The 56,212-nt window shown below is 71.6% G+C and carries 53 protein-coding genes and 1 pseudogene (2 of these 54 cut by a window edge); 30 read left to right on the forward strand and 24 right to left on the reverse strand.

What is annotated here, in order from left to right; genetic code table 11:
- The 7 genes from ACYVIH_RS01960 to ACYVIH_RS01990 all read left to right on the forward strand — a co-directional run.
- Positions 1–49: the 3' end of a HAMP domain-containing sensor histidine kinase gene (locus ACYVIH_RS01960; RefSeq protein WP_460865359.1), read on the forward strand. It extends 1,190 nt beyond the left edge of the window; 49 of the gene's 1,239 nt are visible here — the last part of the coding sequence; its start codon lies off the left edge, out of view; its stop codon occupies positions 47–49.
- Positions 46–459 carry a DUF2237 family protein gene (locus ACYVIH_RS01965; RefSeq protein ID WP_460865361.1) on the forward strand — a complete coding sequence of 138 codons (414 nt, stop codon included), beginning with the start codon at positions 46–48 and terminating at the stop codon, positions 457–459. Before ACYVIH_RS01960 ends, ACYVIH_RS01965 begins: the two co-directional genes overlap by 4 nt.
- A gap of 186 nt (positions 460–645) precedes the next feature.
- Positions 646–1,725 (forward strand): hypothetical protein, encoded by a 1,080-nt coding sequence (locus tag ACYVIH_RS01970; protein ID WP_460865363.1) that lies wholly within the window; start codon positions 646–648, stop codon positions 1,723–1,725.
- Positions 1,726–1,937: 212 nt separating this feature from the next.
- Complete coding sequence (locus ACYVIH_RS01975; RefSeq protein ID WP_460865365.1) at positions 1,938–3,593, forward strand: bifunctional metallophosphatase/5'-nucleotidase; 1,656 nt, start codon at positions 1,938–1,940, stop codon at positions 3,591–3,593.
- Between the two features lie 179 nt (positions 3,594–3,772).
- On the forward strand, positions 3,773–4,315 hold the full coding sequence (locus tag ACYVIH_RS01980) for a YbaK/EbsC family protein (RefSeq protein WP_460865368.1): 543 nt from the start codon (positions 3,773–3,775) through the stop codon (positions 4,313–4,315).
- 58 nt (positions 4,316–4,373) lie between these two features.
- Entirely contained in the window at positions 4,374–5,552 is a 1,179-nt protein-coding gene (locus tag ACYVIH_RS01985; RefSeq protein WP_460865369.1) for a zinc-dependent alcohol dehydrogenase, read from the forward strand.
- Positions 5,553–5,711: 159 nt separating this feature from the next.
- Positions 5,712–6,953, forward strand: coding sequence for an MFS transporter (locus tag ACYVIH_RS01990; protein WP_460865371.1), 1,242 nt, complete (start codon positions 5,712–5,714; stop codon positions 6,951–6,953).
- A gap of 83 nt (positions 6,954–7,036) precedes the next feature.
- On the opposite strand, the gene ACYVIH_RS01995 is transcribed toward ACYVIH_RS01990, so the two are convergent.
- The gene (locus ACYVIH_RS01995) at positions 7,037–8,767 is read right to left on the reverse strand and encodes a sodium:solute symporter family protein (protein ID WP_460865373.1); all 1,731 of its coding nucleotides are present in this window, start codon (positions 8,765–8,767) and stop codon (positions 7,037–7,039) included.
- Positions 8,764–9,042: a DUF4212 domain-containing protein gene (locus ACYVIH_RS02000; protein ID WP_460865375.1), complete on the reverse strand. Its 279-nt coding sequence runs from the start codon at positions 9,040–9,042 to the stop codon at positions 8,764–8,766. Before ACYVIH_RS02000 ends, ACYVIH_RS01995 begins: the two co-directional genes overlap by 4 nt.
- Before the next feature lie 252 nt (positions 9,043–9,294).
- Here ACYVIH_RS02000 and ACYVIH_RS02005 point away from each other — a divergent pair, with 252 nt between their 5' ends.
- Complete coding sequence (locus ACYVIH_RS02005; protein WP_460865377.1) at positions 9,295–9,705, forward strand: hypothetical protein; 411 nt, start codon at positions 9,295–9,297, stop codon at positions 9,703–9,705.
- Positions 9,706–9,782: 77 nt separating this feature from the next.
- Here the strand turns inward: ACYVIH_RS02005 and ACYVIH_RS02010 are convergent, their stop codons facing one another.
- The 5 genes from ACYVIH_RS02010 to ACYVIH_RS02030 are packed head-to-tail and all read right to left on the reverse strand — an operon-like array spanning position 9,783 to position 16,215.
- Positions 9,783–11,867 carry a 3'-5' exonuclease gene (locus ACYVIH_RS02010; protein ID WP_460865379.1) on the reverse strand — a complete coding sequence of 695 codons (2,085 nt, stop codon included), beginning with the start codon at positions 11,865–11,867 and terminating at the stop codon, positions 9,783–9,785.
- A complete protein-coding gene (locus tag ACYVIH_RS02015) occupies positions 11,867–12,238 on the reverse strand; it encodes a response regulator transcription factor (RefSeq protein ID WP_460865382.1) in 372 nt (123 codons plus the stop codon). Before ACYVIH_RS02015 ends, ACYVIH_RS02010 begins: the two co-directional genes overlap by 1 nt.
- Positions 12,238–14,964, reverse strand: a complete 2,727-nt coding sequence (locus tag ACYVIH_RS02020; protein WP_460865385.1) for an ATP-binding protein — start codon at positions 14,962–14,964, stop codon at positions 12,238–12,240. The genes ACYVIH_RS02015 and ACYVIH_RS02020 overlap by 1 nt, the downstream gene beginning before the upstream one ends.
- Positions 14,964–15,155: a hypothetical protein gene (locus ACYVIH_RS02025; RefSeq protein WP_460865388.1), complete on the reverse strand. Its 192-nt coding sequence runs from the start codon at positions 15,153–15,155 to the stop codon at positions 14,964–14,966. Before ACYVIH_RS02025 ends, ACYVIH_RS02020 begins: the two co-directional genes overlap by 1 nt.
- 16 nt (positions 15,156–15,171) lie before the next feature.
- Positions 15,172–16,215: a DUF294 nucleotidyltransferase-like domain-containing protein gene (locus ACYVIH_RS02030; protein WP_460865390.1), complete on the reverse strand. Its 1,044-nt coding sequence runs from the start codon at positions 16,213–16,215 to the stop codon at positions 15,172–15,174.
- Positions 16,216–16,550: 335 nt separating this feature from the next.
- On the opposite strand from ACYVIH_RS02030, the gene ACYVIH_RS02035 reads away from it, so the two are divergent.
- From ACYVIH_RS02035 to ACYVIH_RS02055, 5 genes are all read left to right on the forward strand, one after another.
- Positions 16,551–20,222: a nitrate reductase subunit alpha gene (locus tag ACYVIH_RS02035; protein ID WP_460865741.1), complete on the forward strand. Its 3,672-nt coding sequence runs from the start codon at positions 16,551–16,553 to the stop codon at positions 20,220–20,222.
- Between the two features lie 64 nt (positions 20,223–20,286).
- Positions 20,287–22,005: a nitrate reductase subunit beta gene (gene narH / locus ACYVIH_RS02040; RefSeq protein ID WP_460865392.1), complete on the forward strand. Its 1,719-nt coding sequence runs from the start codon at positions 20,287–20,289 to the stop codon at positions 22,003–22,005.
- Positions 22,002–22,739 (forward strand): nitrate reductase molybdenum cofactor assembly chaperone, encoded by a 738-nt coding sequence (narJ, locus tag ACYVIH_RS02045; protein ID WP_460865394.1) that lies wholly within the window; start codon positions 22,002–22,004, stop codon positions 22,737–22,739. The genes narH and narJ overlap by 4 nt, the downstream gene beginning before the upstream one ends.
- Complete coding sequence (gene narI, locus ACYVIH_RS02050) at positions 22,739–23,470, forward strand: respiratory nitrate reductase subunit gamma (RefSeq protein WP_460865395.1); 732 nt, start codon at positions 22,739–22,741, stop codon at positions 23,468–23,470. The genes narJ and narI overlap by 1 nt, the downstream gene beginning before the upstream one ends.
- Positions 23,467–23,829 carry a cupin domain-containing protein gene (locus tag ACYVIH_RS02055; protein ID WP_460865398.1) on the forward strand — a complete coding sequence of 121 codons (363 nt, stop codon included), beginning with the start codon at positions 23,467–23,469 and terminating at the stop codon, positions 23,827–23,829. The genes narI and ACYVIH_RS02055 overlap by 4 nt, the downstream gene beginning before the upstream one ends.
- Before the next feature lie 143 nt (positions 23,830–23,972).
- Here ACYVIH_RS02055 and ACYVIH_RS02060 read toward each other — a convergent pair whose 3' ends face one another.
- Positions 23,973–24,620, reverse strand: coding sequence for a polysaccharide deacetylase family protein (locus ACYVIH_RS02060; protein WP_460865400.1), 648 nt, complete (start codon positions 24,618–24,620; stop codon positions 23,973–23,975).
- Between the two features lie 579 nt (positions 24,621–25,199).
- Between ACYVIH_RS02060 and ACYVIH_RS02065 the strand changes: the two genes are divergently transcribed.
- Both ACYVIH_RS02065 and metX read left to right on the forward strand, forming a co-directional pair.
- On the forward strand, positions 25,200–26,510 hold the full coding sequence (locus ACYVIH_RS02065; RefSeq protein WP_460865403.1) for an O-acetylhomoserine aminocarboxypropyltransferase/cysteine synthase family protein: 1,311 nt from the start codon (positions 25,200–25,202) through the stop codon (positions 26,508–26,510).
- The gene (gene metX / locus ACYVIH_RS02070; protein WP_460865406.1) at positions 26,507–28,270 is read left to right on the forward strand and encodes a homoserine O-acetyltransferase MetX; all 1,764 of its coding nucleotides are present in this window, start codon (positions 26,507–26,509) and stop codon (positions 28,268–28,270) included. Before ACYVIH_RS02065 ends, metX begins: the two co-directional genes overlap by 4 nt.
- Before the next feature lie 397 nt (positions 28,271–28,667).
- Here the strand turns inward: metX and ACYVIH_RS02075 are convergent, their stop codons facing one another.
- Together ACYVIH_RS02075 and ACYVIH_RS02080 are read right to left on the reverse strand one after the other, a co-directional pair.
- Positions 28,668–30,317 carry a glycerol-3-phosphate dehydrogenase/oxidase gene (locus tag ACYVIH_RS02075; protein ID WP_460865408.1) on the reverse strand — a complete coding sequence of 550 codons (1,650 nt, stop codon included), beginning with the start codon at positions 30,315–30,317 and terminating at the stop codon, positions 28,668–28,670.
- Positions 30,314–30,916 carry a TetR/AcrR family transcriptional regulator gene (locus ACYVIH_RS02080; RefSeq protein WP_460865410.1) on the reverse strand — a complete coding sequence of 201 codons (603 nt, stop codon included), beginning with the start codon at positions 30,914–30,916 and terminating at the stop codon, positions 30,314–30,316. Before ACYVIH_RS02080 ends, ACYVIH_RS02075 begins: the two co-directional genes overlap by 4 nt.
- 17 nt (positions 30,917–30,933) lie before the next feature.
- Here ACYVIH_RS02080 and ACYVIH_RS02085 point away from each other — a divergent pair, with 17 nt between their 5' ends.
- From ACYVIH_RS02085 to ACYVIH_RS02105, 5 genes are all read left to right on the forward strand, one after another.
- Positions 30,934–32,511: an FAD-binding oxidoreductase gene (locus ACYVIH_RS02085; protein WP_460865413.1), complete on the forward strand. Its 1,578-nt coding sequence runs from the start codon at positions 30,934–30,936 to the stop codon at positions 32,509–32,511.
- Positions 32,508–33,377, forward strand: coding sequence for a diacylglycerol/lipid kinase family protein (locus ACYVIH_RS02090; RefSeq protein ID WP_460865415.1), 870 nt, complete (start codon positions 32,508–32,510; stop codon positions 33,375–33,377). Before ACYVIH_RS02085 ends, ACYVIH_RS02090 begins: the two co-directional genes overlap by 4 nt.
- A gap of 134 nt (positions 33,378–33,511) precedes the next feature.
- Complete coding sequence (locus ACYVIH_RS02095; protein ID WP_460865416.1) at positions 33,512–34,342, forward strand: universal stress protein; 831 nt, start codon at positions 33,512–33,514, stop codon at positions 34,340–34,342.
- 4 nt (positions 34,343–34,346) lie between these two features.
- Positions 34,347–35,345: a zinc-dependent alcohol dehydrogenase family protein gene (locus ACYVIH_RS02100; protein WP_460865419.1), complete on the forward strand. Its 999-nt coding sequence runs from the start codon at positions 34,347–34,349 to the stop codon at positions 35,343–35,345.
- A gap of 32 nt (positions 35,346–35,377) precedes the next feature.
- Positions 35,378–35,653, forward strand: coding sequence for a DUF1876 domain-containing protein (locus ACYVIH_RS02105; RefSeq protein WP_460865421.1), 276 nt, complete (start codon positions 35,378–35,380; stop codon positions 35,651–35,653).
- A 144-nt stretch (positions 35,654–35,797) separates the two neighbouring features.
- Here ACYVIH_RS02105 and ACYVIH_RS02110 read toward each other — a convergent pair whose 3' ends face one another.
- From ACYVIH_RS02110 to ACYVIH_RS02135, 6 genes and pseudogenes are all read right to left on the reverse strand, one after another.
- Positions 35,798–36,112 carry a DMT family transporter gene (locus ACYVIH_RS02110; RefSeq protein ID WP_460865424.1) on the reverse strand — a complete coding sequence of 105 codons (315 nt, stop codon included), beginning with the start codon at positions 36,110–36,112 and terminating at the stop codon, positions 35,798–35,800.
- An 81-nt stretch (positions 36,113–36,193) separates the two neighbouring features.
- Positions 36,194–37,327 carry an HAD-IC family P-type ATPase gene (locus ACYVIH_RS02115; protein WP_460865426.1) on the reverse strand — a complete coding sequence of 378 codons (1,134 nt, stop codon included), beginning with the start codon at positions 37,325–37,327 and terminating at the stop codon, positions 36,194–36,196.
- On the reverse strand, positions 37,284–38,441 hold the full coding sequence (locus ACYVIH_RS02120) for an HAD-IC family P-type ATPase (protein WP_460865428.1): 1,158 nt from the start codon (positions 38,439–38,441) through the stop codon (positions 37,284–37,286). The genes ACYVIH_RS02115 and ACYVIH_RS02120 overlap by 44 nt, the downstream gene beginning before the upstream one ends.
- Positions 38,430–38,570 (reverse strand): annotated as a pseudogene (locus tag ACYVIH_RS02125) (cation-transporting P-type ATPase); the annotation flags it as partial. The pseudogene ACYVIH_RS02125 and the gene ACYVIH_RS02120, both read right to left, overlap by 12 nt.
- A 27-nt stretch (positions 38,571–38,597) precedes the next feature.
- A complete protein-coding gene (locus ACYVIH_RS02130) occupies positions 38,598–38,795 on the reverse strand; it encodes a DUF1918 domain-containing protein (protein WP_460865430.1) in 198 nt (65 codons plus the stop codon).
- Between the two features lie 2 nt (positions 38,796–38,797).
- Positions 38,798–39,229: an Hsp20/alpha crystallin family protein gene (locus ACYVIH_RS02135; RefSeq protein ID WP_460865433.1), complete on the reverse strand. Its 432-nt coding sequence runs from the start codon at positions 39,227–39,229 to the stop codon at positions 38,798–38,800.
- Positions 39,230–39,460: 231 nt separating this feature from the next.
- On the opposite strand from ACYVIH_RS02135, the gene ACYVIH_RS02140 reads away from it, so the two are divergent.
- Both ACYVIH_RS02140 and ACYVIH_RS02145 read left to right on the forward strand, forming a co-directional pair.
- Complete coding sequence (locus ACYVIH_RS02140) at positions 39,461–41,218, forward strand: diadenylate cyclase (RefSeq protein WP_460865435.1); 1,758 nt, start codon at positions 39,461–39,463, stop codon at positions 41,216–41,218.
- Between the two features lie 287 nt (positions 41,219–41,505).
- Complete coding sequence (locus ACYVIH_RS02145; RefSeq protein ID WP_460865437.1) at positions 41,506–42,762, forward strand: YeeE/YedE family protein; 1,257 nt, start codon at positions 41,506–41,508, stop codon at positions 42,760–42,762.
- A gap of 143 nt (positions 42,763–42,905) precedes the next feature.
- Here the strand turns inward: ACYVIH_RS02145 and ACYVIH_RS02150 are convergent, their stop codons facing one another.
- Positions 42,906–43,811, reverse strand: a complete 906-nt coding sequence (locus ACYVIH_RS02150) for a GNAT family N-acetyltransferase (RefSeq protein ID WP_460865439.1) — start codon at positions 43,809–43,811, stop codon at positions 42,906–42,908.
- A 224-nt stretch (positions 43,812–44,035) separates the two neighbouring features.
- Here ACYVIH_RS02150 and ACYVIH_RS02155 point away from each other — a divergent pair, with 224 nt between their 5' ends.
- The 4 genes from ACYVIH_RS02155 (at position 44,036) to ACYVIH_RS02170 (ending at position 46,588) form a co-directional block, all read left to right on the forward strand.
- Positions 44,036–44,764: a hypothetical protein gene (locus ACYVIH_RS02155; RefSeq protein WP_460865440.1), complete on the forward strand. Its 729-nt coding sequence runs from the start codon at positions 44,036–44,038 to the stop codon at positions 44,762–44,764.
- A 176-nt stretch (positions 44,765–44,940) separates the two neighbouring features.
- Positions 44,941–45,585 carry a multicopper oxidase domain-containing protein gene (locus ACYVIH_RS02160; protein WP_460865443.1) on the forward strand — a complete coding sequence of 215 codons (645 nt, stop codon included), beginning with the start codon at positions 44,941–44,943 and terminating at the stop codon, positions 45,583–45,585.
- Between the two features lie 53 nt (positions 45,586–45,638).
- Positions 45,639–45,980: a DUF2200 domain-containing protein gene (locus ACYVIH_RS02165; protein ID WP_460865445.1), complete on the forward strand. Its 342-nt coding sequence runs from the start codon at positions 45,639–45,641 to the stop codon at positions 45,978–45,980.
- Between the two features lie 251 nt (positions 45,981–46,231).
- Positions 46,232–46,588: a VOC family protein gene (locus tag ACYVIH_RS02170; protein ID WP_460865447.1), complete on the forward strand. Its 357-nt coding sequence runs from the start codon at positions 46,232–46,234 to the stop codon at positions 46,586–46,588.
- A 14-nt stretch (positions 46,589–46,602) separates the two neighbouring features.
- Here ACYVIH_RS02170 and ACYVIH_RS02175 read toward each other — a convergent pair whose 3' ends face one another.
- Positions 46,603–46,995 (reverse strand): hypothetical protein, encoded by a 393-nt coding sequence (locus tag ACYVIH_RS02175; RefSeq protein ID WP_460865449.1) that lies wholly within the window; start codon positions 46,993–46,995, stop codon positions 46,603–46,605.
- 189 nt (positions 46,996–47,184) lie between these two features.
- Here ACYVIH_RS02175 and ACYVIH_RS02180 point away from each other — a divergent pair, with 189 nt between their 5' ends.
- Both ACYVIH_RS02180 and ACYVIH_RS02185 read left to right on the forward strand, forming a co-directional pair.
- Positions 47,185–47,712 (forward strand): calcium-binding protein, encoded by a 528-nt coding sequence (locus tag ACYVIH_RS02180; RefSeq protein ID WP_460865452.1) that lies wholly within the window; start codon positions 47,185–47,187, stop codon positions 47,710–47,712.
- Positions 47,713–47,913: 201 nt separating this feature from the next.
- Positions 47,914–48,231 carry an STAS domain-containing protein gene (locus tag ACYVIH_RS02185; RefSeq protein ID WP_460865454.1) on the forward strand — a complete coding sequence of 106 codons (318 nt, stop codon included), beginning with the start codon at positions 47,914–47,916 and terminating at the stop codon, positions 48,229–48,231.
- Positions 48,232–48,258: 27 nt separating this feature from the next.
- On the opposite strand, the gene ACYVIH_RS02190 is transcribed toward ACYVIH_RS02185, so the two are convergent.
- The 5 genes from ACYVIH_RS02190 to ACYVIH_RS02210 all read right to left on the reverse strand — a co-directional run bounded on the left by ACYVIH_RS02190 (position 48,259) and on the right by ACYVIH_RS02210 (position 54,733).
- Positions 48,259–50,541: an ATP-binding protein gene (locus ACYVIH_RS02190; RefSeq protein WP_460865456.1), complete on the reverse strand. Its 2,283-nt coding sequence runs from the start codon at positions 50,539–50,541 to the stop codon at positions 48,259–48,261.
- Between the two features lie 7 nt (positions 50,542–50,548).
- Positions 50,549–51,550, reverse strand: coding sequence for a DUF5995 family protein (locus tag ACYVIH_RS02195; RefSeq protein ID WP_460865458.1), 1,002 nt, complete (start codon positions 51,548–51,550; stop codon positions 50,549–50,551).
- Between the two features lie 83 nt (positions 51,551–51,633).
- Entirely contained in the window at positions 51,634–53,997 is a 2,364-nt protein-coding gene (locus ACYVIH_RS02200) for an ATP-binding protein (protein ID WP_460865460.1), read from the reverse strand.
- A gap of 43 nt (positions 53,998–54,040) precedes the next feature.
- Positions 54,041–54,451, reverse strand: a complete 411-nt coding sequence (locus ACYVIH_RS02205; protein WP_460865462.1) for an MmcQ/YjbR family DNA-binding protein — start codon at positions 54,449–54,451, stop codon at positions 54,041–54,043.
- A gap of 45 nt (positions 54,452–54,496) precedes the next feature.
- Positions 54,497–54,733, reverse strand: a complete 237-nt coding sequence (locus ACYVIH_RS02210; protein WP_460865465.1) for a DUF3099 domain-containing protein — start codon at positions 54,731–54,733, stop codon at positions 54,497–54,499.
- 52 nt (positions 54,734–54,785) lie between these two features.
- Between ACYVIH_RS02210 and ACYVIH_RS02215 the strand changes: the two genes are divergently transcribed.
- Positions 54,786–55,226 (forward strand): acyl-CoA thioesterase, encoded by a 441-nt coding sequence (locus ACYVIH_RS02215; RefSeq protein ID WP_460865468.1) that lies wholly within the window; start codon positions 54,786–54,788, stop codon positions 55,224–55,226.
- A 41-nt stretch (positions 55,227–55,267) separates the two neighbouring features.
- Positions 55,268–55,789: a VanZ family protein gene (locus ACYVIH_RS02220; protein WP_460865470.1), complete on the forward strand. Its 522-nt coding sequence runs from the start codon at positions 55,268–55,270 to the stop codon at positions 55,787–55,789.
- Positions 55,790–55,843: 54 nt separating this feature from the next.
- Here the strand turns inward: ACYVIH_RS02220 and ACYVIH_RS02225 are convergent, their stop codons facing one another.
- Positions 55,844–56,212, reverse strand: partial view of a GNAT family N-acetyltransferase gene (locus tag ACYVIH_RS02225; RefSeq protein ID WP_460865474.1) — the 3' portion only. Its footprint extends 90 nt past the window's final position; 369 of the gene's 459 nt are visible here — the last part of the coding sequence; its start codon lies beyond the right edge, outside the window; its stop codon occupies positions 55,844–55,846.

The following is a 56,212-nucleotide window of genomic DNA, read 5'->3' on the forward strand; positions in this document are numbered from 1 at the left end:
GTTCAGCCTGGTGCTGCCCCGGCCGCGCAGCGAGGCGGTCGCGTCGTGACCGCGGGCGGGGGCAAGGAGCCGCCGGAGCTGAACGTCCTCGGCGGCCCGCTCGAGCCGTGCGGCGTCGACCCGGTCACCGGGTTCTACCGCGACGGCACCTGCCGCACCGGCCCGGAGGACGCCGGCCTGCACACGGTCTGCGCGGTGGTCACCCGGGAGTTCCTCGACCACCAGCTCGCCGTCGGCAACGACCTGGTCACCCCGCGCCCGGAGTGGGGCTTCCCGGGGCTCACGCCAGGGGACCGCTGGTGCGTCGTCGCGGTCCGCTGGCTGCAGGCCTACCACGACGGCGCCGCCGCCCCGGTCGTGCTCGCCTCCACCCACGAGCGGGCTCTCGACGCCGTGCCGTTCGGCTACCTGCAGGAGCACGCGGTCGACGTACCTCCCGACGCCGGCTCGCTGCTCTGACCCACCAGGCGTGCCGAGGTCTCGAGACGGTCGCTCCGCTCCCTCCTCGACCACCGGGGCGCTCCCTCCTCGACCACCGGCCGACACGCCGCCGGAGATGAGTACGAATGCTCTGTCCCGGCGGTCGCCGCCGCGAGACGATCACGGTGACGAGCCGAGCGGGTCGTCACCGGCAGGAGGACATCCATGAGCGCACAGGTGGCACCACGCAGGGCCCACGACCGGCAGACGATGCCCGTCGTGGCCGCACTCGAGACCCGCGGCCTGCTCGACCCGGCACGCCGGGCGGAGGCGGTCGCGGTGGTCGACGGCGTCCTCGCGGGGGAGCACGCCGAGGAGGCGCCGCTCAAGCGCCGCCTCGCGGAGCTCGCCGGGTACGTCGGCGGTGCGCTGGTCCTCGCGGCGGGGGCCCTTTTCGTCGCCGACCAGTGGCTGGACCTCTCCGCCGGCCAGCAGGTCGGCCTCCTGGCCGGCGTCGCGGTCGTCCTCCTCGGCGCGGGAGTCGCGACCGCGCTGGCCGGTGACGGCCTGGCTGCGATGCGTGCCGGGCTGGCCGCGGTCCGCCGGCGTCTGGCCGGCGTGCTGCTCACCGGCGGTGCCGCGGCGGCCGCGGCCGCGGTGATGGTGTGGACCGACGACCTGCTCGCCGGCCCGGACCGGGACTTCGACCGCGGCTGGCTGGTCCCGCTGAGCGGGGGAGCGGTGATGGCAGCCGTCGCGCTGGCCGGCTACCTGCTGGCACCGTCGGTCGTCGGCCAGTTCGGTGTCGCCGTCGGCCTCGCGTTCGTCGCACCGTCGGCACTCGACGCGGGCGGCGCCGTGGACCCGATCCCGCTGGGCCTGGCCTACCTGGCCATCGGTCTGGTGTGGCTGGTGCTCGCCGAGCGGGCCGTCTGGCGGGAGCCGGTGCCGGCCCGGATCGTGGGCTCGGTGTTCGTCGTGGTCGGCGCCCAGATCCCGGTGGGCTCCGACAGCGCCTGGGTGGGCTACCTGCTGACGCTGCTGGTCGCCGCGGCGGGCTTCGCGATGTACGTCGGCCGCCGCAGCTGGCCCTACCTGGCGGTCGGAGTGGTGGGCGTGACCCTCGCGGTCCCCGAGGCGCTGCTCGACTGGACCGAGGGCTCGCTGGGCACCGCCGGCGTCCTCCTGGTCGCGGGCGTGACCCTCCTGGGAGCCTCGTTGCTCGGTCTTCGGCTGCGCCGGGAGGTCGCCGCAGACGAGGCGGAAGATGTCCGGGAGAGCCAGGGTCCGGCCGAAGGCGCATGATCGAGGCGTGACACGCAGCGGGCGGTTTTGCGATGTATCTGTCATATAGCCGCAAGAAGTCGTACGTTGACTTCGCCCGTTCATTCCCTCGAGGAGTCTCATGCGCACAACCTCAGCCCCACGACGTCTCCGCCGGCTGGCCGCCGCGGGCGTCACGGTCGCGATCGCGGCCTCCATTGCCGGCCTCACCACCGGCGCCTCGGCAGCCACCGGTGACTCGGCAGCCACGGCCGACCGGCCCGCCCGACCGGCCCGCCCGGCAGGCCCCGGTGCCGGTGCAGCTGCTGTCGTTCAACGACTTCCACGGCCACCTGGCCGCCGACACGCCCGGAGAGGTCGACGAGACCCCGGCCGGTGGCGCGCAGTACCTCGCCCGCCACCTGGCCGACCTCCGCCGCGGGAACGCCAACAGCCTCACCGTCGCCGCCGGCGACCTGATCGGCGGTTCCACCTTCCTCTCCGGCCTGTTCCACGACGAGCCCTCGGTCGAGGCGCTCAACGCGATGGGCCTCGACGTCTCGGGCGTGGGCAACCACGAGTTCGACGAGGGCGTGCGCGAGCTGCGCCGGATGCAGCGCGGCGGGTGCCACCCGGTCGACGGCTGCTACTTCGAGGGCGAGAAGTACGCCGGCGCTGACTTCCCGTGGCTGGCCGCCAACGTCACCAACGACAAGACCGGCAACACCGCGCTGCGCCCCTACGCCGTCCGTCGCGTCGGCGGCGAGCGGATCGCGTTCATCGGGATGACCCTGGAGGGCACCGACAGCCTGGTCGCCCAGTCCGGCATCAAGGGCTGGAGCTTCCAGGACGAGGTCCGCACCGCGAACAAGCTGGTGCCGCAGATCCGGGCCAAGGGCATCGAGGCGATCGTCGTACTCCTCCACGAGGGCGGTGAGCAGAGCGGCGGCTACAACTCCTGCGAGGGCATCTCCGGCCCCGTGGTCGACATCGCCAAGAAGCTCAAGCCGGCCATCGACATGGTCATCACCGGCCACACCCACCAGGCCTACAACTGCAAGATCAAGGACCCGTCGGGCAAGAAGCGCCTGGTCACCAGCGCGATGTCCTACGGCCGGATCATCACCGAGATCGACTTCAAGATCAGCCCGCGCACCGGCGACGTGTTCCGTCGCTCGGTCCGGGCCACCAACCACGTCGTCACCCAGGACGTGAAGCCGGTCCGTGCGCAGACCCGGATCCTGAACAAGTGGGGCGCTCTCGGCGACAAGGTCGGCAACGAGGAGATCGGCAAGGTCACCGCCGACATCACCCGCGCCACCGACGCCGAGGGTGGCGAGGACCGCGGCGCGGAGTCCAACGCGAGCAACCTGATCGCCGACGCCCAGCTGTGGGCGACGCAGGAGAACGGCGCGCAGATGGCGTTCATGAACCCGGGCGGTGTCCGCGCGGACTTCCTCGAGGGCAGCGACGGCGTGATCACCTACGCCGAGGCCTACAACGTGCAGCCGTTCAACAACATCCTGGTCACGCTGCCGATGACCGGCGCGCAGATCAAGACGATGCTCGAGCAGCAGTGCAACGCCGAGCGGCAGTTCCAGCTCGGCGTGTCCGAGGGCTTCACCTACACCGACACGCGTGAGGTCGACCCGGCCAACCCGCGGGCCTGCCTCGGCATCCAGGTCTCGGACCTGGAGCTGAACGGTGAGCCGATCCAGATGAACACGACCTACCAGGTCACCGTGAACAGCTTCATCGCCGGCGGCGGCGACGGGTTCACGGTCTTCAACCAGATCAGCTCCGACAAGCACGTCGGCGGCATGATGGACCTCGACGCGCTGATCGCCTACTTCAAGAGCGAGGGCCCGCTCTCGCCCCCTGGCACCGACCGGGTCACCGAGGTCCCGTGACCGCTCGGCCCTGACCAGCCGTTCACCAAGGTAGGCAGGAGAACTGACACTCCCCGTGGCTCGACGGCCACGGGGAGTGTCGGTTCTTCCCCGGGAAGTACGGCGGCGACCGCCGTCGGCGAGGTGCGGCGGGCACCGGCACCGGGCTGAGCCGAAGCACCCCTCCCTAGGCTGGGCCCATGCCCGTTCCCTCCCTCGGATCCCTGCACGGCGTCCCGGCGCTGGACCGACCCGACCTCCTCGCCGAGCCCGTCGCCGGCGCGCTCGCCTCGTGGCCCCACGCGGACCGGGTCGCCGTCGCCGAGATCGACCCCGCCCTCGCGGACACCGCGGCGCTCACCGAGGCCTACGACCTCCCGCTCGCGGCCAGCGCGAACTGCGTCGTCGTCGCCGGCCGTCGCGCCGGCGAGGAGCGGATCGCCGCGTGCGTCGTCACCGCCGACACCCGCGCCGACGTCAACAACCTCGTGAAGCGGATGCTCGACGTGCGCAAGGCATCGTTCCTGCCGACCGACCGCGCGGTGGCCGAGACGTCGATGGAGTACGGCGGGATCACCCCGGTCGGGCTGCCCGACGGCTGGCGGGTGCTCGTCGACGCCGCGGTCGCCGACATCGACGTCGCGATCATCGGCAGCGGGGTGCGCCGGTCGAAGTTGCTGCTCGCCGGGCGTGACCTCGCCGCGCTGCCCGGGGTCGAGATCGTCCAGGGACTCGGCGTCTGACGTTTGCTCCGCGGCCGGACGGATACCCAGACGCCGTACCCGATCTCGGAGGTGGAGCATGAAGGCAGTGACCTGGCACGGACGACGCGACATGCGCGTCGAGGACGTCCCGGACCCGAAGATCCAGGAGGCGGACGACGCGATCATCAAGGTCACCTCGACCGGCCTCTGCGGCTCCGACCTGCACCTGTACGAGACGCTCGGCCCGTTCATGACCCCGGGCGACATCGTCGGCCACGAGCCGATGGGGGTGGTCGAGGAGGTCGGCTCCGGCGTGACGGACCTCGCGGTGGGAGACCGGGTCGTGGTGCCGTTCAACGTGTGCTGCGGCTCGTGCTGGATGTGCGACCAGCAGCTCTACAGCCAGTGCGAGACGACGCAGAACCGCGAGTACGGCACCGGCGCCTCGTTCTTCGGCTACAGCAAGCTCTACGGCCAGGTCCCCGGCGGGCAGGCGGAGTACATGCGCGTGCCGTTCGCGAACTTCCTGCCGATCAAGGTCCCCGAAGGTCCCGCCGACGAGCGGTTCCTGTTCCTCTCCGACGTGCTGCCCACCGCCTGGCAGGCCGTGGAGTACGCCGACACTCCCGAGGGCGGCACCCTGCTCGTGCTCGGTCTCGGCCCGATCGGCGACATGTCCGCCCGGATCGGGATGCACCACGGCCTCCGGGTGATCGGCGTCGACCTGGTCCCCGAGCGGCTCGCCCGGGTCAAGGCGCGCGGTGCCGACGTGATCGACATGAACGCGGTCGACGACGTCGGCGACGCGGTGCGTTCGATGACTGGCGGCCGGGGTGCCGACGCGGTGATCGACGCGGTGGGCATGGAGGCGCACGGATCGCCGGCGGCCTCGCTGATGCAGCGGATGGTCGGTTTCATGCCCAAGGCGGTGTCCGCGCCGCTGATGCAGAAGGCCGGCGTGGACCGGATGGCCGCGCTCTACACCGCGATCGACGCGGTGCGGCGTGGCGGCACGCTCTCGGTCGTCGGCGTGTACGGCGGCCAGACCGACCCGCTGCCGATGCTGACCATGTTCGACAAGCAGATCCAGCTGCGGATGGGCCAGGCCAACGTCAAGAAGTGGACGCAAGACCTGATGCCGCTGCTCACCGACGACGACCCGCTCGGGGTGGAGCAGTTCGCCACCCACCGGCTGCCGCTGTCGGAGGCGCCGCAGGCCTACGAGACCTTCCAGAAGAAGGAAGACGACATGATCAAGGTGGTCTTCAAGCCCTGATCGTCGCTACGACCGCATTTCCACGGAGTCCCTCCGGGACAAACGGCGCTGCGGCCCGGGACCTTCGACCCGGGCGCGCAGGGTCGTGGTCACGGAAGGGTACGTGCGATAGACAAGAGCGAGGTCAGCCCCGACCGTGACGACCCCCTGGGAGAGCCGATGAGCAGTGTGACCACCGGAGACGAGACGGCACAACGCAGTCCCGGCCTGATGCTGGCGATGGCCACCATCGGGTTCGCCCTGAACTTCTGGGCCTGGGCGCTGATCAGTCCGCTCGGACCGCTGTTCCGTCAGGAGGGCACGCTCGGCGAGCTCTCGGAGGGCGACGTTGCCCTCATGGTCGCCGTGCCGGTGATCGTCGGCTCCCTGGGTCGGATCATCGTGGGTGCGCTGACCGACAAGTACGGCGGCCGGGTGATGTTCCCGGTGATCTCGGCGATCACGATCCTGCCGATCCTGTTCATCGCCTTCGTCGCGCTCGAGTCCTACACGCTGCTGCTCGTCGGCGGCTTCTTCCTGGGCATCGCCGGCACCGCGTTCGCGGTCGGGGTCCCGTTCGTCAACGCGTGGTACCCGCCCGAGCGGCGTGGTCTCGCCGTCGGCATCTTCGGCGCCGGCATGGGCGGCACCGCGATCAGCGCGCTCACCACCGTGAAGCTCTACGACGGTCTCGGCGCCCGGTCGCCGTTCCTGATCACCGCGGCCGCCCTGGCCGTCTACGCGGTGCTGGCCTGGATCATCATGCGCGACGCCCCGGGCCGCACCGCGCCGACCACGACGCTGATGCAGCGCCTCGCCGCGAACGCCCGGCTGCCGATCACCTGGCAGGCCTGCATCCTCTACGCGGTCGCCTTCGGTGGCTACGTCGCGTTCTCGGTCTACCTGCCCTCCTACCTCAAGGTCGCCTACGAGCTGACACCCGCGGACGCCGCGAACCGGATGGCCGGGTTCGTCGTCGTCGCCGTGCTCATGCGCCCGGTGGGCGGCTGGCTCTCCGACAAGTTCGGCCCGGTCCCGGTGCTGGTTGGCGGCTACGCCGTGGTCGTCGCCGGAGCAGCCGTCGCCGCCACCACGCCGCTGCTCGAGCACATCGGCACCGTCGCCTTTCTCGCGATGGCCGCCGCGCTCGGCTCCGGCAGCGGCGCGACGTTCGCGCTGATCGCGAAGGTCACCGAGCCCGCGCGCGTCGGCGGTGTCACCGGCCTGGTCGGCGCCGCCGGGGGCCTGGGTGGCTTCGTGCCCCCGCTGATCATGGGCTACGTCTACGGCCGCACCGACTCCTACGCGATCGGCCTGGTCCTGCTGTCGGTCACCGCCGCCCTCACCCTGGTGATGACGCTGACCGTCGTACGACGCACCGAGCAGCGCCACGACGCGGAGGTCGCGGCAACGGCCGCCTGACCTTCTGCGCCACGGACCCGACACGCAGCGACAGGGCCCGCCCACCGCGTCGAGCGCGGTGAGCGGGCCCTGGGCCTGCGGGGCTAGTGCCGGGGGGCACCGCCGGACGGCGAGCCGCCCTCCTCGGGGAACACGTCCTCGAGGTGGCCCTCCGCGTGCGCGGCGACCAGCCTGGTCTTGCCGGGGTAGCGGATCTCCTCCACCAGCTCCTGCATGGCTGCCGACGGCTTCTTGGTGAACGTCGAGACGATCATCGTCACCGCGAAGTTGATCAGCATGCCGATCGTGCCGAAGCCGGTCTCGGGGATCTCGAAGATGCCCGCGCTGTTGCCGTAGATGTCGATCGTCCACAGCATGTAGGCGATCGTCACGGTGAGGCCGACGGCCATACCGGCCGTCGCTCCGGCCGCTGTGGTCTTCTTCCAGAAGATGCCGAGCACCAGGATCGGGAAGAAGCTCGCACAGGCCAGACCGAAGGCCAAGGCGACCACCTGCGCCACGAATCCGGGCGGGTTGATGCCCAGGTAGCCGGCGACCAGGATCGCCCCGCCCATCGCGATCCGGCCGACCAGCAGCTGGCGGGCCTCGGTCGCGGCCGGGTTGATCTTCTTGTAGTAGACGTCGTTGGCGACCGCCGAGGAGATCACCAGCAGCAGGCCCGACGCCGTGGACAGTGCGGCCGCGAGGGCACCCGCAGCGACCAGGCCGACGACCGGGGCCGGCAGGCCGCCGATCTCGGGAGCCGCGAGCACGATGATGTCGTTGTTGACGATCACGTCGCTGGCCTGACCGGTGTAGTCGATGACGCCGTTGCCGTTGAGGTCGTCGACGGTGATCAGGCCGACGTCGGCCCAGGTGTTGAACCAGCCGGGGGTGTCGCCGATCGCGACGCCGTTGATGTCCTTGATGAAGTTCAGCTTGCTGAACGCACCGATCGCCGGGGCGGTGGTGTAGAGCAGCGAGATGAAGAACAGCGCCCACAGCGCCGAGAAGCGGGCGGCGCGCACGCTCTTGGCGGTGTAGAACCGGACGATCACGTGCGGCAGGCCGGCGGTGCCGAACATCAGCGCGCCGGTGATCAGCACCATGTTGAGCATGCTCGTCGAGGTGAACGCCTCGGTGTAGGCCGCGAACCCGAGGTCGCGCTGCAGCGTGTCCAGCTCGGCGAGGATCTCACCGAAGCCGATCTGCGGGATCGGCATCCCGGTGAGCTTGGCCGAGATCGCCACCACCGGGATCAGGTAGGCGATGATCAGCACGGAGTACTGCGCCACCTGGGTCCAGGTGATGCCCTTCATGCCGCCGAGCACGGCGTAGAAGAACACGATCACCATGCCGATGACGACGCCCATCTCGGTGCCGACACCCAGGAAGCGCTGGAACACCACGCCGACGCCGGCCATCTGCCCGGCGACGTACACGAACGACACGACGATCGCGGCGATGACCGCGACCATGCGGGCGCTCTCGTTGTAGCGGTCACCGACGAAGTCGGGGATGGTGTACTTGCCGAACTTGCGCAGGTAGGGCGCGAGCAGGAGTGCCAGCAGCACGTAGCCGCCGGTCCACCCCATCAGGTACACCGAGCCGGCGTAGCCGTTCATGGCGAAGGACACGATGCCGGCCATCGAGATGAACGACGCCGCACTCATCCAGTCCGCTGCGATCGCCGCACCGTTGGCCGGCGCCGGGATGCCGCCACCGGCGACGTAGAAGCCCGACGTTGTGCTGACCCGGCTGGCGTAGGCGATGTAGATGTAGAGCCCGAAGGTCAGGACCACGAAGACGAGGGTCCAGGTCTGGACTGTGCTCATGAGTGGTGCACCTCCTCCTCGTACTCGTCGATGCCGTACGAGGCGTCGAGCTTGTCCATCCGCCAGACGTAGATGCCGATCAGGATGACGAAGGTGATGATCGAACCCTGCTGGGCGAACCAGAACCCGAGCGGGTAGCCCAGGATCTCGATGTTGTTCAGCGGTTCGACGAAGATGATCCCGGCGCCGAAGGAAACCAGCGCCCAGACCACGAGTAGGACCGCCATCAGGCGGAGGTTCTTGCGCCAGTACTCCTGGCGCTGATTCTCGTCCATTGAGTCTCCCTCGTTGGGGGCCGTGTAGCCCCGGAGAGAAACAGAGGCATGAGATCAGGGTCAAGGGGTAACGGTGACCTGGGTCACAAGAATCGCCGGGCGGTCGGATACCTGCGATCGGCGGCCCTGCTCGCGCCGTGCCGCCGGGGTTGTCTGGTCAGCCGGCCGACCGCTCGCCGCAGCAGATCGCCCGCTCACCGCACGCGGCCGGCGCGGGGCTGCGCTGCGTGCGACAGCGCCTACAGTGCTGGAATGGCAACCATGAGCGCAGCCGCACGTCCCCGGGCCCGTCGTGCACCGGCGAGCCGCCGCCTGCTCGGAGCGTCGTTGATGGTCCTGGTCGGCGCCTTCCTGCCGTGGCTCTACACGCCACTGGGGACCGTGACCGGCCTGCGCGGGCCCGGCCTGTGGACGATGTACGCGGCCTTTCTCGGGATCGCCGGAGCGATCCTGCGCTCGCCGCGTCTCGCCGGGGGCCACGCCGCGGTGATGGCGGCCGCGGCCATCCTGCTCCCGCTGTGGCAGCTGGGCCACCTGATCTCCAAGGTCGGCTTCGGCGGGTGGATGCCGGGCGCCGGCCTCGTGATGACACTCGGCGCCGGCGTCCTCGCCGCCACCGCCGCGGTGTCCCTGCTCCGCACCCGCCCTGCCGCCCAGCCCTGACACAGAGCCCTGACACAGAGCCCTGACACAGAGCCCTGACACGCAGCCCCTGACACGCAGCCCTGAGCCCGGGGTGCTCAGCTGCCGTACAGCCGCTCGTCGAGCCGTGCCTGGAACGTCTCCCGTGACGCCGCGAGCGCACCGCCCAGCGTCTCGATCCCCCGCTGTCGCAGCATGCCGACCAGCGCGACGAACACCTCGGCGGTGACCAGCGCATCGCCCAGCGCGGTGTGCCGACCGACGACGCTGACCCCGAGTCGGGCCGCGATCGCCTCGAGCGTGTGCTCCTCGTTGTCGGGGTGCAGGGCGGCGTGCAGCAGCAGCGTGTCCAGAGCGGGCCGGGAGAGGTCGATGCTCGTGGGCGCACCGGCGAGCTTGAGGAACTGCAGGTCGAACCCGACGTTGTGGCCGACGAGCACGGTCTCCTCGGCGAACCGTGCGAAGGCAGGGAGCACCTCGCCGATCGGGGGCTCACCCTCGAGCATCTCCGCGGTGATCCCGTGGATCGCCGTCGACGCGGCCGGCACCGACCGGTGCGGCTGGACCAGCCGCTCGAAGGTCTCCTGCCGCAGCACCCGGCCGTTGACCACGCGCACCGCGCCGATCGAGATGATCCGGTCGCCACCGGTCGGGTCCAGGCCGGTCGTCTCGGTGTCGAACACGGTGAACGCGAGCTGGTCCAGGCGCCGTTCGGAGAGCTCGGCCGGCTGGGTCCGTGCGGTGAACAGGTGGAAGTCGTAGAACTCCGGACGGCTCTCCACCGTCACCCGCGGCGCGCGGCCCGCCTGCTCGGTGCCCTCGGCGAGCGGCAGCAGCATCCGCAGGTAGGCGACCGGGCCGCGCTCGTCACCGGTGGACTCGCCGCACCACACGCCTGCTCCGTGCCGGTCGACGACCTGGCGGGCGGTGCGCGACCCGGCCCCGGCCAGCGGCTCGTCGAGCCAGGCCTCGACGACCGAGGTCGGTGGCGCGCTTCCGCGCCAGGACACGTCGAGCTGGGCGTGCCGGCCGGCCGACGTCAGGGACAGCGTCGCGCGGTCGAGACCGGCCGCGTCGCGCAGCCGCGTGGCCAGGTGCACGACGCACCGGGCGATCGCGTGACCGTCGGCGAGGACCCACACGTGCTCGTCCGCCAGCGGCGGGCTGCTCGCGATCCGGGCGTGCATCAGCTCGTCGGCGACGAGGACCAGCAGGTCGTCCCCGGTGATCTCCGCGACCAGGCGGTCGTCGCGGGCGGTCCACGACTCCGTCGCTGCTGCGTCGACCCGGTCGGTGAGGCGGCCGGTCTCCTCGTGCACGATCTCGAGGAAACGCCGCCGCTCGGTGTCGGTGAGGTCGGGGAAGTCGAGCAGGCTCTCGGTGGCCGCCCGGATGCTCGCCAGCGAGGCCCGTGCGCTCTCGGCGAGCTGCCGGACCTGGCGCTCGCGCTCGTCGCCGGCGCGCACCTCCCGGGTGAGGTCCTCCAGCACCAGCACGAACCCCGGATCCCGGGTGGCAGCGTCCGAACCCGGCTCGGCGACCAGCGACACGCGGACCCGGAGCAGCTTGTCGTCGTGCAGGGTGGTCGCGGTGTAGGCGGTCTCCCCGCGCGCACGCAGCCGGTCGAGCGCATGGGCGAGCAGGCCGCGGTCGACCAGGCCGAACACCGACCGGCCCAGCCCGAGCGGCGCGGTGTCCCCGGCCAGGTCCCGCGCGGTCTGGTTGTAGAGCAGCACCCGGCCCTCGCCGTTGCACACGACGACCGCGACGCTCAGCTGCGCCATCAGCGTTGCGAGCCGGTTGCGTTCGGACTCCACGTCGCGCCGGGTGGCCTCCGCCTGCGCGGCAGCCTCGCGCCGGACCGCCTCGCGGTCCTCGGCCAGCCGGTTCACCGCAGTGGCGAGGGCGGCCAGCTCTCCGGCAGCGGTCGGGTCCAGCCGGTGGGCCGGGTTCGCGTCGACGATGACGGCGGTGTCGCCGGCCAGTCGGCGCGCGGTCGCGGAGGTGCCGCCCAGGGTGCGGGAGAGGATCATGACCAGCCCGCCGGTCGCCACGAGCGCGAGCACCGCAACCGCGACCGGGTCGGCCTCCGCGGCGAGCAGGGCGACCAGTCCGGCACCGGCCGCGACGACGTACGCCGTGACCGCGACGACCGGCCGGGACACCCCGCCGCGACCCGGCATCAGCGGTCCTCGGCGAGCAGCGTGCCGACGTGCTCGACCAGGTCGCGGGTCGAGAAGGGCTTGGTGATGTAGGAGTCGGCGCCCACGGCGAGGCCCTTGGCGACCTCGGCCTCGCGGCCCTTCGCGGTGAGCATCACGATCCGCAGGCCGGTGCGCCCGGACGAGCGCAGCGTCTGGCAGACCTCGTAGCCGTCGCGTCGCGGCATCATCGTGTCGAGCAGCACCAGGTCGGGCTCGAACGCCTCGACCTGCGCGAGCGCCTCGTCGCCGTCGCGTGCTACCGCGGTGTCGTAGCCGGCCTTGCGCATGATGAACTCCAGCGACGTGACGATGTTCGGCTCGTCGTCGACGATCAGCACCTTGCGGGCCATCAGCCCTCCCTCCTGACCACCGGCAGCGTGAAGGAGAAGGTCGCGCCCGGTCCGGCGTGCCGGTGCGCCCACAGCCGGCCGCCGAGGTGGTCGATGATCTCGCGGCTGATCGGCAGTCCCAGGCCGGTGCCCGAGGGGCGGTCGCGGTGGGTGTCACCGCCCTGCCGGAACTTGTCGAAGATGACCTCGAGGTCCTCCTCGGGGATCCCGGCGCCGTTGTCCTCCACGTCCACCTGCACCTCGCCGTCGCGCGCTGTGACACCGACCCGCACGCGGCCCCGGTCGGGGTCGGCGAACTTCACGGCATTCCCGAGCAGGTTCACCATCACCTGGGTCACCCGGTCGACGTCGGCCGCCACGAGCGGCAACGTCGCGGGCAAGTCTAGGTCGAGCGCGACCCCGTGGTCCCGGAAGAGCTGGGCGGTGGTCGCCGTGGACGCCTCCACCACCTGGCGTACGTCGACCGGCCCGACGTGCCACTCCGCGGCCCCGGACTCCAGCTTGGCCAGGTCGAGCACCTGGTTGATCAGCCGGGTCAGCCGCTCGGTCTCGTCGACGATCGGCCGGAGGAACTGCTGCCGCTCCTCGACGTCCAGGTCGGGGTTGTCCACGAGGATCTCCGAGAACGCCCGGATCGACGTGAGCGGCGTGCGCAGCTCGTGGGTGACGGTCGAGACGAAGTCGTCCTTGAGCCGGTCGAGCTCCTTCAGCTGCACGTTGGCCTCGCGCAGCTCGGCGGTCGCCTCCTCGAGCTCGAGCGACTTGCGCTCCAGGGCACGGCTGTAGGCACGCACCTGGGAGGCCTCGTCGAGGATCTCCATCACCTCGCTCATGCCGAGCGGCTCCTCGGACACCACCGAGGACACCAGCACCCGAGCGGACGCGGACCCGACCGAGCCGGCGAGGAGGGTCTCGACGTGGTGGATCAGCTCGGCGTCGGCGACCGCCTCGGGGTCGACGTCGGCCGTGGTGCGCTCGGCGTACGCACTGAGGGCGTCGCGGGCGCCCTGCGGACCGACGAAGCGCTCGAGCAGCCCGCCGAGCGCCCCGACGGTGGCCGAGCCGCGCCACAGCGACGTGTCGCGGGAGTGCCGCTGCATCGCGTCGACGAACACCGCGGCCTGCACGTGCTCGACGGGGCCGCGGGCGGTGAACAGCGACACGACGACCAGCACGCCGACGTTGGCGAGCATGCTCCACAGCATCGCGTGGCTGACCGGGTGCAGCCCGTCGAGCCCGAACAGCGCGTAGGGGGCGAGCAGCTCGACGCCGAACGGCCCCTCGGTGGGCAGCGACGTGCCGAGCCAGCCGGAGTCGGAGAACGACGGCAGCAGGAGCGTGTAGCCCCACATGCCGATCCCGGCGAGCAGGCCGGCGACGGCGCCGGCGTGCGTGGCGCCTTTCCAGTACAGCCCGCCCAGCACCGCCGGCGCGAACTGGGCCACCGCGGCGAAGGAGATCAACCCGATCTGCACCAGGCCGAGCGCGTCGGTGGCGATCCGGAAGTACACGAAGCCCAGCAGCAGCAGCGCGACGATCGTGACCCGACGCACGAGCAGCACGACGCGGCCGAGGTCGCGCCGGCCCCGCAGCGCGGCGCGGCTGCGGAGCAGCAGCGGCATGACCAGGGAGTTGGACACCATCGTCGACAGCGCGATCGTCTCCACGATCACCATCCCGGTCGCCGCGGACAACCCGCCGACGAAGACGAGCAGGGCCAGCAGCGGCTGCTGGTCGTGCATCGGCAGCGCGAGCACGAAGGTGTCGGCGTCGGCGCCGTCGCCGAACGTGAGCAGGCCGCCCAGCGCGATCGGCAGCACGAAGAGGTTGATCAGCAGCAGGTAGAGCGGGAAGAGCCACATCGCCGTGCGCACGTGCCGCTCGTCGACGTTCTCGACCACCGCGACCTGCCACTGCCGGGGCAGCAGCAGGAAGGCGAGCATCGACAGCACCGTGAACCAGAAGAAGGTGCCGTAGCTGGTGGTGGACTCCAGGGTGAGCAGCTCGGCCAGCTCGGGGCGCTCGGCGGCGCGGGCGACGATGTCGGGGAAGCCGTCGAAGAGCCCGAAGGTGACCCAGGCGCCGACCACGAGGAACGCCACCAACTTGACCAGCGACTCGAACGCGATCGCGGCGACCATCCCCTCGTGCCGCTCGGTGGCGTCGAGGTGCCGGGTGCCGAAGACGATCGTGAAGGCGGCCAGCAGCAGCGCGGCGTACAGCGCGGTGTCGTGCAGCACCGGCACCGACCCGGTGCCGCCGCCCGCGGTCGGCACCACGTCGTCGCGCAGGATCGTGAACGTCGTCGAGATCGCCTTGAGCTGCAGGGCGATGTAGGGCACCAGGCCGAGCACGGCGATCACGGTGACCAGGCCGCCCAGCGCCTGGCTTTTGCCGTAGCGGGAGGAGACGAAGTCGGCCAGCGAGGTGATCCGGTCGCGCTTGCAGATCCGGATGATCTTGCGGAGCACGACCCACCACAGCGTGACCACGACCATCGGGCCGAGGTAGATCGGCAGCCACGCGATCCCCCCGGCTGCCGCGCTGCCGACGCTGCCGTAGTAGGTCCAGGAGGTGGCGTAGACGGCGATCGACAGCGCGTAGATGTAGCCGTTGCTGATCACGCTGCGGCCCCGGGCGGCGGCCCGGTCACCGTAGTAGGCGATCGCGAACAACAGGCCGAGGTAGCTCACCGACACGGCCACGACGATCCAGGTCGCGACCATCAGCGGTCCCTCACGGTGAGGGCGACCAGGGCGACCAGCAGCGCCCACGAGCCGAAGACGTACAGCCAGACCAGGGGTACGCCGAGCACCAGCACGTCGACGTCGAACAGGTGCAGCAGCGGGTAGTTGAACAGCGCGAAGGCGAGCACGGCGAGCACGACCAGCCGGGTGCTCGTCCTCTCCTCGTTCATCGACGTCCCTCCACGCTCACGTCACCGTATGGGTCCGGTAGCGGTTCGCGGTGATCTCCTGCACGACGCGCACCGCACGGATGGCGTCGCGCAGGCCGCGGCGCTCGGCGTGGCTGAGCGAGTCCACCCGGACCCGGTTGTCCAGCGGCCGGCCGGCCAGCGCCTGCTCGAGCTGGTGACGCAGCCGCAGGCCGGTCAGCAGCCGGTAGCCCTCGGCGAGCTGCTCGACACCCGCGGGGCTGAGCAGCCCGGCCTCACCGGCCGCCTCCAGCCGGGAGAGGGTCGTGCGGGCACGGGACCCGGCGGCGAGCGCGTAGAGGCGGGCGAGCAGCACGATGGCGGCCGTGCCGCTGCGCTTGACGTCGAGGTAGCCGTGGTCGGTCTGGACGTGGCCGAACACCATCAGCGGCGGCTTGAACGTCACCGTCGCCCGCGCCATCGCCAGCAGGAAGCCGCCGCGCCGGCCGCCCTCGAGCAGTGCGTCGCCGAAGCCGTCGACGTCGAGCCCTCCCCAGACGGGACGGACGTCGAGGAAGAGCTCGGTCTTCAACAGCGCCGACGGCTGCGGGTCGTGGACCCAGTGCTGGAAGAAGTCGGTGTAGGTCGCCACCGGGTGTCGCCAGGCGGTGGCCATGTAGCCGCCGCTGCAGCGCGGGATCCCGGCTCGCTCGAGGCCGGCCACGACGAGCTCGGCCAGTGCGGCGAAGTACTCCTCCGGGTCGCCCGGGACGAGCGGCGGGCCGCCGTACACGAGCGCGTTGTCCTGGTCGCTGGACAGCACCTGCTCGCCGCGCCCGTGGGAGCCGAGTGCGAGCCAGGAGTAGGCCTGCGGCGGCGGTCCGAGGCGCTCCTCCGCGAGCTCGAGCAGGCGGCTGGTGAGCGCGTCGTTGACGTGGGCGACTGCCTGCGTGACCTCGAGCGCGTCGACGTCGTCGCCGAGCAGCCGCGCGGTGGCGCGCGTCATCTCGCCGGCGTAGGAGTCCAGCGCCTCGAGCCGATCCAGGTCGGCGAGGCCGCGGACGAGCGCCAGCGGCTCATCGACCTGCTCCGTCCGTGCCACGGGCACCACCTCGACAGCCTCGCGCCGCTCAGTGGTGCACACCCTAGTAGCGGGGACCGACCGTGGCGCGTCCTTGCCCGAAACCGATCCGCCTCCGCCTCGGCGAAGCGCGGGGAGGGGTGGCTGACATCGGGGGTCCGGTCTGGTTGGGTGGGTCTCGACGAGAGAGGTGAGCCAAACCACCATGAGACGCATGACCGAATAAAAACGGGTCATAAGTCCCTGACCGGGGCCGATGCGACCCTGGTCTGATCTGGCACGACAGCGACCGGCGACTGCGAGGCGATGTGAGCACCGACGTTCAGCCCGAGGGAAAGCACGATCACGAAGTGGGGATGGACGGAGGGCTGAGCGACGCGCTCGTGCGCTCCCGTCGGTTCTTCACCAAGGCGGAGGTCTCCGAGGACCTGCGGAGCCTGCACCGCAAGGGCGGCCGGGGCGCGGACTCCTTCTACCGTGACCGCTGGAGCCACGACAAGGTGGTGCGCTCGACCCACGGAGTGAACTGCACCGGCTCGTGCTCGTGGAAGGTGTACGTCAAGGACGGCATCATCACCTGGGAGACCCAGCAGACCGACTACCCCTCGGTCGGTCCGGACAAGCCGGAGTACGAACCCCGCGGCTGCCCCCGCGGCGCGGCCTTCTCCTGGTACACCTACTCGCCGACGCGCGTGCGCTACCCCTACATCCGCGGGAAGCTGCTGCAGATGTACCGCGAGGCCAAGTCCCAGCACGGCGACCCGGTCCTCGCGTGGGCGCACATCGTCGACAACCCGCAGCGCGCCAAGGCCTACAAGTCCGCCCGCGGCAAGGGCGGCATGGTCCGCGCGTCGTGGGAGGAGGCCACCGAGATGGTCGCCGCCGCCTACGTGCACACGATCAAGAAGTGGGGCCCGGACCGGGTCGCGGGCTTCTCGCCGATCCCGGCGATGTCGATGGTCTCGCACGCCTCGGGCGCCCGGTTCACCTCGATGCTCGGCGGCTCGATGCTCTCCTTCTACGACTGGTACGCCGACCTCCCGGTCGCCTCGCCCCAGGTGTTCGGCGACCAGACCGACGTGCCCGAGTCCGGGGACTGGTGGGACGCCGGCTACCTGGTGATGTGGGGCTCCAACGTCCCGGTCACCCGCACCCCCGACGCGCACTGGATGACCGAGGCCCGTTACCGCGGCCAGAAGGTCGTCGTGGTCTCGCCCGACTACGCCGACAACGTGAAGTTCGCCGACGAGTGGCTGGCCGTGGCGCCGGGCACCGACGGCGCGCTGGCGATGTCGATGGGCCACGTGGTGCTCAAGGAGTTCTTCGTCGACCGGCAGACGCCGTACTTCGCCGAGTACACCAAGAAGTACACCGACCTGCCCTACCTCGTCGCGCTGGAGCAGGCCGAGGACGGCCTGTACCGGCCCGGGAAGTTCCTCACCGCCGCGGACCTGCCCGGTCGCGAGGGCGAGGAGAACGCCGAGTTCAAGACCGTGCTGATGGACGCGCGCACCGACGAGCCGGTCGTGCCCAACGGCTCACTGGGCCACCGCTTCGGCGACAGCGGAGCGGGCAAGTGGAACCTCGACCTCGGTGAGGTCGACCCGAAGCTGTCGCTGCTCGACACCAGCGCCGAGAGCGTGCTCGTCGAGCTGCCCCGCTTCGACAACCTCGATGGTGCGCCCGACTCGCTGCCCCGCGGCGTCCCGGTCCGCCGGGTCGGCGACCAGCTGGTCACCACGGTGTTCGACCTGATGCTCGCGCAGTACGGCGTGGGCCGCGACGGCCTGCCCGGCGAGTGGCCGACCGGGTACGACGACGCGAGCGCGCCGTACACCCCGGCCTGGCAGGAAGCCATCACCGGCGTGCCCGCACAGGCCGCTGCACGGATCGGCCGGGAGTTCGCGCAGAACGCCGAGGAGTCCCAGGGCCGCTCGATGATCCTGATGGGCGCGGGCACCAACCACTGGTTCCACTCCGACACGATCTACCGCGGCTTCCTGGCGCTGACCACGCTCACCGGCTGCCAGGGCGTCAACGGCGGCGGGTGGGCGCACTACGTCGGCCAGGAGAAGTGCCGCCCGATCACCGGATGGGCCAACCTCGCGTTCGGCCTGGACTGGAAGCGGCCGCCGCGGCAGATGATCCACACCGCGTACTGGTACCTGCACACCAACCAGTTCCGCTACGACGGGTTCTCCGCCGACGTGCTCGCCGCGAAGACCGGCAAGGGCGCGTTCGACGGGATGAGCACCGCCGACGTGATCGCCAAGAGCGCGCGGATGGGCTGGATGCCGTCGTACCCGACGTTCAACCGCAACCCGCTCGACGTCGCCGACGAGGCCGCGGCGGAGGGCAAGCCGGCCGCGGAGTACGTCGTCGACCAGCTGAAGTCCGGGGCGCTGCGGTTCGCCGCGGAGGACCCCGACTCGCCCGAGAACTTCCCGCGGGTGCTCGCGATCTGGCGCGCCAACCTGATCGGCTCCTCGGGCAAGGGCAACGAGTACTTCCTCAAGCACCTGCTCGGCACCGACAACTCCCTGCGCGCCACGGAGGCAGGCGAGAGCCAGCGGCCCAAGGAGGTCGACTGGCACGAGACCGCCCCCGAGGGCAAGCTCGACCTGCTGCTGACCCTGGACTTCCGGCAGACCAGCACGACGGTCTTCTCCGACGTGGTCCTGCCCGCGGCGACCTGGTACGAGAAGCACGACCTCAACACCACTGACATGCACCCGTTCGTGCACTCGTTCAACCCCGCGATCGCGCCGCCTTGGCAGACCCGCACTGACTGGGACGCGTTCTTGACGATCGCGACCAAGTTCAGCGAGCTCGCGGCCGGCCACCTCGACACCCGCAAGGACGTCGTCGCGGTGCCGCTGCTGCACGACACCCCCGACGCGATGGCCAACCCGCACGGGGTCGTCAAGGACTGGAAGCACGGTGAGTGCGAGCCGGTGCCGGGCGTGACGATGCCGAAGATCGTCGAGGTCGAGCGCGACTACACCGCGATCGGCGCGCAGATGCAGGCGCTCGGCCCGCTCCTGGACAAGCTGGGTACGACGACCAAGGGCATCACCTACGACGTGACCGCCTCGATCGACTACCTGGCGCACAAGAACGGCACCGTGCGCGGCGGGCCGGCCGACGGGCGGCCGTCGCTGAAGAAGGACATGGCCGCCGCCGAGGCGATCCTTGCCCTGTCCGGCACGACCAACGGCCACCTCGCCACCCAGGGCTTCAAGACCCTGGAGAAGCGCACAGGCACCCAGCTGCACGACCTCGCCGCCGAACACGAGGGCAAGCAGATCACCTTCGCCGACACGGTGGCCGCGCCGGTGCCGGTGATCACCTCGCCGGAGTGGTCGGGCTCGGAGACCGGCGGCCGCCGCTACTCGCCGTTCACGATCAACGTCGAGCGGCTCAAGCCGTGGCACACGCTCACCGGCCGGCAGCACTTCTACCTCGACCACGACTGGATGACCGAGCTCGGCGAGCAGCTGCCGGTGTACCGGCCCCCGCTCAACATGGGGATGCTCTTCCAGGAGCCCGAGCTCGGCAACGTCGGGGAGCTCGGGGTCACGGTGCGCTACCTGACCCCGCACAACAAGTGGTCGATCCACTCGGAGTACCAGGACAACCTGTTCATGCTGTCGCTCTCGCGCGGTGGGCAGACGATCTGGATGAGCGACAAGGACGCCGCGAAGGTCGGCGTCGAGGACAACGACTGGATCGAGGCGGTCAACCGCAACGGCGTCGTGGTGGCTCGCGCGATCGTGTCCCACCGGATGCCCGAGGGCACGGTCTACATGCACCACGCGCAGGACCGGTTGATCGACGTACCCATCGCCGAGACCAGCGGCAAGCGAGGCGGCATCCACAACTCGCTGACGCGCATCCTGGTCAAGCCCAGCCACGTCATCGGCGGCTACGCCCAGCTCGCCTTCGCCTTCAACTACCTAGGCCCCACCGGCAACCAGAGAGACGAGGTCACGATCATCCGCAAGCGCAGCCAGGAGGTGACCTACTGATGGTCTCGGTGGTTGAGGAGCGAGCGAAGCGAGCGTCTCGAAACCTCCGGAAGGGGGGCATCGCATGAAGGTCATGGCCCAGATGGCGATGGTGATGAACCTCGACAAGTGCATCGGCTGCCACACGTGCTCGGTCACCTGCAAGCAGGCGTGGACCAACCGCACCGGCACCGAGTACGTCTGGTTCAACAACGTGGAGACGCGACCCGGTCAGGGCTACCCGCGCACCTACGAGGACCAGGAGGAGTGGAAGGGCGGCTGGACGCTCAACAAGCGCGGCCGGCTCAAGCTCAAGGCCGGCGGGCGCTGGCAGAAGCTGGCGAACATCTTCTCCAACCCGAAGATGCCGTCGATCAAGGACTACTACGAGCCGTGGACCTACGACTACGCCACGCTCACCGACGCTCCCGCGCAGGAGCACACGCCGGTCGCGCGGCCCAAGTCGCTGCTGTCCGGCAAGGACATGAAGATCGAGTGGTCCTCGAACTGGGACGACAACCTCGGTGGCTCGAAGGCCACCGCGGAGCACGACCCGATGCTGAAGAACATCGCCGACAAGGTGAAGTTCGAGTTCGAGCAGACCTTCATGTTCTACCTGCCGCGGATCTGCGAGCACTGCCTCAACCCGTCGTGCGCGGCGTCGTGCCCGAGCGGTGCGATCTACAAGCGCTCCGAGGACGGCATCGTGCTCGTCGACCAGGACCGCTGCCGCGGCTGGCGGATGTGCGTGTCGGGCTGCCCCTACAAGAAGGTCTACTTCAACCACCGCACCGGCAAGGCCGAGAAGTGCACGTTCTGCTTCCCGCGGATCGAGGTCGGCCTGCCGACCGTGTGCTCGGAGACCTGCGTGGGCCGGCTGCGCTACATCGGCCTGATGCTGTACGACGCCGACAAGGTCCTCGAGGCCGCCTCCACCCCCGACGAGCACGGGCTCTACGAGGCCCAGCGCGACGTCTTCCTCGACCCGTTCGACCCCGCGGTGATCGCGGCGGCGGAGAAGGAGGGCATCCCGCGCGACTGGATCGACGCCGCGCAGCGCTCGCCGATCTACGCGCTGATCAACACGTTCAAGGTGGCGCTGCCGCTGCACCCGGAGTACCGCACCATGCCGATGGTCTGGTACATCCCGCCGCTGTCGCCGGTCGTCGACGTCGTGAAGGACACCGGCTACGACGCCGAGGACAAGGGCAACCTGTTCGCCGCGATCGACGCGCTGCGGATCCCGATCGAGTACCTCGCCGAGCTCTTCACCGCCGGCGACGTCGAGCCGGTGGACCGGGTGCTGAAGAAGCTCGCCGCGATGCGCTCCTACATGCGTGACATCAACATGGGCCGCGACCCCGACGCGTCGATCCCGGCGTCGGTGGGGATGACCGAGGAGGAGATGTACGACATGTACCGCCTCCTCGCGATCGCCAAGTACGACGAGCGCTACGTGATCCCGCCCGCGCACGCCGAGCAGGCGCACTCGCTGGAGGAGCTGGCCACCGAGTGTGCCGTCAGTGAGTACGGCGGCGGCAACCCGGAGATCTTCGGTGAGGGCTCCGGCGGCCTCACCCCGATCGCGGTGGAGAACTTCGCGATGCTCCAGGCCCGGCAGACCTCCGACACCCTGGCCTCCCCGGAGAACAAGAAGCAGCGGGTCAACCTGCTCAACTGGGACGGCAAGGGCACCCCGCCGCCCGGCCTGTTCCCGCCCAAGCCCGACGACGTCGCCCCCGGCGAGGCCACCGAGGGCCCGGGCGGCACGGCGGGCACCACGGGAGGGGCTGACCTGAAGTGAGCCGCAAGCACACCAGGCCCGCCCTGCCCGACAAGCAGCTCTCGACGGCGTGGCAGTCGGCGTCCCTGCTCCTCGGCTACCCCGACGAGCAGCTGCTCGCCGACCTGCCGGCGATCCGGGCCGCCTCCCACGACCTTCCCGCCTCGCTGGGGGAGCCGATCCGGGAGCTCGTCGTACACCTCGAGTCGGCCCCGCTCACCGAGGTGCAGGCCGACTACGTCGAGACCTTCGACCGGCGCCGGCGCAACAGCCTGTTCCTCACCTACTTCGCGCACGGGGACACCCGCAAGCGCGGGGTTGCGCTGCTGCGGTTCAAGCAGACCTACCTGCGCTCGGGCTTCCTGCTGGACGCCGAGTCCGATCATGGGGGCGAGCTGCCCGACCACCTGTGCGTGGTGCTGGAGTACGCCGCCACCATCGACCGGGAGCTCGGCTGGGGCCTGCTGCTCGACCACCGGGCCGGCCTGGAGCTGCTCCGGATGTCGCTGCGCGACGAGGGCTCCGCGTGGGCCGGTGTCGTCGAGGTGGTCACCTCTACCCTGCCGCCGCTGCGGGGCGACGAGGTCGAGGCGGTACGCAAGCTCGCCGCACAAGGCCCGCCGGAGGAGGAGGTCGGGCTGACGCCGTACGCCACTCCCGGCTTCGACCCGGGGCCGGCCGTTCCCGGGGCGCCGCCGGCCGCCGGACCGCAGGACCTGCCGATGCCCACCTCGCTCGCCTCAGGAGCCCGCTGATGGACACGTTCCTCTGGGTGATCTTCCCCTACCTCTGTCTGGCCGTGTTCGTCGTCGGCCACTTCTGGCGCTACCACTACGACAAGTTCGGCTGGACCACGCGGTCCTCGCAGCTCTACGAGGACAAGATGCTCCGGCTGGGCTCGCCGCTGTTCCACTTCGGCATGCTCGGGGTCGTGGGCGGCCACGTGATCGGCCTGCTGGTGCCGCGGTCGTGGACCGAGGCGGTCGGGATCGACGACCACCTCTACCACTACATCGCGGTGATCGGCGGCCTGCTGGCCGGCATCGCCGCGACGGTCGGGATGATCATCCTGATCTACCGCCGGCGCACGGTGGGCCCGGTGTTCTCGGCGACCACGCCGATGGACAAGGTGATGTACTTCTTCCTCGGCCTGGTGATCATCCTCGGGATGTGGAACACCATCGCCGGGTCGATCTTCACGATCGGCGGGGAGTACAACTACCGTGAGGGCGTCTCGGTCTGGTACCGCTCGTTCCTGGCCTTCCAGCCCGACGCTGCGCTGATGGCCGACGCGCCGCTGGGCTTCCAGCTGCACGCGCTGACCGCGTTCATCCTGTTCGCGCTGTGGCCGTTCACCCGGCTGGTGCACGTGTTCAGCGCGCCGGTCGGCTACGTCACCCGGCCCTACATCGTCTACCGCAGCCGCGACGACGTGCAGCTCGGCAGCCACTCGCCCCGACCCGGATGGGAGCGGATCGACCGATGAGCGAGAACACCGGTCAGGAGTCGGCCCTCCAGGCCTCCAGCGATGTCGTGTCGGTGGCCGTGCTTGCCGAGCAGCTGCTGGAGTCGCTGCCGGGACAGTCGTCAGGCCGTGCGGCACGCACGGTGATGTCCGGCCCGCGGATGCGCGCGGTCGTGATGGCGCTCGCCGCGGGCGCGGAGATGGCCGAGCACGAGTCGCCGCCCGCCGCCACGCTGCACGTGCTCTCCGGCGAGCTGACCGTCAGCGGCGACGGCCGCACCTGGCGGGTCACCACCGGCGAGCTGGTGCCGATCCCGCCCGAGCGGCACGCCGTCGCCGCGCACGCCGACTCGGCCTTCCTGCTCACCGTCGCGCTCTAGCCCCGTCGCCCGACCCGGGTCCCGCCACCCCGCCCCACCCCCGCCGACCTGTTGTAACGCGGGGTTATGGACGCAACACACGCGGCATGACGCGGGTGAACCGTCCACAGCGCTTGGGAAGTACGGCGGCCGCCGGGTCGTGCTCACGGGGCCGGCGCGAGCACCTTCGACAGCCGGACGAAGCCGTAGCCGCGGGCCCGCAGCTTGCGGATCACGATCGGCAGCGCGTCGGCGTCGAGGGTGCTGCCGTCGTCGGGGTTGGACCCGACGTGCATCAGCACGATCGCACCCGGCTCGGCCGCGGCCAGCACCCGGTCCACCACCTCGGTCACCGTCATCCCGCCCGACGTGCCCTTCCAGCCCAGCGTGTCGACGGTCCACCGGAACGGCACGTAGCAGAGGTCGTTCAGCAGCCCGATCGTGTGCGCGTCCCGGGCCCCGAACGGGAACCGGAAGAACCGCCGCGGGTCCTCGCCCGTGGTGTCCCGGATCACCCGCTCGGCGCGCACCACCTGGTTCACCACCCGGAAGTCGGGCAGCGTCGTGAGGTCGGGGTGGGCGAACGTGTGGTTGCCGACGAGATGCTCCCGGGCGATCCGCTGCGACTTGCCGGGGTAGGTGACCACGAACCGGCCGGTCAGGAAGAACGTCGCCGGCACCTCGCGAGCCTCCAAGTTGTCGAGGATCGGCTTCACCCCGTCGCCGTTCGCTCCGGCGTCGAAGGTCAGCGCGACCAGCCTGTCGGTGAGGTCCAGCCGGGAGACCTCGACGCGATCGAACCGGGGCGGCACCTCGCACGCGACTGCCGCCGCTTCGGCAGTGTCTTCGGGATCGGTTGCTGACGGATCGCTCGGGGGCGGCGTCGACGACTCGGCGGCCGAGGGGGACAGCGAGGCCGAGGTCGTCGAGGGGGAGAGCGAGGCCGAGGTCGGCGCGCTGGTCGGGCTGCCCGGCGAGGCGGCCGGCGGCGCATCCGAAACAGTCGGATCTGTGGCACACCCGGCCGCGAGCAGGACCAGCGCCGCCACAGCAGCGAGTTGGCGTCGCATCACGATCACCGTCCTGGCCTGCTCAGGAACGAATCCCCGGGCACCCGCTCCCGAGACAACCATCGCCCGCCCGTCGTACCTCCACCAGCGGCCGAGGTCCCGACCTGCCGCCGATGGTCCCCGACCGGACCATCCGGGCGTGCCGAGCCGACCGGACCATCCGGGCGTGCCGTGCCGACCGGACCATCCGGCCGTGCCGGGCCGACCAGACCGGACGATCCGGGCCCCGACCGGGATGCAAGACGCACCGGTCCGTCTGAGGGGCCGGGGCTAGGCTCGCAACGCCCCGACTCCGACTCTGCAACGACGCAAGGAGCCCCGATGACCTACCGCCCCGAGACGCTGGGAGTGCACGCCGGTCAGGAGGAGGCGGACTCCGCCACCAACGCCCGCGCGGTGCCGATCTACCAGACCACGTCCTACGTCTTCGACGACACCGAGCACGCCGCGAACCTGTTCTCGCTGGCCGAGCCCGGCAACATCTACACGCGGATCATGAACCCCACCCAGTCGGTGTTCGAGGAGCGGATGGCCGCGCTCGAGTGCGGCGTCGGAGCGCTCGCGACCGCCTCGGGTTCGGCGGCGACGACGTACGCGGTGCTCAACCTGACCTACGCCGGGGACAACATCGTCGCGCTGTCGACGCTGTACGGCGGCACCTACGCGTTGTTCGCGCACACCCTCCCGCAGTTCGGGATCGAGGTGCGCTTCGTCGACCCGGACAAGCCGGAGGAGCTCGCCAAGCACGTCGACGAGAAGACCAAGCTGGTCTTTGCCGAGACGATCGGCAACCCGAAGATCAACGTGGTCGACATCCGCGCGTGGGCCGACGCCGCCCACGCCGAGGGCCTGCCGCTGATCGTGGACAACACCGCCCCGTCGCCGTACCTGTGCCGCCCCTTCGACCTGGGCGCCGACGTCGTGGTGCACGCAGCGACGAAGTACATCGGCGGGCACGGTACGTCGATCGGCGGCGTGATCGTCGACGCCGGCTCCTTCGACTGGGCCGCCCACGCCGAGCGGTTCCCCGGGCTGACCCAGCCGGACGGCGCCTACCACGGTGTCGTCTGGACCGAGGCCGTCGGCAACCTGGCCTACATCATCCGGGCGCGCACGGTGCTGCTGCGCAACACCGGTGCCGCGATCGCGCCGCTGAACTCCTGGCTGTTCCTCCAAGGCCTGGAGACGCTGCACCTGAGGATGGAGCGGCACAGCGAGAACGCCCTTAAGGTGGCGCAGTTCCTCGAGGGGCACGACGCGGTGTCGTGGGTGAGCTACCCCGGCCTGGAGAACGATCCATACAAGGAAGTCGCGGACCGCACGCTGACCGGCCGCGGCTACGGCGGCCTGGTGAGCTTCGGCGTCACCGGTGGCCGTGAGGGCGGCAAGGCGTTCGTGGAGGGACTGGAGCTGTTCAGCCACCTGGCCAACATCGGCGACGCGAAGTCGCTGGCGATCCACAACGCGACCACGACCCACTCGCAGCTGACCCCCGACGAGCTCGAGGCGGCCGGGGTGCCCGAGGACATGGTCCGGCTCTCGATCGGCATCGAGCACGTCGACGACATCATCGCCGACGTCGAGCAGGCACTGGCCAAGGCCCAAGAGAAGGCACAGGCCGCGGGCAAGTGACCACCGTCTCCGACCCGCACTCGGTCGGCCGTACGACGACCGAGCGGGCCCTGCTCTACACCGAGCAGGACCCGCTCGTCCTCGCCACCGGGCAGACCCTCGGCCCGGTCGAGGTCGCCTACGAGACCTACGGCACGCTCGCCCCGGCGCGCGACAACGTCATCTTCGTGTGCCACGCGCTGACCGGCGACGCGCACGCCGCCGGCTACAGCGAGGGCTCGACCAAGCCGGGGTGGTGGGACAACCTGATCGGGCCCGGCAAGCCGCTGGACACTGACCGGTTCTTCGTGATCTGCCCGAACCTGCTCGGCGGCTGCCAGGGCACGACCGGCCCCTTGTCGACCGACCCGGCGACCGGGAAGCCGTACGGCATGGACTTCCCGCTGCTGCAGATGACCGACTTCGTCACCGTGCACCGGCGGCTGCTCGAGCACCTCGGCATCGAGCGGCTGCACGCCGCGGTGGGCGGTTCGCTCGGCGGGATGCAGGTGCTGCAGTGGACGCTCGACGCTCCTGACCAGATCGACAACGCGGTGGTGGTCGCGGCCTCGTCACGGCTGACCGCGCAGAACATCGCGTTCTCCGCGGTGGCCCGCGAGGCGATCATGCGCGACCCGGACTTCCAGGGCGGCTCCTACGTGCACAGCGACCGGGCCCCGCACCTCGGGCTGTCGATCGCGCGGATGATGGCGCACATCACCTACCTGTCCGAGGAGGCGATGAGCGAGAAGTTCGGCCGCCGGCTTCAGGGCGACGAGCCGCCGGGCAGCCGGATGGGCCTGGGCGTGGACTTCCAGGTCGAGAGCTACCTCAACCACCAGGGCGAGGTGTTCCTCGACCGGTTCGACGCCCTGTCCTACCTGTACCTGACCCGGTCGATGGACTACTTCGACCCGTTCGCCGACCCCTCGGCCGCGGCCCGGGTCGCCGCAGGAGGCACGCGCTTCCTGGTGATCTCCTTCGACACCGACTGGCGCTTCGACACCTCGCACTCACGGCGGATCGTCCGCACGCTGGAGCACGCCGGCGCGTCGGTCAGCTTCCGCGAGATCCGCTCGCCGTGGGGGCACGACTCGTTCCTGCTCGTCGTGCCCGGCTACCACGAGACGATCAGCGCCTTCCTCAACGCCGACTCCCGCGACATCCGCTCGGGCCAACGCGTGCACGTGCCCGGCCGCCCTGACCTCGACGTGGTCGCCGGGCTGGTCCCCGACGACTCGCGGGTGCTCGACATCGGCTGCGGCGACGGTGACCTGCTCGCCCACCTCGTCCACGAGCACGGCTGCTCGGGCACCGGCGTCGAGATCGACCCCGATGCGGTGCTCGCCTCCATCCGCCGTGGTGTGCCGGTGATCGAGGTCGACCTCGACGAGCAGCTCGACGAGTTCGCCGACGACGCCTTCGACGTGGTCGTGATGTCCCAGACGCTGCAGGCCACCCGGCGCCCGGCCGACGTGCTCCGCGAGATCAGCCGGGTCGGCCGCCGCTGCATCGTGTCGGTGCCGAACTTCGGGCTGTGGCGACACCGGTTCGGGCTGCTGCTGCGCGGCCGGATGCCTGTGTCCCGGGAGCTCCCACACCCCTGGCACGAGACCCCGAACATCCACCTGTCCACCCTCGCCGACCTCGAGGCGCTGTTCGCACACCTCGGGCTGGTCGTCGAGCAGCGGATCCTGCTCGACGACAAGGCCCGCCCGATGCGGTCGTCGTACGCCGCCAACCTGCGCGCCGGGGCCGCGGTCTACGTCCTGACCCGCTGACCCGCTCACCGGCCTGTCGCGGTGCGGGCCCGGGTCGCTGTTCGGGCTCGGCTCACTTGCAACGTTCTGCACCAGTTGCGGCGCGGAAATGGTGCATTTCGTTGCAAGTGGCGGGACCCGCACCGGTCTGCACGGGTAGTCCGTGAGCAGATCGCCCCCACGAGGCATGTCGCGGACCGTTTGCCCACTTACCTCCCGTGCGCAGGTCTCGACGAGCTCGACCAGCGGGGGGTCTCGACCAGCGCGGGGTCGACCAGCGGGGGGTCGACCAGCGCGGGGTCTCGACTAGCTCGACCAGCGGGGGGTCGACCAGCGCGGGGTCTCGACGAGCTCGACCGGCGGGGGGGGGTCTCGACCAGCGGGGGTCTCGACTAGCTCGACAAGCTCGACCAGCGGATCAGGCGGGGGTGTGCGACCCGGCGAGGTGGAGCGCTTCGCGGGCGGCGGGTCCGGCGAGGGCGCGGTCGGCGGCCACGAGGCCGATCCGGGTACGGCGGTCGAGCAGGTCGTCGACGTCCAGGGCACCCTCGTGGCTCACCGCCCACAGCAGCTCGGCCATCGTCACCGGCGACCCCGGCGCGACGGGCAGCAGCGGGTCGTCGACCAGACCGGCTGCGGCGGCGAGCACGTCCGGCGCCTCGGCGCCGTACCGGCGCACCAGCCGCTCCGGGGCCTCGACGGCCGCGAGCGCAGACCGGGCAGCGGCGCCGACGAGCGGCAGGTTGCGGGTCGGGCACGGGTCGGCGGCGAGACCGGCGGCTGAGACGGCGGCGTCGACGGCGTCCTCGGCCATCTGCCGGTAGGTGGTCAGCTTGCCGCCGACGACCGTGATCACTCCGGTGGACGACGTGAGCACCGCGTGCCGGCGGGACAGGTCGGCGGTCCGGCCCTCCGAGTCCAGCAGGGGGCGCAGTCCGGCGAAGGCGCCGACCACGTCGTCGCGGTGCAACGGGCGTTGGAACACCGCGCCGGCGACGTCGAGCAGGAAGCCGATCTCGGCCTCGGTCGGCTCGGGCACGTCGGGGATGTCGCCGTCGGTGGGCTCGTCGGTGAGCCCGACGTACACCTGGCCGTCGGGCTGGGGCAGCACGAGCACGAACCGGTTCAGCTCACCGGGCACCGGCGCGGTGACCGCGGTGGTGAGGCCGGGCAGCGCCGAGCCACGCAGCACCAGGTGGGTGCCGCGGGAGGGACGCAGGGAGACCTCGGGCACCAGCGAGCCGGCCCAGACCCCGGTCGCGTTGACGACCGCCCGAGCCCGGATCGTCGCGACCGCGCCGGTGGTCTCGTCGCGCACCTCGGCGCCGGTGCCGGTCAACGACAGCACCCGGGCGCGGGTCAGCACGCGCGCTCCCAGGCCGGCTGCCGTGCGCGCGATGCCGACCACGAGGCGGGCGTCGTCCTCGAGCTGGCCGTCCCAGGCGAGGATGCCGCCGCGCAGCCCGGGCGCCCGGAGCGGCGGGGCGAGAGCGAGCACCTCGGTCGCGGAGAGCCGGCGCGGCCGGGGGAGCACGTCGCGTGGGGTCCGCGCGGACACCCGGAGCAGGTCCCCGGCGCGGAGGCCGGCGTTGACCAGGGCGCCCTCGGCGCGCGAGACCATCGGCATCAGCGGGGTGAGCATCGGCATCGCGTGGACCAGGTGCGGAGCGGTGCGGGTCATCAGGATCCCGCGCTCGCGGGCGGACTCGTAGGCGACGCCGACCTGCCCGTTGGCGAGGTAGCGCAGGCCGCCGTGGATCAGCTTGGAGCTCCATCGCGACGTGCCGAAGGCGATGTCGTGCGCGTCGACGGCGACCACGTCGAGCCCGCGGGCGGCGGCGTCGAGCGCCACCCCGGCGCCGGTGACGCCGAGGCCCACCACGAGCAGGTCGACGGTGCGGCCGTCGGTGGCCTCGGCCAGCTCGCGGGTGCGGCGGGCCGCGGTCAGCGCGGTGTCGCCCAGCGCGGGCGTCAGCGGGCGACCCGGCGGGTGAGCCGGCGGGTGAGCCGGCCGACGGCGCCGCGGGTGAGCCGGCGGCGGGGAGGTGGAGGAGGGGTGGCGCGTCATGGCGTCAGGTACCTCTCGAGCAGGACGCGCAGCTGCTCGTCGTACGCGTCGACGGGGTGCTCGTCGTCGGCCATCGTGTGCGCGGACAGCGTGAAGCCGAGGGCGGCGAGCATGATGCTGCGGGCGAGCAGGACCGGGTCGCCCTCGCGGACCGAACCGTCCTCCTGGCCGGCGGCGACCAGCGGTGCGACGATTCCGAGGATGTTGTCCTGCGAGCGGCCGCGGCGCTGGAGCAGGTACGGCAGCAGCAGCTCGGGGTCCACCTCGACGATCTTGCGGAGCAGGTCGTTGGCGCGCAGCGCGGCGACCATGCGGCTCACCCCCAGGCTGAGCCGTTCCAGGGGCGCGGCGCCGGCGCCGGCCGAGGCCACCGCAGCCACGACGGCGCCCCACTCGCGGGTCATCAGGTCGGCCAGCAGGGTCTGCATGTCGGGCCAGCTGCGGTAGATCGTCATCCGCGAGACCCCGGCCCGGCGCGCCACGTCGGTGAGCGTCGTACGCGTCCAACCGGTGGCGAGGATGCACTCGCGCGCCGCGTCGAGGTAGCGGTCCTCGGCGGGACGGTCGCCCGCGGACCGGTTGTTACGAATGGACGCCATGTGTCACAGTGTAACTCATGACGACTCCGATGCACTGGGCTCGCTGGGGCGACCCGGCTCACGCGACCGCACTCCCTGAAGCGGCCGCGGGGCTCATCGACGCGGTCTTCGGCACCGAGGACCGGCCGACCGTCGACCTGATCGAGGTGCGCCTGCCCGAGCCCGGCCTCTCGCCGGAGCTCCTCGACGGCCTGCGTGCCCTGCTCGGCTCCGCGCACGTGCTCACCGACCACGAGGCACGGGTCCGGCACACCCGCGGCAAGTCCACCCCGGACCTGCTCCGGATCCGCCAGGGCGACGCCGCCGACGCCCCGGACGCCGTGCTGCTGCCGGCCGGGCACGACCAGGTCCAGGCGGTGGTCAAGTGGTGCACCGAGCACCGGGTCGCGCTGGTCCCGTTCGGGGGAGGTACGTCGGTCGTCGGAGGTCTCGCCGCACAGTGCGACGGGCTCGCCGGCGTGGTCGCGCTGGACCTGTCCCGGCTCAACCGGCTGGTCGCCGTGGACGCCGAGTCGCACACCGCCGAGCTCGAGGCCGGTCTGCTCGGCCCCGAGGCGGAGCGCCTGCTCGCCGAGCACGGGCTGACCATCGGCCACTTCCCGCAGTCCTTCCAGTACGCCAGCATCGGCGGGTTCGCCGCCACCCGGTCCAGCGGGCAGTCCTCCGCCGGCTACGGCCGCTTCGACTCCCTGGTCGTCGGGCTCCGCGTGGCCACCCCGCTCGGCACGCTCGAGCTCGGCACCAGCCCCGCCAACGCCGCCGGTCCCGACCTGCGCCAGCTGGTGCTCGGCTCCGAGGGCGCGTTCGGCGTGATCACCTCGGTCACCGTGCGAGTCCGGCCGGTCCCGCAGGTCCGGGTCTACGAGTCGTGGCGGTTCGACAGCTTCGCCGAGGGCACCGCGGCGCTGCGCACCCTGGTCCAGGAACGGATCGCGCCGACCGTGCTGCGCCTGTCCGACGAGGCCGAGACCGCGATCAACCTCGCCAAGCCGGCCGAGGTCGGCGGGGAGAACGCCGGCGGCTGCCTGGCGATCGTCGGCTTCGAGGGCACCCGGGAGTACGTCGACCGCGCCCACGCCGTGGTCACCGAGCGGCTCCACGCCCTGGGTGGGAAGAACCTCGGCGAGGACGGGGGTCGCGCCTGGGCGGAGGGCCGCTACCACGGGCCGTACCTGCGCGACTCCCTGCTCGACGTCGGCGTGCTCGTCGAGACCCTGGAGACCGCGACGTTCTGGTCGAACCTCCCGGCCCTCTACACCGGCGTGAAGACCGCGCTCGAGACCTCGCTCGAGGGCGCCAGCCCGATCGTGCTCTGTCACATCTCGCACGTCTACGAGACTGGGGCGTCGCTGTACTTCACCGTCGCCGCCAAGCAGGCCGCCGACCCGCTCGCCCAGTGGGCCGCCGCCAAGGCCGCGGCGTCCGACGCGATGATCGCGGCCGGCGCGACGATCACCCACCACCACGCCGTCGGCCGCGACCACAAGCCGTGGTTCGAGCAGGAGATCGGCCCGGTCGGCGTGGAGATGCTCCGAGCGGTGAAGCAGCGCATCGACCCCGCCGGTGTGCTCAACCCCGGGGTGCTCGTCCCGTGACCCGCTCCTTCGCGTTCCTGGTCAACCCCGCCTCCGGTGGTGGGGCCGCGCCCGCGGCCGTCGTGCCGGTGGCCCGAGTGCTGCGCGACGCCGGCTGCGAGGTGGAGGTCACCTACAGCCCCGGCCCCGCGGCCTGCCGCGACCTGGTCGCCGAGGCGGCCGCCCGCGGGGACGTCGTGGTCGCGGTCGGCGGTGACGGGATGGTCTCCTCGCTGGCCGGTGCCGTGGCCGACGCCGACGGCGTGCTCGGGATCGTCCCCAGCGGACGCGGCAACGACTTCGCGCGACAGCTGGGCATCGGCGGCACGCCCGAGCAGGTGGCCGCCGTACTCCTCGAGGCGGCGCCGCGCCGCGTCGACGTGATCGACGTCGCCGGCCGGGTCGTGGTCGGCAGCGTGTACGCCGGCGTCGACTCGCTGGCCTCGGAGCTCGTCGACCGGGCCCACCGGCTGCCACGGGCGCTGCAGTACCCCTACGCGGCGGTCCGCTCGATCATCCAGTTCCGCCCGTCGACGTACGACGTCGTCATCGACGGCGAGGCGCACCGCTTCGACGCCTACACCGTGGTCGTCGCGAACTCCGGGCATTACGGCTCGGGGATGAAGGTCGCCCCCGACGCCACCCTCGACGACGGCATCCTCGACGTGGTCGTGATCCGGGCGGCGTCGAAGCTGCGGCTGATCAGGGCGATGCCGAAGCTGTACGACGGCACGCACGTCGAGCTCGACGAGGTGCTCGTGCTTCGGGGCCGCGAGGTGCGCGTGCAGGCCGCCGAGCCGACCCTGGCCTACGGCGACGGCGAGCAGATCGGGCCGCTGCCGGTCACCGCGAAGGTGCGCCCGCTCGCGCTCCAGATCCTCGCCTGACCCGGGACGTCAACCACGCCGGCCGCCAAGGCGAACCGGACGGATGACGTCCCCGAGGAGTCCCGGACCTTCGCCGCCGCGCCGCGGGACCTTTGGCACTACGGACATCTCACCCTCGCGACGACCATGAGGGCATGAACATCCGCGCAGGGGAGGTCGTCGTCGGGTACGACGGCTCCAGCGACAGCGAGCTCGCGCTCGACTGGGCCGACGAGCTCGCCGCCGAGCAGGGCCGCCGACTGCGTCTGCTGATCTCCGAGGTCGACCAGACCCAGGTCTTCGAGGCCACCAGCGACTGGCACGCCAGCAAGATGGCCCAGCTCGAGCGCGACGCGCGTGACCGGCTCGCCGGTGCGCAGGCCAAGGAGACGACGCTCGAGATGGTCGACGTCCCGCCGGCGCAGGCGCTGATCGACGCCTCGGCCAAGGCGGCGACGGTCGTCGTCGGTGCCCGTGGCCACAGCCTGCTGTCCGGTGTGCTGCTCGGCTCGGTCAGCCAGCACGTGACCCGCCACGCGTCCTGCCCGGTGGTGGTGACCCGGACGCCGTACCACCCCGACAGCCGCCGGGTCGTGGTCGGCGTCGACGGCTCCACCGGCAGCCGCAAGGCCCTCGACTTCGCCTTCGAGCACGCCAGTCGCAGCGGTAGCACGGTCACCGCGATCCACGGCTGGCGCGGTGCCGGCGGCGGCTACCCGGGCAGCGGGCTGGTCGAGGAGATCCAGGCCGCGGAGCGGATCCTCGCCGAGGCGCTCGGCGGGTACGCCGACCAGTTCCCCGACGTCGCGGTGACCACCGAGGCGATCCCGCTGCCCCCGCACCGCGCGCTCGCCGACGCCTCGCAGGCCGCCGAGCTCGTCGTGGTCGGCTCGCGGGGTCGCGGCGCGTTCACCGGGCTGATGCTCGGCTCGGTCGGGCAGTCGGTGCTGCACCACGCCCGGTGCCCGGTCGCCGTCGTACGCTGAGCCCATGCGCGCCTGGCGGACCAGCGGCACGGGGACCCTGGAGGCTGCGGACCTGCCCGTCCCGGTGCCGGGGCCCGGCGAGGTGCTCGTCGAGGTCGCGGTCTGCGGTGTCTGCCGCACCGACCTGCACGTGCGCGACGGCGACCTCGCACAGCACCGTTCGCCCGTCGTACCCGGTCACGAGGTAATCGGCACCGTCGCCGCGCTCGGCGAGGGTGTGGCCCGGTTCGCGGTCGGAGACCGGGTCGGGATCGCCTGGCTCCGGCACACCTGCGGCGAGTGCGCCTGGTGCCGGCGCGGGCAGGAGAACCTCTGCCCCGCCTCGCAGTACACCGGCTGGGACGCCGACGGAGGCTACGCGGAGTACGCCGTCGTCCCCGCCGCGTTCGCCTACGACATCCCCGCCGACCTCCCCGACGAGCAGGCCGCGCCGCTGCTGTGCGCCGGCATCATCGGCTACCGCGCGCTCCGCCGGTCGAACCTGCCGCCGGGCGGCCGGCTCGGGATCTACGGGTTCGGTGCCAGCGCCCACCTCACCGCCCAGATCGCGCTGGCGCAGGGCGCCGAGGTGCACGTGCTCACCCGCGACGCCGCCGCCCGCGACCTGGCGCTGGAGCTCGGCGCGGCCAGCGCGGGTGGGGCGTACGACGCGCCCCCGGTCCGGCTGGACTCCGCGATCTGCTTCGCGCCGGTGGGCGACCTCGTGCCACCCGCACTGGAGGCGCTCGACCAGGGCGGCACCCTCGCCGTCGCCGGGATCCACCTCTCCGACATCCCTGGCCTGGACTACCAGCGGCACCTGTTCCGCGAGCGGACGCTGACCAGCGTCACCTCCAACACCCGCGCCGACGGCGAGGAGCTGCTCCGGCTGGCCCCGCGGCTCGGCGTGCAGGCCACCGTGACGCCGTACCCGCTGGACCGCGCGGACGTCGCCCTTGACGACCTCGCGGCCGACCGCGTGCATGGCGCGGCGGTGCTGCGCATCGGGGACCTTCGCCCCTGACGGGGTGAGTGCCTGCGTGTCGCAATGGAGGTATGACGAGCGCAACGAAGACCTGGCACGTCGACCTCTACATCGGCGAACGCGAAGGGCAGACCCACGCCGAGGCGCGGCTCCGCCCGGGTGAGAACGTCACCCTGACCGGCATCGGCTCGGCACGGCTGAACCCGACCGACCGGGACATCCCCGAGATCGGCGACGAGCTGGCCACCGCGCGGGCGCTGTCCGACCTCGCCCACAAGCTGCTGCACGCGGCCGCGGACGACATCGAGGCGATCACCCACGAGCACCCGGTGCGGCTGCACCACTGACCGGGCCGCCACCCGATCTGCCCTGCTCTGCCGCTGCTCTGCCCCTGATCTGCCTCTGATCTGTCGCCGGCCGGTGCCGGGATCCGCGCCGGCCGGCGACCCTCTCGGGGCGCTGCTCAGGCGGCGAAGGCCGGCCGCATCAGCTCAGTCGATCGCCTTGAGGCCGACCACGCAGCCGATGATGCCCGCGAGCAGCAGCACCTTCACCACCGACACCTGCTCGGTGCCGGTCGCCATCCCGTAGAGCACGGTCAGCGTCGCGCCGATGCCCACCCAGACCGCGTACGACGTACCGACCGGCAGGTCGCGCATCGCATAGGCCAGCCCGGCCATGCTCGCCGCCAGCGCGGCGAAGAACACCACCGAGGGCACCGGCCGGGACAGCCCGTCGGACTTGCCGAGCGCGGTGGCCCACACCGCTTCCAGGACTCCTGAGACGACCAGCACCAACCACGCCATGGCGCCGATCCTGCCAGCCGGGGCCGAACCCACGTGCACTCGCCTGCGGCCGGCGGTCGCCCCCGGCGTACGGCGACGCGGTCAGCCCGGCGAGTGCACGTTCGTTCGGCCCCGGACCCGCTTGTCGAGCGCATCCACTCCGAGCAGCACCGGCGCGGAGACCAGCGCGACCAGCCAGCCGACCAGCGGGGGGCTGGCGTGCCCGAGCCACAGCGCGATCGGGGTGACGAGCAGCACCACGAACGAGAACACCAGCTCGGTGGACGCGGCGGGGATCAGCAGCCGGTTGGTGGTCCAGCCGAGCTCCCCGGGCCGGCGGGTCGAGCTGCGGCAGGCGAACGCGTTCGCGGTCTGCGCGATCACCACGGTCATGAACGCCGCACCCGAGGCGGCGCGCAGGTCGTGGCCGGTCGGGAAGCCCGAGCCCGGCGACCAGCCGGCGGCCCACATCGAGAGCAGGAAGGCGGTCATCGTCATCACCGCGACCAGCGGCCCGAGCAGCCCGAACGCGCGCCGGAGCACGGTGCGGTTCATCAGCCGGCCCTTCACCGGAGGCCGGTCCAGCAGGTGCTTGGCCGGTGGCTCGGCACCGAGCGCCACCGCGGAGAGCGTGTCGGTGCCGAGGTCGAGGGCGAGGATCTGCAGCACTCCGAGCGCCAGCGGGAAGCTGCCGCCCGACAGCGCCCAGACCAGGAACGGGGTGAGCTCGGCGACGTTGTCGGTGAGGTGGTAGGTCAGGAAGCGCCGCACGTTCACGAACGTCGCCCGGCCCTGCTCCACGCCGGCGACGATGCTGGGGAAGGCGTCGTCGAGCAGCACCAGGTCGGCGGCCTCCCGCGCGACGTCGGTGCCCGAGCGGCCCATCGCGACCCCGATATCGGCCTCGTGCAGGGCGGGGGCGTCGTTCACGCCGTCGCCGGTCATCGCGACCACGTGCCCCCGGGAGCGCAGCGCCGCGGCGATCCGGAGCTTGTCCTCCGGGGAGACGCGGGCGACCACCACGCCGTCGTGGTCGAGCAGGGCGGCGAGCACCCGGTCGTTCTCGGGGAGCTCGGCGCCGACCAGCACCGGGGCGTCGGGCGTCCGCATGCCGACCTCGTCGGCGATCGCCCGCGCCGTCGCCGGGTGGTCACCGGTCACCATCGCGACCGCGGCGTGCGCCGCCTCGGCGTCACCGCACAGCGGGAGCACGGTGTCCGGGGCGCCCTTGACCACGAAGCTGCCCGCAACCGAGAACCGACATCCTGCGCAGCCGGGGCTCGAACGGGAAGCGCAGGTCGGGTGGGTGGGCGCGCCGGTCGGCGTCGGTGTCGATCCCGAGCCGTCGGGCGAACGTGTCCAGCGCCGCCTCCATCGGGTCGCCGTGGGAGACCCACGCACCGTCCACCTCCAGGGCGTACCCGGTGGAGCAGCGCATCCCGGCCAGCCCCAGCTCCACGCAGGCGGGGCCGACGTCGGCCGAGGTCCAGTCGAGCCGTGCCACCGGGGCGTACCCCGCACCGGTGACCCGCACCGAGCCGGCCGGCGTCCACGCCTCCACGACGGTCATCTGGTTCAGGGTCAGCGTGCCGGTCTTGTCGGTGCAGATGAACGTGGTCGACCCGAGCGTCTCCACGGCCTCCAGGTTGCGCACCAGCACCTGCCGCTTGGCCATCTGCTCCGCGCCCCAGGCCAGGGAGAGGGTGACGGTCGGCAGCAGCGCCTCGGGCACCAGCGCGACAGTCACCCCGATCGCGAACACGAACCCGTCCGAGAGCGGGTTGCCGACCAGCAGCGAGATGCCGAGGAACAGCACCCCGACGCCGACCGCGATCGCGGCGATCAGGCGTACGACGGTCCGCAGCTCGCGCGTCAGCACGGTGTCGGGCTTGCCGCCGGACGTGGCGAGCCGGGCGATCCCGGCCAGCCGGGTCTGCTCGCCGATCGCCGTGGTGACCGCCCGGGCCTCGCCCTCGACGACGAACGTGCCGGCGAACAGCGTCCCGCCCTGCTCCACCGCGGCGGCCTCGCTCTCCCCGGTGAGTATCGAGGAGTCCACGAGCAGCCGGTTCGCGGCGACGACCAGCGCGTCGGCGGGCACCCGGTCGCCGCTCTCCACGAGCAGGACGTCGCCGACGACGACGTCCTCGGCGTCGATCACCTGCCGGCGGCCGTCACGGAAGACGGTGACCTGGGTCGGCAGCATCGCGCGGAGCTTCTCGGCGGCCCGGTCGGCCCGCTCCTGCTGGGCGAACGCGAACAGCCCGTTGAGCACGATCACCCCGAAGATCGCGATCCCGAGCTGCGGCAGCCCGCCGAGGAACGCGAGCCCGCCCGCCACCCACAGCATCACCGCGAAGAAGTGGGTGAGCTCGCCGAGCAGCCGGCGGGCGGCCGACGGGCGTCGGGGCTCGGGCAGCCGGTTGGGCCCGTGCTCGGACGACCGCCGCGCGGCCTCGGTGCTGCTCAGGCCGGCGGCGGTCGTCGTACTCGTCGAGCGCTCCGCTCAGGCGGGATGCTCCGCGGGCCGGATGGCGGCGTCCGGCCCCGGGAAGACGAGCGCCTCGTGACCGGTGTCGAACCAGCGCACGACGTACGGCGGGGCTCCGTCCTTGCCCCGGACCTCGAGGATCTCGCCGTCGCGCTCGTGGTCGTCGACGTGCGTGCCGGACACGTGGATCCGGTCACCGACCGCGGCTCGCACGGCTACTCCTGCTCGGCGCGCTGGACGGGGATCTTCTTGCTGGGGGCCTTCTCCTCGCGCGCCATCGGCACGCGCACCTCGAGGACGCCGTCGGCGTACGACGCGGTGATGGCCTCCGGGTCCGTGCCGGCCGGCAGCGTGATGCTGCGGCGGAACGAGCCGTAGTGGAACTCGCGGTGGTTCTTCTCCTTGGTCTCCTCACGGCGTTCACCGCGGATGACGAGCATGTCGTTCTCGACGGTGACCTCGACGTCCTTGTCGGGGTCGATGCCGGGGAGCTCGGCGCGCAGCACGTAGGCGCCTTCCTCGACGAAGTCCTCGACCCGGACGTACGGCGCGAGCCCGAACCCGTGAAGGTTCAGCGGCGCGTTGGACTCGAGCCAGTCGAGCATCTCGGCCATCGGACTCGAGGTCCTCCGGGTGATGGTGCTCATGGTGTCCTCCCTTCGGGCACACGGGGGTTCTGTCCCTTCAGCCTCCCGCCGTCGGGGTGGACGCTGAAGGGGCGAAGGTCCCCCGCGGCGGCGTCGGTGCGGGGTGCTCCGGGGTTCGTTCGGCGGGGTCGTCCACCGGGCCGGCCCGGGTCGGGTGATTTGAGGAGTTTGCGGTGCGCCCGCTGTGGGCACATGCCCTGCGTCCGTCGTACGAACTCTGTGAGCCGCCCGATGCCAGAGCCCCTGACCGAGTCCATGTGGGGCTACCAACGCCAGTTCCGCATCTCGCTCGACAACGCCGCGGACCGGGCGCTCGACCAGATCGGCGCGATCCTGTCTCCCGACGCGTTCGTGGTCGGGTTCGCCGTCGGCAGCGAGGACACCGCCCGGGTGTGCCTGGAGGCGCGGGAGGGGATGGACCCGGCGTTCACGCCCGACGACTTCGGCGGCGTGGTGCTCGACGCCAAGCGTCGCTACGCCGACTCGCCGGTGCACGACATCGTCTTCGCCTCCGAGGAGATGCACGAGGCCCGGCACGAGTTCTTCCGCGACGCCGCCCGAGCCCGTGCGGTCGAGGCGGCGATGGCCGCCGCGCCGGCAGGTGCCGGCCGGACCTTCTTCGTCGGCCAGTCCGCCTGCGTGGGGGAGTACGACGTGCACCCGGTCGTCTCCGTCGACAGCGCCGCGCTGGATGCGCTCCCGCGGCTGCAGACCACCGAGGTGCAGGGCACCCCGGTCACGGTCTCGCTCGCGCACGGCATCATCAGCGAGCTGCTCCGCACCGCGACGCATGCGCTGCTGGCCGCGAAGCCGCCGCGGACCATCTCGCCGATCGAGGACGACGTCCCCACCGACGCGATCCGCCGCTCGGCCAACCACCTGGTCTTCTCGACCGCGCTGATCGCGGGGCAGACCCTGGCGAAGGGGCTGTTCGACTCCTTCGAGGCGCTCTCCTCGACCGCCTACGAAGGCCGTGCCGGCTCCGGCACGGTGATCCTCGCCGCCGACGGGCACCCGCACGTCGACGTCGCGATCCGGCTGCGGGCACCGATCTCGGTGCGCGAGCGGCTGCAGTTCCGCAAGCTGCTCGAGCTCACCGACGACCAGCTCGGGCTGCTGATCGACGGCACCACGATCTACGGGCTCGGCGCGATCTCCGAGCAGTACGACGGCTCCACCGAGGACCTGTTCCGGTTCTCGATCGTCGAGCAGGGCGTGTGGATCATGTCCCACCACGGCGACGCCCTGCTCCGGGTCGCCAACGGCCACCCGCAGCTGCCGCGGCCGCGGATGTCACCGTCGCTGTTCGTCGACTCGATGCGCCGCGTCTTCGCCGCCGTCGACGACTCCGACATCCGGGCGATCTGGCGGCTCGCGCAGACCGCGGTCAGCCAGGGCAAGGGCACCATGCTGGTGATCACCACCGCCGCCGCCCAGGAGGCGCAGCGGCTCGCGCCGCAGGCGATCGCGATCGACCCGCAGCCGATCGGGTCCCGGATGCTCCGGGCGCTGACCAAGATCGACGGGGCCGTGCTGCTCACCCCCGACGGCACCTGTCATGCGGTCGGGGTGATCCTCGACGGGGTGGCCACCGGCGTCGGTGATCCCGGCCGCGGCGCCCGCTACAACTCCGCGGTGCGCTACACCGCGGCCTCCTCCGCGCCGTGCCTGATCGTGATCGTCAGCGACGACGGGATGATCGACGTGCACCCCGAGCTCGCGCCGCGGGTGCGCCCCGAGGACGTCGAGCAGGCGCTGTTCGACCTCGAGACGATCGGCAGCGCCGACGACGTGGACCTCGAGCGGTTCTACGCCACCCGCGAGCGGCTGCGGCTGTTCGCGTTCTACCTCTCCGAGAGCCAGTGCGAGCGCGCCAACGCGGTCGTCGAGCAGGTCGAACGGCAGCGGCATGCGAAGACCGGCATGCGGCTGGCCGTCGTACCCTTCGCCCCCGACCCGCGGATGAACGAGTCCTTCTTCTCCACCTGACCCGCCCCCACCGGCCCAGCTTTCCCAGGTGCCCCCGGATTCCCACGTGCCCCCGGATTCCCACGTTAACGTGGGAATCCCCCACCTGGCACGGGGTGTACGCCGTGCCAAGTGCTGGTTTGCCGCGCCAAGTGACTGACCTCGAGGACCCAGAGCACGCAGCGCGGCCCCCCTCGGCGACGTCCCGTGATGCGAGACACGGCGCGTCGCGGGAAGAGGGAGCGCGGACACTCGGTTGGTCACCAAGACCGACAGTCTTGAATCCACACATCTCTCGGGGAACCCGCATGCCTTCTGTGACCCTCCAGCCTGACGCCAGCCCGGACCGTCGGGTCGCACCGCCTCCGCCGGTCGCCGCTCCGGCTCAGCGCGGGGTCGTCGCGGCCGGCCTCGTCGCCGCTGTCGTGCTGGCCACGCTCACCTACCGAACCCAGGGCGGTGACAAGGCGCTGTTGCTGGTGCTCGGGCTCGGCCTCGGCCTGGCGCTGTTCCACTCCAGGTTCGGGTTCACCTCCGCCTGGCGCCAGCTCGTCGCCGTCGGCCAGGGCAAGGCGCTGCGCGCGCACTCGCTACTGCTCGCGGCGACGGCGATCCTGTTCGCTCCGTTCCTCGCGGCGGGGGTCGCGCCCTCCGGGATCGCGGTCGAGGGCAACCTGGCCCCGATCGGGGTGAGCCTCCTGGTCGGAGCGACGGTGTTCGGCATCGGCATGCAGATCGGAGGTGCGTGCGCGTCCGGGACGCTGTACATCGTCGGCAGCGGGCACACCGCGATCTTCCTGACGCTGGGCGGCTTCGTGGCCGGCTCCACGATCGGTGCGGCGCACTTCGCCTGGTGGCAGGCCACTCCCGCGACCGACCCGGTCAGCCTGGCGACGGTGTTCGGCAGCCACACCGCGGGCCTGGCCGTGACGCTGCTCGCGCTGGCTGCGATCGCCGGCCTGACCTACGTGGTGGCGCGGATCAAGAACCCGCCGCCGGTCGCCCCGGTCGCCACGGCGACGGGCCTGCGCCGGGTCGTCCGCGGCGCCTGGCCGCTGTGGGTCGGTGCCCTGGCGCTCGCCGTACTCAACCTCGGCGTGCTCCTCACCAAGGGCTCCCCGTGGGGCGTCACCAGCGCCTTCGCGCTGTGGGGCTCGAAGATCGCGGGCGGGCTCGGGCTTGCCGACCCGGCCTCGTGGGACTACTTCGCCGGCGACAAGGCGGCCGCCCTGGAGCAGTCCCTGCTCGGGGACTCCACGAGCCTGACCAACTTCGGGATCATCATCGGCGCACTGATCGCCTCTGGCCTGGCCGGTGGCTTCAGCCTGCACCGCCGCGTGCCTGCTCGGATGGCGCTCGGTGCGATCGTCGGTGGCGTGCTCATGGGGTACGGCGCCCGCCTGGCCTACGGCTGCAACATCGGCGCCTATCTCGGTGGGATCTCGTCGCTCAGCCTGCACGGCTGGGTCTGGGGCGTCATGGCGATCCTGGGCACGTGGATCGGGCTTCGGGCCCGCCCGCTGTTCGGCCTGAGCCGGCCCAAGCCGACCGACGGCGTCTGCTGATCCGCGGGCCGCGGGCCGGGGGCGGGGGCCGGCGGTTTCCCACGTTAACGTGGGAATCCGGCACCTGGCACGTGCCGCAACCCGTGCCAAGTGCCAGTTCGTCGCGCCAAGTGACGCCGCCGCGAGGCGACCGGGCGAGCGGCTCAGAGTTCGATCGCGCGGTTCACCCAGGTGGACGTGACCCGCATGCCGACCTTCTCGTACAGCCCGAGCGCCCCGGTCCGCGAGTCGGTCGACAGCTCGAAGCACGTGGCGCCGTGCCGTCGCGCCTCGGCGAAGGCGTCGACGAGCAGCGCCTGCGCCAGGCCACGCCCGCGCTGGTCCGCGCGAGTGGCCAGCCGGGAGATGTAGGCCTGCTCGCCGTTCAGCTGCAGCACCCCCATCGCGACGAGCGCCCCGTCCGCGTCCGTGACCACCCGAAGCTGCCAGGGCTCGAAGCCGGGGCGCCGCACGACCTGGGACTGCCAGATCTCGAACGTGTCGCGCTCTCGCTTCGACCACTCCAAGAAGGCGTCCTCGTTGAGGTTGAAGGCTGCCTCCCAGTCGGCCTCGGTCGCGGCCCGCACGGTGTACGACGCGGGAAGTGGACGTTCTGGGACCGCCGTCCCCTCGGGCAGCTGCAGCACCCAGCTGGTCCACCGCACGTGGTAGCCGAGCGCCTCCAGCAGACGGTCACCTGGTGAGCCTTGGGGGACCGGCATCCCGATCACCGTCGCCCCCTTCTCGCGAGCCTTGCCCTGCATCCACCCCGCCAACCAGGTGCCGATGCCCCGGCCGAGGTAGTCGGGGTGGACCGCGGCATCACCCCGGTCGCCGTACGACACCTCGGCGTAGCCGACCAGCCGGTCACCGTCGTACACGCCGACCGCGCCGTCGGACACGTCGTAGCCCGGTCGCTGCCAGTCGGCGACGATGTCGGCCTCCTCGATGACCACCTCGCCGACGTCGGCGAGCTCCTGCGCGGCGATGACGGCGGTGACGGCGGCCGCGTCCGCGGGCACGAGCGGGCGGGTGGTGAGCCCGGCGGGGAGGTCGAGTGCGATGGTCATGGCGCACATTGCAGCAGGAACGCACCGGGGAGCGCCGCTGGTTTTCTCGCCGGCCGAACCAGGAGGCGCACCGGAACCCCATTCAGGTGACGGGACGTCAAGACTTCCCGCCATCGGCCAGGGCGCGCGCTTAGCCTCGTGTGATCGGACGCCGGCGCTCGGGGCTGCCGCGACAGTCTTGGGTCACGGGGGAAGGACTGTGGCCCCGACCCTGGAGGTGCTCGATGGGCCCGCAGTTCCGCCGTTCCCTGCACTACGCCGTCAGCGGCGTGGTCGCTGCCGCCGTCGTCACGATCCCGGGGATGGCCCCGGCGAGCGCCGTCGACGGCCACACGCTCACCCTGGCCGGCCCCGGCACGGCCGTGGTCGGCAAGGTGACCACGATCAAGGCGTCCGGCATCGTGCCCGACGACGTCTTCCTCAACCGCTACCTCAACGTCTACGCGATCCCGACCAGCGTCGTCTCGGCCTGTCCGGCCACGTTCCAGAACGCCATCCAGCTCGCCGACGCCAGCTCGTCCGCGGGCGGCGACAGCGTTGCGATCTTCGTCCCGGTGGAGGGCAGCTTCGAGGTCCCGGTGGCCTACACGCCCCGCGCGACCGGGCCCTTCCTGCTGTGCGGCTACGTCCACGAGGGCGTCGAGACGATGGCGGCTGACTCTCACCAGGTCAAGGTGAGCAAGGCCGGGGCCGCCGGCAAGCCGGTGAACGTGACCTCACCCAAGGTCAAGCGCCAGGGCGGCACGCTCGTCTGTGTCCGCGGTTCGTGGTCCGGCCGGCCCACCCGCTACGCCTACCACTGGCGGGTCAACGGCAAGAAGAAGCCCGGTGCCACGGCCCGCAAGCTCGCGGTGACCGCGAAGCTCAAGGGCAAGCAGGTCCAGTGCAGCGTCACCGCGGTCAACGCGGCCGGCGCGACGCGAGCGCTGAGCCGGCGCTTCCTGGTCAGGTGATCGGCGGGTAACGGTCAGGGTGTGACCAGGGGCGGGTTCCGGCCTCTCCCCGATGCCGGCCGGCGCGCCCGGAACCTACCTTCCCCGCATGCCCCGAATCGTCCGTCGCGTCGCCCTGCTCCTGCCCGCGAGCTTCGCCCGCAACGTCGGGCCGAGGTAGGGCTGGTTGATCCCCCATGTCTCAGCATGAGCGCGCCGAGATCGTGGTGGCGATGGAGCCCGGCGAGCGGGTGGTCCTGCGGTCCTACCCCTCCGACATCGCCGGCGACCCGCTCCAGCAGCGCTGGTCGGGCGGCGACGACAGCCTCGACGTGCTCGAGCTCCGCGCCGCCGACGACCTGGCCGACTCGCCGCCGCTGCCGGAGCGGCTCGTCGACCTCCCCGACGTCCAGGCGGCGGCCGCGGACGCCGAGGTGAGCCGCGCCTTCCGGCTGACCACGCCCACGATCAACGGCCGCACGATGGACATGGATCGGATCGACGCGGAGGTGGAGGTCGGTACGACGGAGCTCTGGCGGGTGCGCAACGAGGACGGGACCCCGCACAACTTCCACGTCCACGACGTGCAGTTCCGGGTCGTGTCGGTCGACGGCGGCGAGCCGGAGCCCGCGCTGCGGGGCCGCAAGGACACCGTGCTGGTCCCGGCGAACACCGAGGTGGTGCTGGTGTTGACGTTCGAGGACCACACCGACCCGGACGCGCCGTACATGTTCCACTGCCACCTGCTGCGCCACGAGGACCAGGGGATGATGGGCCAGTTCGTGGTCGTGGGACCCGGTGAGGAAGCCGGCGATCCGGGCCGCCAGCTTCACGACCACTGAGCGGCGCTCTGCGCAGCAGCGCCCTGGGGGCGGTCGGGGTTAGGCTCGCGAGCATGAGCCGGATCTTCACCACCAGCTTCGCGTCGGTGTACCCCCTCTACGTGGCCAAGGTCGAGAAGAAGGGGCGCACGAAGGCTGAGCTGGACCAGGTGATCGAGTGGCTCACCGGCTTCGACGAGTCCGCCCTGGCGGCGCACCTCGACGCGGACACGACCTTCGAGGACTTCTTCGCCGACGCACGCCTCAACCCGAACGTCTCGCTGATCACCGGTGTGGTCTGCGGGGTGCGCGTCGAGGAGATCGACGACCCGTTGATGCAGAAGATCCGCTACCTCGACAAGCTCGTCGACGAGCTCGCCAAGGGCAAGCCGATGGAGAAGGTCCTGCGGGCCTGAGGGGCCGGCGCCGTACCGCCGGTTCGGACACGACGTACGACTCCAGCGCCATCTCTACCCGCCGGACCGCGTCGCGGCCACGGCCGAGGCGGCCGGCCTGCGTGAGGTGTGCTGCTTGGTCAGACGCGCGCAGGGCCAGGAGAACGACGACCAGGCGGTCCTGCTCACCGAGGCGGAGTAGACCGGCAACACCGGACAATCGGACACAAAATGTTTTGGCCTGAAGGCTGCGGTCCATCTACGTTCGGCGGATGGCTTTGGAATGGGAGCAGGTGATCGTTCACTCCGAGGACCCGGCGACGCTCGGGCAGTGGTGGGCCGAGGCTCTCGGCTGGGTCGTGGTCTACACCTCCGCCGACGAGTTCGAGATCCGCCCGGAGCCGGACCGCATGCCCGGGTTGGACTTCGTCCGGCTCGATGAGCCCAAGAAGGCCAAGAGCCGGCTGCATCTCGACTTCCGGCCCGACGACCAGGAGGCCGAGGTGGCTCGCCTCCTCGCGCACGGTGCGAGGCGGGTCGACGTGGGCCAGGGTGCAGATCCGTCGTGGGTTGTCCTGTCGGACCCTGAAGGCAACGAGTTCTGCGTCCTGGGCCCGCGCCAGGACTGACCCGCCGCGCGGGGTCAGTCGCCCGTGCCGGGCGACCAGCCGAAGCCGCGATCGTGCTCGCCGCCCGTGATTCGGAAGACTTCGACGGTCTGAGGGTCGTCGGTGGCCAGGGCGATCCGTTTCGTCGTGAGGTACGCCGAGTCGGCACCCGCCCATCGACCGAGCAGGGTGCTCGACTCGACCTCGACCTCGACCTCGTCCGGAACCCCCTCGAGGGCGTTCCTCAGCTCCCCCACCGTGATGCCGCTTCGACCGCCCCACCACAGCGACGGGTCCGGGGCGAGGAACCCGGTGAAGTGCTTCCCGCAGCGACGACAGGCCTTGTTGTCGCCCGGGTCGCCGGGCCGCTGTTCGGACGGCGGCCGCTGTCCGTAGGAGTGGATGCCGAGGCGACAGAGCAGGTTCATCACTGACCTCGTGAGCTGCGCAGTTACACCCAGCATGCGGCGCGGTCACCCGTCAGGGCAGGGTCGCAAGTCCCCTCGGGTGGCACTGGTCGGGACGTCCGCCTCTGTGCAGGACCGGGCGACCGTCGCACGTTGGGACTGAGCCCCGACGCGACCGGCGGATCGACCCGGAAGCGAGGTACAGAACTCATGAACACGCGACTGCTTGTGCGTGCCTTCGCAGTCACCGCGCTGGCTGCAGCTCTTGCCGCACCGGCGGCGGCTCTGGACATCAACGGAACCGCCGAGGACGACAGGCTCGTCGGCACCTCCGGTGCCGACACCATCCGCGCGTACCAGGGCGACGACATCGTCCACGCCAGGGCAGGTGACGACACCCTCTACGGCCACCGCGGTGCGGACAAGCTCTACGCCGGGCTGGGCGCCGACGTGGTGAAGGGTGGACGGCTGGGCGACCTGATCGTCGGAGGCGACGACGCCAAGCGCGACGTCCTCCACGGGCAGCGCGGGTCGGACCGGATCTTCGCCCGGACCCAGGACCAGGTGTACGCCGGCGTCGGCAACGACCTGATCGTGATCCACCGCCCGAAGACGGGGATCACGACGGTGGACTGTGGGCTCGGCGTCGACACGGTGATCATCCGTGCCGCGGACGAGAGCTTCGGCTGGATCCCGCCGTGGTCGAACGGCTGCGAGAACTACACGAGCAGGCCCTGATCGTCAGGTTTTGTCCGGGGTCGCACCGGCGACCCCTCGGGGGTCGGAGCACGCCGGCTGAGGGATACGCAGAAAAGCAGGTAGTGGACTCCGTAGGAACGCGGAGGCAAGGCGGCGACGTCAGGAGCACGATCGAAGTCGTCCGATGCAGCCAGTGTTCCTGGGAGGGAAGACACGATGCCGATGCCACCGCAGCCGCCCATGTTGAACGTCTCCATGACGCCCGAGACCCCGTGCCTGTTCGTGGAGATCAGTGGGGAGCTCGACCTGTGCAGCGTCGTCGAGATGCCGACTGAGGACTACTCGTCGCGGCCGGATCTGACGATGGTGCTCGTGGATCTCGGTGGTCTCACGTTCTGTGACTTCACCGGGCTCAGGGCACTCCTGAGGTTCCGCCGCACGCACGAGGAGCAGGGTCGCTCGGTGGCGGTCGTGCGGGCCACCCCGTTCGTCTGGCGGCTGCTGCGCCTGTGCGGCCTCACCGAGTCGATGGCGAAGAGCGAGCCGGTCGCGACCTGAGGGACCTCGAGGCGCCGCGCCTGCCGGTCATGCGCGGCGCGCCTCGCGCTCCACCATCCAGGCCACCACCTGGGTGCGCGACCCGAGGCCGAGCTTGCGCAGGATGCTCTCCACGTGGCTCTCCACGGTGCGCTGGGAGATCCGCAGCTGCTCGGCGATCTCGCGGTTGGTCAGGCCGGATGCGAGGAGCTGCGCTACCTCCTGCTCCCGTCGGGTGAGCGCGACCGGCTCCTCCGGAGCCTCCTCGGCCACGCCCTGCTCGAGGGCGAGCGCGAGGACCTGTTCCTCGGGCAGTGTCGCGCCCCGGCGGAACGCCGTACCGAAGGCGGCGGTGCGGCGGTCGAGCCCGACCTGGCCCTCGATCCGGCGACGGGTCCCGGACAGGTACGGCACGGTTTCCGGGTCCACCCGCAGGTGCCGCCACAGCGCATCGGCGGCGCCGAGCAGGGTCGCCGCTCGGTCGGTACGTCGCTCGGCAGACGCGGTCCACCCCAGCACCTCGAGCACGAGCGCGGTCGCCGAGCTGTCACCGAGGGCGGTCTTCATCTCGAGCGCCTGACGTTCCAGGTCGGTGGCACGCTCGAGGTGGCCGCGCAGCAGAGCCAGCACCCCGAGGCCCGCGAGGGCGTAGGAGCGGACGTGGATCTCCCCGGCCGGGCCGGTGAGGTCGACGCAGGTCTGCAACGTGCCCTCCGCGCCGTCGAGGTCGCCCACGAAGCCGCGACACAGGCCGAGCACGAACAGCGTCAGGGTCTCCGCCGACCGATCCCCGGCGGCGCGCGCGATCGCTGCCGCTTCCTCCAGCAGCCTCACTGCCTGCTCTGGGCTGCCGTCCCAGGTGACCTCGACTGCGCGTGCCAGCAGCACGTGCGCGCGGACCGCTGCGTCCGGCGGGAGGTCCGCGACCAGCGCTGTCGCCTCGTCCAGCAGTGCCCGCCCGGCGGCCGGCTCGCCCTGCAGGACCGCGGTCCAGGCGGCCATCGCGAGCGCCCGCGCGCGCCTGGAGCCGTCCGATCCACCGGCTGCGAGGCCCCGGGCGAGCCAGTGCCGCGCCTCGCCCAGCCGTCCCGAGGCGGCCCAGTAGGGCTCGAGTGCGACCACCATCTCCAGAGCGCGGCCCGCGTGCCGCCCGTCGCGCAGGCCGTGGCTGAGCGCCTCGCGCAGGTTGCCGTGCTCGTCTCGCAACGTGCGGTGCCACTTCGCCTGGTCGGCCCCGAAGGACTGCTCCGCCGCCGCACGGACCAGGTCGCCGTACCAGGCCAGGTGTCGGTTCCGGGTCGCTTCGCGCTGCTGCGCGGTCAGGTGCTCCGCGGCGTACTCGCGCAGCGACTCCAGCATGCGGAACCGCACCCGGGAGGCGCAGTCGCCGCTCCGCAGGAGCACGGACTTCTCGACCAGGCTGTCGACGAGGTCCAGCACGTCGGCCGCCTCGATGCCGTCGCCGGAGCACACCGCCTCCGCGGCCTCCAGCGTGAACCCGCCGGTGAACACCGAGAGCCGGTTCCACAGCAGTCGTTCGTCGGGTGTGCAGAGCGCCTCGCTCGCCTCCAGCGATGCGCGCAGCGACCGGTGCCGATCGGGCGCGTCGGGCGCCCCCTTCGCGAGCAGCCGCTGACGGTCGCCGAGCCGCGCGAGGATGCCCTCGGGTGAGAGCACGAGGATCCGCGCCGCCGCCAGCTCCACGGCAAGCGGCACGCCGTCGAGCGCCTCGCAGATCGCCGACACCGCTGCTGCATCGTCCTGGCTGAGGTGGAGTGAGGGGAGTACGGCGGCCGCCCGCGCGACGAACAGCTCCTGTGCCTCCTCGGCAGCCAGCGGCCCGACCGGGACCACCACCTCACCGGTCACGCCGAGCGGGCGCTGCGACGTGGCGAGGACGCGGAGCCGGGGTGCCGAGGCGAGCAGCACGGTCACCAGGTCCGCTGCGCGGCCGTGCATGACCTCGCAGCTGTCGAGCACCAGCACCCCCGCGCGGTCGGCGACGGCGGCGGCGAGCTCGCCGGGCCCGGCGGCCCCGTAGGGGAGGTGCACGCCGAGGGCCTCGGCGACCGAGTAGCCGAGCAGGTCGGGGTCGACGAGGTCGGCGAGTTCGACGGTCCAGGTCTCCTCTCGGCGGGCCCGTGCCCGGTCGGCTACCGCGGCCCGGGCGAGGGTGGTCTTGCCGATCCCGCTCGGCCCGGTCAGGGTGACCAGCCGCGTGGTGCCCAGCGTCTTCCGAAGGTCCGCGAGCTCCCGGCGCCGTCCGACCACCGACCCGCCCGCACGGGCAGGTGCGGCGACCGGAGGCTGCTGGGTGGCCGTCAACGACACGGCGTCCTCAGTAGCCGTAGGGCGCCGCCGTCCCGAAGTCGTACGGCAGCGGTGGCGCGTCGTCGTGGTGCTCGGCGCAGTAGCGGTCGCGAGCGGCCGACGACGTCAACGGCGGCAGGTAGGACTGGGTCGACAGCAGGGTGCGCGCCGCCGTTGCGGCCTGCTCCTCGATCGACGCGGCGACGGCGGCCCGTGCGGCCGGACTCGTCGCCGAGACCAGCGCCTCGGCGTTTCGCCAGGCGCCCTCCCGCGCCGCGGAGATGAACTGGAACAGGGTGAGGTTGCTCAGCCCCAGCGGGTCGTCGGCGTCGTCCATCCCCGGGTCGAACCGTGCGGCGACCTCGGCGAGCAGCGGCCTGGTGGCGGTGTAGAGCCACTGCTCGACCTTGTCGTAGTCGGGCTTGCGCGAGGACCCGTCCGGTGCGACGAGTCCGACCCCGGCGAGCACGAACGGCAGGTCGCGGTTGATGTGGGCGTTCATGCCGAGCAGCAGGCTCGTCGTACCCGGCACGCGCTTGTCGCGCGAGGCGTCGAACGCGATCCGCCACGACTCGGGCACCGCCGCCAGGTCACCGGAGCGGTAGGCGTAGTAGGCGTCGGTGTAGTACTTCGCGAAGACCGCGTCCTGGTGGTTGGCGAACGGCACGTCCTCGTAGTAGCCCGGGATGTCGCGGCTCCAGCCGTAGGTCTGGGTCATCCGCAGGTACGAGCGCGCGAACACCGCGTCGTGCGAGCACGACCTGGCGGTGCTGTCCGCGATCCGTGCCAGCTCCCGCAGCGTCGCCTTCAGGCACTTGTCCCGCCCGGCAACGCAGTCGTTCTCCGACGTCGGCACGTACTCGTCGGTCCACCCGGTCAGGTAGGAGGACCACGCCACGTTGGTCACCGTGGACGCGGACGCGGTCGACCCGCCGGGGGCGAGCGCGATGGACAGCGCGGCGGCCAGCACCCCCGTCAGGACTCCGACCGTCCAGCGGGCGCGTCGCAGCAAGGACTTCGCGGACAACATGGCTCCCTCCCCAGGCAGCAGATGCGCAACCTTCTATCTACCCGAGACAGGCGCCGGAGGCTCCATGGTCTAGCCCGTTCGGTCTAGTCCGTCGGGGTCGTCTCCGGCGTCGTTGCCTGCTGCTGCGCGGCCATCCACGCGGCCACCTGGGTGCGCGAGGTGAGGCTGAGCTTGCCGAGGATCCGGGCCACGTGCCCCTCCGCGGTCCGCCGCGCCATCACCAGCCGCTCGGCGATCTCGCGGTCGGTCAGGCCTTCGGCGACAAGCGCTGCGATCTCGAGCTCCCGCCGGGTGAGGCGTACGCCGTCGCCCGTCGAGTCTCCCGGCGCGGCGGGGGTACGTCGACCGAGGGCGAGCGTGACTGCCTCGTCGAAGCCGAGCGCCATGCCCTCCTTGAGGACCCGGTCGAAGACGCGGTCGCCCAGGGCCGTGCGGGTGCTCGCCAGGCAACGGTCGTGGTCTTCGTCCAGGTGGCCGAAGAGCCCGGCGCCGATCGAGCGCATCGCCGTCTGCACCGCACCGAGGAGCCGGGCGGCCTGCTCGGCGTTGCCGGCGTCGGCCTCGGCCCAGGCGATCACCTCGATCGACATCGCCATGCCCATCCGGTCGCCGAACGGCTCCTTCAGGCGCAGCACGTCGCGGGCATAGGTGCGTGCCCGCGACCCGCGGCCCAGCCGCCACTGCACCAGCGCCTCCACCCAGCGCGCCAGCGCCGCGCACCAGCGCTCCGACGCCGCCTCGCTGAGCCCGATGCACTCCTCGGCGTAGGCCATCCCCCGGTCGGAGTCGCCGAGGGTGGCGTGCACGGTGGCGAGCTGGACCAGCGCGAGCGGTACGCCGAACGGGTCGGTGCCCTTGCGGTGCAGCGCGAGCGCCTCCTCGAGCAGCGGCAGGGCCGCGGCAGGCTCGCCCCAGAACACCGAGGCCAGGGCCAGCCCGTGCAGCGCGTGCGCGCGCCAGGTGTCGTCCCCGGCGGCCGTCGCCCGCAAGAGCGCCTCGTCCAACAGCGGCCGGCCGACGTCGAGCTCACCCTGCAGGACCGCCAGCCGGCCGGCCACCTCCAGGCCGGCCGCGCGGACCAGGTCGCGTTCCGACCTCTCCGGCTCGGTCGGCTGGTGGGCCAGCAGCCGCTCCACCCAGGCCCTGCCCTCGCTGAACCGCCCGGTCATCACCCAGTGGTGCTGGAGGGTCGTGGCCATCGCGAGGCCTTCGACGGCGGTGTCCGGGTCGTGGGTCGCGGCCTCCAGTGCGGCGCGCAGGTTGTCGTGGTCGGCGCGCAGGCGGGTGAACCAGTCGACCTGGTCGGGGCCGAAGAGCTCGGCCGCGGCAGTCGTGGCCTGCGCGGCGTACCACCGGCGGTGGCGATCGACGTACGGTCGCGGGTCTCCGGCCTCGGCGAGCCGCGCGGCGCCGTACTCCCGCAGCGACTCGAGCATGTGGAATCTTGCCGCGCCGGCGACCTCGACCGGCTCGCGGACGACCACCGACTTGGCCACGAGCCCGTCGACGACGTCGGAGAGCACGGCTGCGGGGAGGGCGTCGTCGCAGGCGACCGCCTCCAGTGCGGCGAGGTCGAAGCCGCCGCTGAACACCGACGCGCGTGCCCACGCCAGCTGCTCCCGCGAGTCGAGCAGGTCGTGGCTCCAGTCGAGCAGGGCTTGAAGGGTCTGCTGCCGGGGCAGCGCCGACGTGCTTCCGCGCGTGAGCAGGGCGAACCGGTCGCTGAGGCGTTCGAGGATCTGCTCGACGGCGAGGGAACGCACGCGTACGGCGGCCAGCTCGATCGCCAGCGGCATCCCGTCGAGCCGGCGGACCAGCTCGGCCAGCGCTCGCTGGTTGGCGTCGGTGACCTGGAACGACGACCAGCTCGCGGTGGCCCGGTCGACGAAGAGGCGGACCGCGTCGTAGTGCATCACCGCCTCCGGAGACCCCGCAGCCGGCTCAGGGCGAGGCGTCGGCAGGGGCGGGACGGTGAGCACCAGCTCGCCGGGCAGGCCCAGCGCGTGCCGGCTGGTGACGAGGACCCGCACGCCGGGGCAGCGCGCCAGCAGCTCGGCGACCAGCTCGGTGGCCGCTTGCTGCACGTGCTCGCAGTTGTCGAGCACCAGCAGCAGCTCGCGCTCGCGCAGGTGTGCGACGAGACGCTCGGTGGCCGTGCCGCGCTCGGTGGACCGGATGCCGAGCGCGCCGACCACGGTCTCGGGCACCAGCTCGGGCACCTGGACCGGGGCGAGCTCGGCGACCCAGGCGCCGTCCGGGAGCCGCCGCTCCTGGTCCGCCGCCGACCGCAGTGCCAGCCGGGTCTTGCCGATCCCGCCGGGGCCCAACAGCGTGACCAGGCGGTGGCCGGCGAGCCCCTCGCGCACCGAGGTGAGCTCATGCCGACGCCCCACGAAGCTGGACAGTTCCGCGGGTAGGTTGCCCCGTTGCTCGGTGGTCGCCTGCATCGCACCGCCAGCGTAGCCATGCGCGAGCTGCGTGCAGCCCACGTCATTCCTCCAGCAGCCGTCTCAGCTTCAGGGGCGCACAGAACCGGTAGCTCTCGGTCACCAGCTCGGCGACCTCGTCCCAGTCGGTGTCCTCGTCGATCACCATGCCGACGACGGTGGGCGACCACGGTGGTTGGTAGAACGGCGGCCCGGCCCGGGTGAGGGTCAGCAGCTCGTCACCCGATGACCGGAAGGTCAGCACCGTGGTGGGTTCGGCCGACCCGGTCATCTCGCGGTACGCCGAGGTGTAACCCTCCTGGGAGACCAGGACGTGGGCGAAGGTCTTGTGCCGGACCCGCCACCTCACCCCGGTCCAGGCGTCCTCCTCGTATGCGTCGGGCAGTGCCAGGGCGATGGAGGCGAGCCGGGCGACCACGTCGCCGGAGGGCTCGATGCGCGGCGGCCGGGACATGGTCCCGAGTCTGTCAGCGACAGCCGACTCACGAGGAGACGTTCGTCAGTGGTCCTCGCCCCAGTTGGCGACCAGCACGGCCACCGGCGGGAGGATCGCAGCGATCACGGACATGACGACGGCCGCGGTCGTCGACCACAGCCGGACCACGTTCCAAGCGAGCACGATCAGCGCCAGGCAGGTGCCCATCAAGGCGAAGTACCAGCGTCGGCGGCGGCGCAGGCGTGCGCTCTGCGATTCGGCGGCGTTGCTGAGTGAAAAGCGCGTGGGCTCTCGTCTCATCACTCCTACTGTCCCACGCTGGCTGGACATCACGTATCGCTAGCCTGTGCCGGTGACTGACGAAGACCGGATCGCCGACCTGCTCGCCGACTTCCCTGTGACGGTGGAGATCCCCGTCGCCTGGGGCGACATGGATGCCATGGGCCACGTGAACAACGCCGTCTACTTCCGCTACTTCGAGACCGCTCGGATCAAGTGTTTCGCCGAGCTCGGCCTGGGCTCGATCGAGCAGTCGAACGGCGTCGGACCGATCCTGCACTCGGCAAGCTGCCGGTTCCGGATCCCGCTCACTCACCCCGACACGGTGACCGTCGGCGCGCAGATCGGGGAGGTGGGCGACGACCGGTTCGTCATGCGGTACCGGGCCGTGAGCCACCGACACGGAGCGGTCGCCGCAGACGGCGAATCGCTGATCGTCACCTTCGACTACGCCACCGGCAGCAAGGCTCGGGTGTCCGATGAGCTGGCGGCGCGTCTCGCGGACTTGCGTTGAGCCTGACCACGGCTCGGAGCGTCGGCTGACAGAGTGTCCTCGTGATCACGACGTTCCTCGTTGAGCACCCCTGGGTCACGACGGCCGGCCTGATCCTGATGGTCGCGCTGGGTCCCGGGGTCGGCTACTGGCTGACGACACGTCCACGGCTGGCACGGGCGGCAGCATTGGCGAGTCTGGTGCCGGTTGCGGCCCTGACCCTGGTTCCGACCAGCCGTGACCTCGAGGTGGGCTGCGCGGTGGAGTGGGCGGTGCCCGGCCTGGGAGCAGTGGAGCTGATGGCCAACGTCGTGCTGTTCATCCCGCCGGCCCTCCTGTGGGGGGTTGCCTGGAGGCGCCCGGTCATCGTGCTCATCGGCGCTGGCGGTGCGTCCGCGATGATCGAGCTCGCCCAGGCCTTTCTGACGATGCTCGGTCGTTCCTGCTCGACCAACGACTGGCTCTCGAACACGCTCGGAGCGATGGTGGGGGCCGTCATCGCGCTGGCGGCGCTCCGGCTCCGCGCACGCGTCTCCGATGCCGAACCCTCGGACAGCGTGATGGCGACGGATCAGCGGAGCTGACGCTCGATCCGATGACAGAGGGCGTGGCCCGGGCGACCTCAGCCCCGCCGCGGCTCAGCGACCGCAGCGGTCCACTCGCTCCCAGGGCCAGTCGGTGCCGAGCCAGCGTGCGACGGCGTCTGCGAGTGGCGCGTCGAGGTCCGCCCTGTCGGCCCGGACCCAGGACTGCACGGTGACGTCCCAGTCCGAGGAGGTCGAGGGGTAGAGGTACACGCAGCCGATGACGTCGTTGTTGGTCGGCTCGAGGACGGTGAACGTGAATCCGACGCGACGTGCGAAGTCGTCGGCGTGACGGCGGAGGTCGGCGAGGTTCTCCTCGAGCGTCATGCCGCTGCGTGGTGGCCAGCTGCCGTCGGGATAGCCGGGGGTGGAGCGAATGTGGTCGATGCTCGACATCCAGGCGGCATGGTCGGCCTGGTTGTG

The organism is Nocardioides pakistanensis (assembly GCF_054781215.1).

Coding starts and splice junctions, on each gene's coding strand:
- ACYVIH_RS01970 (WP_460865363.1), top strand. CDS start 646: ATGAGCGCACAGGTGGCACCACGCAGGGCCCACGACCGGCAGACGATG.
- ACYVIH_RS01980 (WP_460865368.1), top strand. CDS start 3,773: ATGCCCGTTCCCTCCCTCGGATCCCTGCACGGCGTCCCGGCGCTGGAC.
- ACYVIH_RS01985 (WP_460865369.1), top strand. CDS start 4,374: ATGAAGGCAGTGACCTGGCACGGACGACGCGACATGCGCGTCGAGGAC.
- ACYVIH_RS01990 (WP_460865371.1), top strand. CDS start 5,712: ATGAGCAGTGTGACCACCGGAGACGAGACGGCACAACGCAGTCCCGGC.
- ACYVIH_RS01995 (WP_460865373.1), bottom strand. CDS start 8,767: ATGAGCACAGTCCAGACCTGGACCCTCGTCTTCGTGGTCCTGACCTTC.
- ACYVIH_RS02000 (WP_460865375.1), bottom strand. CDS start 9,042: ATGGACGAGAATCAGCGCCAGGAGTACTGGCGCAAGAACCTCCGCCTG.
- ACYVIH_RS02005 (WP_460865377.1), top strand. CDS start 9,295: ATGGCAACCATGAGCGCAGCCGCACGTCCCCGGGCCCGTCGTGCACCG.
- ACYVIH_RS02010 (WP_460865379.1), bottom strand. CDS start 11,867: ATGCCGGGTCGCGGCGGGGTGTCCCGGCCGGTCGTCGCGGTCACGGCG.
- ACYVIH_RS02015 (WP_460865382.1), bottom strand. CDS start 12,238: ATGGCCCGCAAGGTGCTGATCGTCGACGACGAGCCGAACATCGTCACG.
- ACYVIH_RS02020 (WP_460865385.1), bottom strand. CDS start 14,964: ATGGTCGCGACCTGGATCGTCGTGGCCGTGTCGGTGAGCTACCTCGGC.
- ACYVIH_RS02025 (WP_460865388.1), bottom strand. CDS start 15,155: ATGAACGAGGAGAGGACGAGCACCCGGCTGGTCGTGCTCGCCGTGCTC.
- ACYVIH_RS02035 (WP_460865741.1), top strand. CDS start 16,551: ATGGACGGAGGGCTGAGCGACGCGCTCGTGCGCTCCCGTCGGTTCTTC.
- narH (WP_460865392.1), top strand. CDS start 20,287: ATGAAGGTCATGGCCCAGATGGCGATGGTGATGAACCTCGACAAGTGC.
- narI (WP_460865395.1), top strand. CDS start 22,739: ATGGACACGTTCCTCTGGGTGATCTTCCCCTACCTCTGTCTGGCCGTG.
- ACYVIH_RS02055 (WP_460865398.1), top strand. CDS start 23,467: ATGAGCGAGAACACCGGTCAGGAGTCGGCCCTCCAGGCCTCCAGCGAT.
- ACYVIH_RS02065 (WP_460865403.1), top strand. CDS start 25,200: ATGACCTACCGCCCCGAGACGCTGGGAGTGCACGCCGGTCAGGAGGAG.
- ACYVIH_RS02075 (WP_460865408.1), bottom strand. CDS start 30,317: ATGACGCGCCACCCCTCCTCCACCTCCCCGCCGCCGGCTCACCCGCGG.
- ACYVIH_RS02080 (WP_460865410.1), bottom strand. CDS start 30,916: ATGGCGTCCATTCGTAACAACCGGTCCGCGGGCGACCGTCCCGCCGAG.
- ACYVIH_RS02085 (WP_460865413.1), top strand. CDS start 30,934: ATGACGACTCCGATGCACTGGGCTCGCTGGGGCGACCCGGCTCACGCG.
- ACYVIH_RS02095 (WP_460865416.1), top strand. CDS start 33,512: ATGAACATCCGCGCAGGGGAGGTCGTCGTCGGGTACGACGGCTCCAGC.
- ACYVIH_RS02100 (WP_460865419.1), top strand. CDS start 34,347: ATGCGCGCCTGGCGGACCAGCGGCACGGGGACCCTGGAGGCTGCGGAC.
- ACYVIH_RS02105 (WP_460865421.1), top strand. CDS start 35,378: ATGACGAGCGCAACGAAGACCTGGCACGTCGACCTCTACATCGGCGAA.
- ACYVIH_RS02110 (WP_460865424.1), bottom strand. CDS start 36,112: ATGGCGTGGTTGGTGCTGGTCGTCTCAGGAGTCCTGGAAGCGGTGTGG.
- ACYVIH_RS02120 (WP_460865428.1), bottom strand. CDS start 38,441: ATGCTGTGGGTGGCGGGCGGGCTCGCGTTCCTCGGCGGGCTGCCGCAG.
- ACYVIH_RS02135 (WP_460865433.1), bottom strand. CDS start 39,229: ATGAGCACCATCACCCGGAGGACCTCGAGTCCGATGGCCGAGATGCTC.
- ACYVIH_RS02140 (WP_460865435.1), top strand. CDS start 39,461: ATGCCAGAGCCCCTGACCGAGTCCATGTGGGGCTACCAACGCCAGTTC.
- ACYVIH_RS02145 (WP_460865437.1), top strand. CDS start 41,506: ATGCCTTCTGTGACCCTCCAGCCTGACGCCAGCCCGGACCGTCGGGTC.
- ACYVIH_RS02150 (WP_460865439.1), bottom strand. CDS start 43,811: ATGACCATCGCACTCGACCTCCCCGCCGGGCTCACCACCCGCCCGCTC.
- ACYVIH_RS02155 (WP_460865440.1), top strand. CDS start 44,036: ATGGGCCCGCAGTTCCGCCGTTCCCTGCACTACGCCGTCAGCGGCGTG.
- ACYVIH_RS02160 (WP_460865443.1), top strand. CDS start 44,941: ATGTCTCAGCATGAGCGCGCCGAGATCGTGGTGGCGATGGAGCCCGGC.
- ACYVIH_RS02165 (WP_460865445.1), top strand. CDS start 45,639: ATGAGCCGGATCTTCACCACCAGCTTCGCGTCGGTGTACCCCCTCTAC.
- ACYVIH_RS02170 (WP_460865447.1), top strand. CDS start 46,232: ATGGCTTTGGAATGGGAGCAGGTGATCGTTCACTCCGAGGACCCGGCG.
- ACYVIH_RS02175 (WP_460865449.1), bottom strand. CDS start 46,995: ATGAACCTGCTCTGTCGCCTCGGCATCCACTCCTACGGACAGCGGCCG.
- ACYVIH_RS02180 (WP_460865452.1), top strand. CDS start 47,185: ATGAACACGCGACTGCTTGTGCGTGCCTTCGCAGTCACCGCGCTGGCT.
- ACYVIH_RS02185 (WP_460865454.1), top strand. CDS start 47,914: ATGTTGAACGTCTCCATGACGCCCGAGACCCCGTGCCTGTTCGTGGAG.
- ACYVIH_RS02195 (WP_460865458.1), bottom strand. CDS start 51,550: ATGTTGTCCGCGAAGTCCTTGCTGCGACGCGCCCGCTGGACGGTCGGA.
- ACYVIH_RS02200 (WP_460865460.1), bottom strand. CDS start 53,997: ATGCAGGCGACCACCGAGCAACGGGGCAACCTACCCGCGGAACTGTCC.
- ACYVIH_RS02205 (WP_460865462.1), bottom strand. CDS start 54,451: ATGTCCCGGCCGCCGCGCATCGAGCCCTCCGGCGACGTGGTCGCCCGG.
- ACYVIH_RS02210 (WP_460865465.1), bottom strand. CDS start 54,733: ATGAGACGAGAGCCCACGCGCTTTTCACTCAGCAACGCCGCCGAATCG.